Origin of the sequence: Bradyrhizobium sp. Gha (assembly GCF_900113735.1) — a bacterium.
Lineage (GTDB): Bacteria > Pseudomonadota > Alphaproteobacteria > Rhizobiales > Xanthobacteraceae > Bradyrhizobium.
This window is the reverse complement of the sequence record NZ_FOQM01000012.1, coordinates 110,613-168,283: the sequence shown is the minus strand read 5'-3', so window position 1 is coordinate 168,283 and position 57,671 is coordinate 110,613. Positions and strand designations below refer to the sequence as shown.

Sequence of the window (57,671 nt, the reverse complement as noted above, 5' to 3'; positions counted from 1 at the left end):
CAGGAATTCAAATGGATCGGGCATCACCGCAGCGGCCACGAGCGTCGGGGCGAAGGCCGCAGGCAACCGGCTTCGGCGCCCGGCATGGCCAAGTGCAAGCCGTGCGTTCGCCCACAAGACGACCGCGGTCGCCGCGAAAACGACGAGGAAAACAACGGCTTTCACGCCGACCGTGGTCCAGAAGACTTGGCTGTAGCCGATCGACGAGAACCACATCCAGTCGACCAGGAAGTCGCCCACGAGTGCGAGCAGGATCAGGCTGATGACGACGATGATGGCCGCGATGATGAATCCCACCATAGCGCTTGGCCTTGGCGGCTTCCGTCCGGGCCCGGAAATCCCGATCGTCATGGTGACATTATAGCAGAACGGCAGACGTGGTGCGACGACTGCGTGGTGCGACGACTGCGTGGTGCGCCTGTCGTGGCGCGAACGACAGAGCGGGGGCGGCCCCGGCTTTGAGCTCAGTGCTGCCCGGTCATTCGGTCGTTCCTATGATGACATCATGCTCCTGTCCCGACGTGTCAAACTTGATTTCGGAAAGGGCGCAAACAACCGCCGCGTCAAATTCCACAATGATTTGTACTGTGCACGGGGTTGTTTTCGCGGCTCTGGATTTGCGGGTGTCTACTCCGCTGCTTGTTCCCTCAGCCGCTGGGCGTAGACGTTGATGATCAGCGCCACCAGCAGGATCACGCCGCGGATCAGGATCTTCAGGAAGCTGTCGATGTTGACGTGGTCGAGGCCGTTATTGAGGACACCGAGGACGAAAAGCCCGACGATGGTGTTGCCGATGCCGCCGCGGCCGCCGAACAGGCTGGTGCCGCCGACCACGACGGCGGCGATGGAGTCGAGGAGGTACGTGTCGAACTCGTTCTGCTGCGCGCTGCCGAAATGGGCAACACCCAGCATGCCGCCGACGCCGGAGCACACCGCCGAGATCACCATGACCGCACCGAGGATGAGCTTGACGTTGAGGCCGGAATATTCGGCCGCCTCGCGGTTTCCCCCGACCATGTAGACGTAGCGGCCGAAGCGCGTGTAGGTCAGCACCAGGTGGCCGGCGAGCAGCATGATGGCCGCGACGATGACGATCCAGGGGATGCCGCCGATCGAGCCGGAGCCGAGCGTCGAGATCAGGCTCGGCACCTTGTAGGCGATCTGGCCGCGCACCAGGAGCGCCGAGATGCCCGCCGCGATCTGCATCATCGCGAGCGTCATGATGAAGGAGGGGATGCCGATCACGGTCAGCCCCAGCGCGTTGACGAGGCCGAGAGCCGCGCAGAGCAAGACGGCGAGCAGGATCGCGGCGGCGCCGGGCAGCGGGATGTTGGGGATGTTGACGTAGGATTCCTGCAGCGTGAAGTAGGCGACCGCGATGCCGGTGACGTTGGCGATGCTGGCGATCGAGAGGTCGATCTCGGCGCAGAGGATCACGAAGGTGAGGCCGACGGCGATGACGCCTGTCACGGACACCTGCGTCAGGATGTTGCCGAGATTGTCGATCGTCGCAAAGGAGGGGCTCGCGAAGGCGAAGAAGGCGGACAGGAAGATCAGGGTCAGGAACGGTGCGATGTTGCGCATCTGCGAGCGCAGGAAGGGCGCGAGGCCCTTGCCGCGCTGACCTGCCGCCGGTGCCGTCTCACTGCTCGCCATTGTGCTTCTCCGTCACGCCGCTTCCAGCAGGCGGTCCTTGCTGACCGGCTCGTTCTTGAATTCCCGCACCACCGCGCCGCGCTTGAGCACGAGGATGCGGTCGGCCAGCGATAGCACCGTTTCCGGCTCGGTCGACAGCACGATGATCGCGAGCCCCCTGGCGCGGAGGTCCCGGACGATGTTGATGACGTCGTTCTTGGCGCCGACATCCATGCCCCGGGTCGGCTCGCACAGCACCAGCAGCTTGGGCGGGTAGGTCAGCCATTTCGCCAGCGCAACCTTCTGCTGGTTGCCGCCGGAGAGCATGCCGAGATCGAGGCCGACCACGGGGGGCCGGATCTGCAACTGCTCGACCTGACGCTTCGCGATCTCGCGCTCCTGCGCCGGCTTGAGCAGCAGCGAGGAGATCCGATCGAGAATGCTGATCGAGATGTTCTTGAAGACCGGCTCCTGGTGAAACAGCATGGCGCGCCGGCTTTCCGGCACCAGCGCCACGCCGGCGCGCCGCGCCGCCGCCGTGCTCGCGAAGGTCTTCGGCTTGCCCTCGACGATCAGCGTGCCGGCGTCGGGTTTCAGCTTGCCGAACAGGATGCGCGACAGCTCCTGCTGGCCGCAGCCCATGAAGCCGTAGATGCCGAGCACTTCGCCCGCGCGGGCCTCGAAGGAGACGTCCTGGAGGCTGCGCGTCAGCGACAGCTGGTCCACCTTCAGCACGACCGAGCTGTCGCTCGGCCGCGGCAATATCAGGTCGTCGCTATAGCTGTGCTCGAGCGCCTCGCCGCCGCGGCCGATCATGGCCTCGATCAGCGCCCCCTTGGTGGTGTCGGCGCTCGCGGTCTCCGTGACCTTCCGTCCGTTGCGGAAAACCGTGACGGTGTCGGAGACACGCAGGATGTCCTCGATGAAATGCGAGATGAAGACGATGGCCGTGCCTTGCTCGCGCAGGCGTCGCAGCGTCGTAAACAGGCGCTCGACCTCGGGCGGGGAGAGGGCGGAGGTCGGCTCGTCCAGGATGACGATTCGTGCGCCGGAGAACAGCACGCGTGCGATCTCGATCAGCTGCTGGAGCCCGATCGGCAGGTCGCCGAGCCTGCTCATAGGGTCGACGTCGATGCCGAACCGGGAGAGCTGCTCGCCCGCCTCGCGCGCCATCCGTCGCCATTGCACGAGGCCAAGGGCGTTGGTCGGCTGATTGCCGAGGAACACGTTCTCCGCGACCGTCAGGTCAGGCGCGACCGAGAGCTCCTGATGCACCATGGCGATGCCGGCTGCATGCGCATCGCGCGCCGAGCGGAAATGGGTCTCCGCCCCGTCGATCAGGAAGCGGCCGGAGAATTCGGTGTGCACGCCGGCGATGATCTTCATCAGCGTGCTTTTTCCCGCGCCGTTCTCGCCGACGAGACCATGGATCTCGCCAGGGAGAAGCGCAAAGTCGACACCACGAAGCGCTTCGACGCCGCCGAAGCTCTTCGTGATGCCCTGCAGTTCCAGGATGGGCTGACGACCCTCAGGCATGGAGGATTTCAGATCAGGAAGTGATCTTCCATCCACTGCATGCCCGCGGCATTGGCCTTGGTCACGACAGGGCCGTCGGTGACGACGTTCTTGGGAATGCCCTGGCCGCTCTTCTCGCCGCCGACCACGGCCGCGACGCCCGCGACGATCGCGCCGCCATGGATGCGGCAGGACGGATTGCGCACGGTTGCGAACATCCGGCCTTCGCTCACCGCCTGGATCGCCGGCGGCATGGCGTCGACGCCGCCGATCAGGATGTTGGTGCGGTTGTGCGCCTTCATGATGTTGGCGGCGGCAAGCGCCATGTCGTCGTTGTGGAAGAACGCCGCGTCGATCTGCGGGTACTTGGTCAAATAGGTTTCCCAGAGGCGTGCGGTCTTTGAGACGTCCCAGTCGGCCGGCTGCGTGTCGAGCACCTCAATGTTCGGGAATTGCTTGACGACCGACTCAAAGCCCTTGGCGCGGCCCTGTGCGCCGGTGTGGCCGAGAGCGCCTTGCGTCATGATGATCTTGCCCTTGCCGCCCATCGCGTTGCAAAGCGCCTGCGTCACCGAAGCGCCCATGAACTCGTTGTCGGGGGCGAGGAAGGAGTGGACGTTGATCTGGTCGAGCGGCGCAATCAGCGTGTCCATGTCGATGACAGGCGTGCCGGCGTCGATCATCTTCTGCACGGGCTGGGTAAGGGTGCCGATGCCGAAGGCCTGGATCGCGACGAAATCCCATTTCTGCGAGGCCATGTTGTCGATCGCCGCGCGCTGCTTCACCGCGTCGAGCTGTCCGTCGAACCAAGTGACCTCGACATTGAACAGCTTGCCCCAGAATTCCGCGGCCTGCTTGCCTTGCGCACACCAGGTCGCCTGCAGGCCCGCGTTGGAGAATGCCGCCTTCAGCGGCTTGTCTGATCGTCCAACTTCAGCTGCAAGTGCTGGGTTTATGCCCATGCTGCCGAGGATGGCAGTTGCGGCGCCGGCGGTCGCAGCCGCCTGAAGAAGATCGCGCCTCGTCTTCGAGAATTCTTTCGTCCCGGACATCGCTCGCTCCCATATATTTTATCGTCGGCGCGTCATTGATTGCACGACCGATGCGTGAAGTGTCTCACAAGAGTTGATGCCACTCAACGTGCAATCAAGGACCAGATCGTGATCGCCTTGGTGCAGCGCAAAGCGCTACGCTGCGATGCCAGCACGCCTGATCTGGAGGAGCAGCTCCCGTCCGACCATTCATCGCCGAGCATCGCGTAATGGAGCGCTTCCGTTTCGGGGCGCTCGTTGAAAAGCCGTTGATAGGCGAGGACGAGAGGTCCGCGCAGCGCTACGCCGCCATTGCGATGCTGTTTTCGATCGGATTGGAGAAAGCGTTCATGGGGCATGAGCCACGCAGATAAAAAAAGAGCGGGGCCCTAGCCCCGCTCAAAAATTGTGTCGACCCTATTATCCCCGATTCTAAGATTTGATCTTGATTGGCGGGGCGACGCTGCATTTTGCGCGCCAGGGGCTCCTCCCGAGACTTGGACCACCAGACGTCGACCTCACGGTCAAGCCTGAGCAAGAGGGATGCTAGATCAACTTTTCTCACTTGTCATCATTTTCGGCAACGAATGTTCAAAATTCGAGCAATTAGCGAAATGATCGGGCTGTTCGGCTCTTAAGTATATGACAAATATAAGAATTTGTTTGGTGTTCTGTGGTGGCCTGTTGCTCAGATGCTGGAGGCCGGTCCCAGCTGGAGGCGGCCGAACACGATTTTTTCGAGAAGTTTGCGCCAGCCCAACACGGCCGATGAAGGCATCTCGACTCGGAGCTGGTGCGGTGATTAGTTAGTAGACGAACGACTGGTTCGGCGGATGCGCGCGCGGCTGCAAAAATTCCTACCCCTCGTCCTGCTCGCGCTCGCGATGCAGGTGCTGGCGCCGATTGCCGCCTGCTGGGCGGCCGGCCGGGCCGTTGCCGATCAGCTGCCTGCCGGTGCCATTTGCCACAGTATTAGTGAGCAGGGCGCTCCGAACGATCAAGGCGGTTCGCCGGCCTCGCATTCCGGGATCTGCGCGCTCTGTTGCCTGGCGCAAGCCAACGCGTCGTTCGATTCGCCGCCGCATGCTGCGCTTCCCGCTCCATTCCGCCATGCGGAGCGAGTAGTGTGGCGTGAAGCGGATACGTCTGCTCTCGCCACCCACAAGAGTTCAAGCGGCCAGGCGCGCGGACCTCCCCATTTGTCCTGACGACCCCTCATGATCGCCTCGGTTGATCCGCGGGCGATTGATGCTGTCGAATGGCCGGAAAGAAAGCCGGCGTCAGGAATGCTCCATGTTACCCCGTCATGCCCGCTGCGGCGTGAGCGTCGTTGCCGTTCAGGCCGCGCTGCTTGCCCCGTCGAGCGGCGTTTGCGCCCAGAGCAGCCCAAGAGAGCTGCCCGCGGTGACCGTCGATGCGCCAGCGACGGTGAAACCCAAGCCGCGCAAGCCTGCGGTGCATGCGGCGGCCGCCAGGAGAAATCAGTCAAGGCCGGGGGTTGAGCGGCCAGCGTCGGTTGCCGCAAACGAGGAGCAGGTCACGCGCGGCGGCCGCGCCTCGCTTGGTCGGCCGGCGGCCGTGGCGCGCTACCAGCTGCCGCAACGATCCTTCAGCATCACGGCGAAGGAGGCCGACGAGACCATCAACCTCAAGGACCCCGAGGACGCCGTCAAATACATGCCGAGCCTGTTCGTGCGGAAGCGCAATGACGGCGACAATCAGGCCGTGCTCGCGACGCGAAGCTGGGGCTTGAATTCGAGCGCGCGCTCGTTGATCTACTATGACGATCTGTTGATCTCGGCCCTGATCGGCAACAACAATTCCGGCGCCTCGCCAAAATGGAATTTGATCTCGCCCGAGGCGATCGGGCGGATGGATTTCCTCAATGGTCCCTTTGCGGCTGCCTATCCCGGCAATTCGATCGGCGGCGTCCTGCTGATCACATCCAGGATACCGGACAAGCCGTTTGCGGTCGCAAAGGAAATCGTCTCGGTGATGCCATGGAATCAATACGGCACCAAAGACACCTACATGACCAGCCAGACCAGCGCCGCCGCGGGCAATCGCGAGGGTAAGCTCTCCTGGCTGGTCAGCGCCAACTATCTCGACAGCTATCAGCAGCCGCTGACCTACACCACCAACTCCTCGTTCCCGGCCGGTATGATCGGTGGCTTTGCCGCCCTCAACAAGACCGGGGGCGTTGCCAATGTGGTGGGCACCGGCGTGCTGGCGCATTCGCAACAGACTTCCGGCAATCTGCGACTTGCTTACGACATCACGCCGCTGGTGCAGGCAACCTATTCTCTGGGGATCTGGAACAATCATCAGACCTCTGACCCGCAGACTTATCTCGAGTCAATCGCAACCGGCCTGCCGACGTTCGGCGGCATCGGCAGCTTTGCGAGTAGCAAGTACACTTGGGATCAACTCCATGTGAGCAATGCCATCTCGCTCAAGAGCGACACCAAGGGCGTGTTCGACTTCGACCTTGCGGCGTCAAGCTACAACTATCTCCAGGACGATCTGAGTAACCCATTTACGGTCGTGCCATCGCCGGGCTTTGGCTATTCGCTGAACGGTAAAGTGACGCGAATGGACGGCACCAATTGGCAAAATACCGACGCTAAGGGCATCTGGCGTCCAGATGGCCTCGATGGTCCGCATGAGACCAGCTTCGGCATACATGGCGACCGCTACCGGCTTGAAAATCCGGTCTATGCTTCGGCGGTCTGGTTCAATGCTCCCTCGACCGGCAATGGCCAGCTCTATTCGACCGGTGTGGGCGAGACTCGCACCGAAGCTCTCTGGGGACAGGACGCCTGGAAGATCACGCCGATCGTCAAGTTGACGCTAGGCGGGCGGCTGGAGAGTTGGCAGGCAGTCGAGGGCTTCAATCTCAACAGCATGACGACCAGCGCCGGCGTCATCACATCGGCGGTGCCGACGTGGCAGCCAAAGTTGTCCTCGAGCAATTTCTCGCCAAAGGCATCGCTGTCGATCGATCCGAACAAGGACTGGAACATCACCGCGAATTTCGGCGAGGCGTACCGCTATCCGACGGTGACTGAGCTCTATCAGAACATCAGCGTGGGCGGCATTACCTATCTGGCCAATCCGCTGCTGTCACCGGAGCAGGACTTCACTGGCGAACTCAATCTTGAACGGCGCTGGGCCGATGGCCGCGTGCGGCTCACGATGTTCAGTGAGCGGACCAACAATGCACTGATCTCACAATCGACTACGGTGACCGATGCAACCGGAACGCAGTCGGTGCAGACGGCCGTCAGCAACGTTGCTGCGATCCGTATGCAGGGCGTGGAATTGTCGGCCGATAAGGACAATTTGCTGGTGAGCGGCCTGCAGATCTTCGGCAGCGTCACTTTCGTCGATTCCAGGATCATCTCCGATCCGAACTGGAAAGGCCCGACCCGCGTCGTTGGCAAGCGTGTGCCCTTCGTGCCAGACTGGCGCGCCAAGTTCGGCGTCACCTACCGGCCGAATGATAGCTGGGCCTATACCCTCGCCGCGCGCTACAGCGGCAAGCAGTATTCGACGTTGGACAACTCGGATATCATCCCGCACGTCTACGGCGCTTTCGATAATTTTTTCGTCGTGGATTTGAAGATCCATTACAACGCGACGAAGAATTTCGCGTTCGACTTCGGGATCGATAATCTCTTCAACGAGCAGTATTTCCTGTTTCATCCGTTTCCGGCACGAACTTTTGTTCTTGCCGGCAAGTACACGTTCTGACTGGAGTCGGACTCTCGGCGCCGACAAGAAAGGCAATCGACATGAACAAGCTCTCAACTCTCTTCGCGCTCGCGGCGTTCTCGGCCGTTGTGCTCGCAGCCCCCGTCCGAGCCGACGAGGTCAAGGCGGGCGATCTCGTCATCTCCCAAGCCTGGAGTCGGGCGACGCCTGCCGGCGCCAAGGTCGCCGGCGGGTTCCTCACCATCGAGAACAAGGGCACGGCGCCCGACAAGCTCGTCGCCGTGTCGGCAGAGATCGCCGGCAAAGCCGAGGTCCACGAGATGACAATGGACAATGGCGTGATGAAGATGCGTCCGCTGGACAAGGGCCTCGTCATCGATCCGGGCAAGACCGTGAAGCTCGCGCCCGGCGGCAATCATCTGATGCTTCAGGATCTGAAGGGGCCGTTCAAGGAGGGCGAAAAAGTGCCTGTTACGCTCGAGTTCGAGAAGGCTGGCAAGGTCGCGGTGTCGCTCGACGTCAAGGGCGTCGGCGCCCAGGCGCCCAGCGGCGGGGGCACGATGATGAAGAAAATGCCGGATCATTCGGGAATGAAAATGTGACTGATGTGATCTAACCTCCCGGAGATCGAGCATGTCGAAGACATCTTGGCTAATTCTGATCGGTGCGCTCGTCGCATCGCCTGCGGCGGCCCACGTTTATCTGGAAGGCAAGCAGGCCACGGTCGGCGCGTCGTACAAGGCCGTCTTCGCCGTGCCGCACGGCTGTTCCGGCTCGCCGACGGTCAAGATCCGTGTGCAAATCCCGGAAGGTGTGATCGCGGTGAAGCCGATGCCGAAGGCCGCTGGAACGTCGATGTCGTTGAGGGACAATATAGCAACGCCTACGACTATCACGGCAACAAGCTGACTTCGGGCGTTAAGGAAGTGGTGTGGTCCGGCGGCAATCTGCCGGACCGCAATTACGATGAATTCGTCGTCAGTAGCTTCCTCACTGACAGCCTGATGCCGAACACCACGCTGTACTTCCCTGTGGTGCAGGAATGCGAGAAGGGTGTCAGCCGCTGGATCGAAATCCCGGCGGAAGGGGCAGCGCACGAGAACAAGTCGCCGGCGCCTGGCGTAAAATTGCTGCCCAATCCGTAATGCGCTTTCTGGCTGCGGTTACGACGCTGCTGTTCCTTGTCGGCACCTCGACCGGCGCATTGGCGCATGCGGCGCTGATTTCGGTCGAGCCGGCGAGCGGCAGCATGCTGGCGAGCGCGCCCAAGGCGGTGGAATTGCGCTTTAACGAAGCGGTGACGCCGGGCGCGATCCAGTTGATCGACGGCGCGGGCAGGGGGCGCGATGATGCGCGCGTCTCGGCGTCAGGCGTGGGCATTTCGGTTGCGATGCCGCCGGACTTGCCGAAGGGCACGGCGGTCTTGAGCTATCGGGTGATCTCGCAGGACGGTCATCCCGTCGCCGGATCGGTGATCTTCTCGATCGGCATGCCGACGGCGACGCAAGCTCCGGCAAATGTGGATGGTGGCTTGGACGCGCTGATCTGGCTGTCGCGGGTCGGTCTCTATCTCGGGCTGTTTGTCGGCGTGGGCGGCGTGTTCTTTGGGCTCTGGATTGCGTGGTCGATGATGGGTATGGGCGTGCCGCGCGCGGCGCTGCTTGTTGGTCTCCCGAGTGCCATTGTCTCGCTTGGCGTGGTGGGTCTTGATCTTCTTGGTCTGCCGCTGACGGCGCTTGCGACTGCAGCCCCCTGGAAAATCGCATTTGCGACCAGCGCCGGTCCCGCTTTGCTCGTCGCGATCGCGGCGACGCTGCTTGCGCTGATGGCGCTGGGCCGGGCCTGGTACGCGCGTGCGCTCGCGCTCATCGCCTTCGTCGGTGTGGGCATGTCGCTCGCCATGACCGGGCACGCCGCAACGGCGTCGCCCGAGGTGCTGACGCGACCGGCGGTCTTCGTCCATGGCCTCGCTGTAGCCTTCTGGATTGGCGCGCTGGCGCCGCTTGCAGCGCTGCCGTCGAAGCCGATGCCGGCAATGCTGCCGCTCCTCGACCGATTCTCACGCATCGCCATGCCGGTGGTCGCGGGCCTGGCGCTGACTGGCGTCGTGCTTGCGATCATCCAGCTCGAGAAGCCAGCGGCGCTGGTGGACACGAGCTATGGCCTTATTCTTTCGGTGAAGCTGGCGCTGGTCCTATTCCTTCTGGCCCTTGCAGCCATCAATCGCTTTCGGCTGACCCCCGCGTTAGCAAAGGATCAGGCGGCCGCGCCGGCGCTGAAACGATCGATCCTGCTTGAGTGCGGGGCCGCGCTCGGCATTTTCGCCGTCGTCGCCGGCTGGCGCTTCACGCCGCCGCCACGCACCATCGTGCCGGAGACGCCGCTGGCGATCCACATTCACACCGACAAGGCGATGTTCCAGGTCCTGGTGTCCCCGGGGCAAGGCCGGCGTGGACGATTTCGTGCTCCAGCTCATGACCGGCGAGGCGGCGCCGCTGAACGCCAGGGAGGCGACGCTGACGCTGAGCCTGCCCGAGCGCGGCATCGAGCCGATGGAACGCGACGCCGAGCTCAGCGCTGACGGTTATTGGCACGTGCACAAGGTCGAGCTGCCGTTCGCCGGCCGCTGGCATGTGCGGATCGATGCGCTGGTAACCGATTTCGAGAAGATCACGCTCGAAGACGAACTCGAGGTCGCGCCGCGGTAGCACGACACGGTTCAGGTCCAACCTGAAGTCGACGGAAAAATGACAGGAATTCCGCCGCGTTAGCGGCTTTTCCTCATTCCCGGTCTTGTCTTTTCGCTCCCAATCCGGTTTCACTGCAGGCCATCACTGATTCCCAGAGTATTACCATGCGGTTGTCGCGGTTCTTTCTGCCCATCCTGAAGGAAAATCCGAAAGAGGCGGAGATCGTCTCGCATCGGCTGATGCTGCGTGCCGGCATGATCCGGCAGGAGGCGGCCGGCATCTACGCCTGGCTGCCACTCGGCTTCCGCGTGCTGAAGAAGATCGAGCAGATCGTGCGCGAGGAGCAGGACCGCTCCGGTGCATTGGAACTGCTGATGCCGACGCTCCAGCTTGCCGACCTCTGGCGCGAGAGCGGTCGCTACGACGCCTACGGCCCGGAGATGCTGCGCATCGCCGACCGCCACAAGCGCGAGCTCCTGTACGGGCCGACCAACGAGGAAATGATCACCGAGATCTTCCGCGCTTACGTGAAGTCCTACAAGAACCTGCCGCTGAATCTCTATCATATCCAATGGAAGTTCCGTGACGAGCAGCGTCCGCGTTTTGGCGTGATGCGTGGCCGCGAGTTCCTGATGAAGGATGCCTATTCCTTCGACCTCAACGAGGCCGCCGCGCGCGTCGCCTACAACAAGATGTTCGTTGCCTATTTGCGCACCTTCGCGCGGATGGGGCTGAAGGCGATCCCGATGCGCGCCGAAACCGGCCCGATCGGCGGTGATCTCAGCCACGAGTTCATCGTGCTGGCTGAGACCGGCGAATCCGGCGTTTTCATCAATCGCGACGTTCTGGACCTGCCGGTGCCGGGCGAGGACGTCGACTACGACAGCGACCTGACGCCGATCATCAAGCAATGGACCTCGGTCTATGCCGCGACCGAAGATGTTCATGACGCGGCCCGGTTCGAGCAGGAAGTGCCGGCAGAGAAGCGCGTGAATACGCGCGGCATCGAGGTCGGCCAGATCTTCTATTTCGGCACGAAGTATTCCGACGCCATGAAGGCCTTGGTGGCCGGCCCTGATGGCGTCGACGTGCCGATCCATGGCGGTTCCTACGGCGTCGGCGTGTCGCGCCTGCTCGGCGCCATCATCGAGGCCTGCCATGACGATGCCGGAATCAAATGGCCGGAGGCGGTGGCGCCGTTCCGCGTCTCGATCCTCAACCTCAAGCAGGGCGATGCTGCCGTCGATGGTGCCTGCGAGAAGCTCTACGCCGAACTCACCGCCAAGGGCGTCGACGTGCTCTATGACGACACCGACCAGCGCGCCGGCGCGAAATTCGCCGCCGCCGACCTGATCGGCATCCCCTGGCAGATCATGATCGGGCCGAAGGGGCTCGCCGAGGGCAAGGTCGAGATCAAGAAGCGCAGCGACGGCTCCCGCGAGACGATGTCGCCCGCGGACGCGGTCGCCCGGCTGGTCGGCTGAATATTGTTCATCGCCCGAGATCGCGGCCGCCAATCCGGCCACAATTGACCCCGAATCATGGGATTATCGAGCGATGGATGAAACCATGACCGAAGCCGTCCAAACTGCGCCTTTCGCACCGTTCGAGTGGATGCTGTCGGCCCGCTACCTGCGGGCCCGGCGTAAGGAGGGATTCATCTCGGTCATCGCCGGGTTCTCCTTCCTCGGCATCATGCTCGGTGTTGCCACGCTGATCATCGTGATGGCGGTGATGAACGGCTTCCGCAAGGAGCTGCTCGACAAGATCCTGGGGCTGAACGGCCATATCCTGGTCCAGCCGCTGGAATCGCCGCTGACCGACTGGAAGGACGTCGCCGAGCGCATCAGCCAGGTGCAGGGCATCCGGCTCGCTGCGCCCGTGGTCGATGGCCAGGCGCTGGCGTCATCGCCCTGGAACGCCTCGGGTGTGCTGGTGCGCGGCATCCGTTCTGACGACCTCAACAACCTCACCTCGATTGCAAAGAACATCAAGCAGGGCTCGCTCGAGGGCTTTGACGAGGGGCAGGGCGTCGCGATCGGACGGCGGCTCGCCGACCAATTGTCGCTGCATGCCGGCGACAGCATCACGCTGGTGGCGCCGAAGGGGGCGGTGACGCCGATGGGCACGACACCGCGCATAAAGCCGTACAAGATCGTCGCGGTGTTCGAGATCGGCATGTCGGAGTATGATCTCGGCTTTGTGTTCATGCCTCTCGCCGAGGCCCAGGCCTATTTCAATCGCAGCAATGACGTCACCTCGATCGAGGTGTTCACCACCAATCCGGACAAGATCGACTCCTTCCGTAAGGCGGTGACGGAGGCGGCGGGCCGGCCGGTGTTCCTGGTCGACTGGCGTCAGCGCAACTCGACCTTCTTCAACGCGCTCCAGGTCGAGCGCAACGTCATGTTTCTGATCCTGACCATGATCGTACTGGTCGCGGCGCTCAACATCGTCTCCGGCCTGATCATGCTGGTGAAGGACAAGGGCAGCGACATCGCGATCCTCAGGACCATGGGTGCCTCGCAAGGCTCGATCATGCGGATCTTCCTGATCACGGGCGCCTCGATCGGCGTGGTCGGCACGCTGGTCGGCTTCTTCGTCGGGCTGGTGATCTGCCTCAACATCGAATCGATCAGGCAATTCCTGTCCTGGCTGACCAGCACGGAGTTGTTCTCGCCGGAGCTCTACTTCCTGTCGAAGCTGCCCGCCGAGATCGACATCGGCGAGACCACGGCCGTCGTCATCATGGCGCTGACGCTGTCGTTCCTGGCGACGCTGTACCCGTCCTGGCGCGCCGCGCGCCTCGATCCTGTCGAAGCGCTGCGGTACGAGTGAGGGACTGATGGAGCAGCAGCAGGGGGCTGAGGATGTACCGGTCATTTATCTCCACGAGATAAAACGGCAGTACTTGCAGGGCGAGGCGGCGCTGACGATCCTGGACAACGCCAAGCTGGCGCTGTGGGCGGGACAGTCCGTGGCGCTGGTTGCGCCGTCGGGGTCGGGCAAGTCGACGCTGCTGCACATTGCGGGCCTGCTCGAGGCCCCCGATTCCGGCGAGGTCTACGTCAACGGCGCGCCGACCTCGCAACTGCCCGACATCGAGCGCACCCAGCTTCGCCGCAGCGATATCGGCTTCGTCTACCAGTCGCACCGGCTGCTGCCGGAGTTCTCGGCGCTCGAGAACGTCATGCTGCCGCAGATGATCCGCGGCCTGAAGAAATCCGAGAGCGTCAAGCGCGCCAAGGAGATCCTGGGCTATCTCGGCCTCGGCGACCGCATCACCCATCGTCCGGCAGAGCTGTCGGGCGGCGAGCAGCAGCGCGTCGCGATCGCGCGCGCGGTCGCCAACGCGCCGCGCGTGCTGCTGGCGGACGAGCCGACCGGCAATCTCGATCCTCACACCGCCGACCACGTGTTCCAGGCCCTGATGCAGCTGGTCAAGGCGACCAAGGTCTCGATGCTGATCGCGACCCACAACATGGAGCTCGCCGGCCGCATGGATCGGCGGGTATCGCTGTCCAACGGCCAGGTGGTCGAGCTCGAATAGCCAAATGCGAAAACAACCCCATGCACAGTAGCCGGCCGTGGCCGGCTGCATCAGGGGTGACGTCTCCCAGCCATCTGACACCGCAGGCATATCAGCTGCGGCGACGCATCGCCGCAGCTGCTGCGACAATTACGGCCGGATCACCGTCATGTTGAACGCGCCCGCATTGGCGGCCGCATGGTCCACGGCCTCGTTGGCGTGGTCGAGATCGAATGCCGTCGTCTCGAAGTGATCGAGGCGCAAGAGGCCGGCGCGGACCAGCGCGATCAGGCGAACCGCGGCTTCAGGCGGATACATCCAGACGCCGTGAATCGTGATGCACTCGCGCATGATCCAGTTGTAGGGCAGCTCTAGGCCGGGGCCGCCCTGCATGTTGACGCCGCCCATCAGCACGACACGGCCATTGGGCCGCACCGTCATGATCGCGGCGCGGACCACCGTCGTCGCGACCGAGGGCGGCATGATGTCGAACGCGCAATCGATCGGGCCGGGTGCGGCGCGCTTCATCAACTCGCGGTCGTCGTTCTCGTTGCCCGTCAGCTTCACCGGCCTGACGCGCGCGCCATGGCGACGCACGAGCTCGCCGAGCATCTTCTCGTTGCGGCCCGGCGCAATGACGCAAGCCGCCCCCATCGCGAGCGCCACCGCCACGGCAGCGCTGCCGAAATTGCCGGTCGCGCCGCTCACCAGCACGGTCTCGCCCGGCTGCAGCCTGGCGGCAAGAAAACCACCATAGGGCACCAGCAAGGTTCCGAGCGCGCACCATTGCGCGGCCTTGTCCTCGCTGATCTCGCCGAGCCGCGTCACGTTCTCGGTCGGCACCCTCATCCGCTGGGCGAACGAACCGTCGTGAAAATATTTCTGCAGCCGCATGCCGCCTTCGCCGCGCGCGCTGACGCCCTGCAGATGAATGTCGGGAGCGATCGCGTTGTCGCGCGAGCGGACCGTCGGATCGCAGACGACCCAGTCGCCGACCGACAATTTGGTTGCGTCCGGGCCGATCGCGCGCACCCGTCCGACGCCGCCGGCCCCTGGAATGGCGGGCAGATCCAGCGCGTATTTGCGTTCGCCGCTGAACACTTCCTTGGAGTAGGACAGCACGCGGGTGGCGACGACATCGACGATCACCTCGCCGGTACCGAGCACGGGGTCGGGGACGTCCTCGATAGCAAGCGGGGATCCGAAAGATTTGAGTACGGCAGCCTTCATGATGTTGACCTTCGTTCGCACCTCATTGTGAGGTGCCAAGGACTATGCGAGGGCTGTTGCGCGGCAGGAAGGCCTGGTATTATCCTAGTATTGTCCGACCCTCCTTCACGCGAGTCCGTCCATGGCCGACCCACGCCGTGTCGAATTCGGCGATTTCCTGCGCTCCCGTCGTGCAAAGCTGTCGCCGAAGTCAGTGGGCCTTCCCGCGGGGCAGCGGCGGCGTACCGCAGGGCTCCGCCGCGAGGAGGTCGCCCAGCTCGCCGGCATCGGGGTGGATTGGTACATCCGCCTCGAGCAGGGCCGCACCGTCAGCCCGTCGGTCACGACGGTCGATGCGCTGGCGCGGGCGCTGCGGCTCAGCAAGACCGAGCACGCGCATCTCAGGGATCTCGCGCGCGACGGCGCGAGGGGCCCCTTCACCCGCGAGGTGGTGCCGCCGGCCATTCGGCGCCTGGTCGAAAGCCTGCCGCATCCGGCCTACATCACCGGCCGGCGCTGGGACGTGCTGGCCTGGAACGAGGCCGCCGAGGAGATCTTCGCGTTCGGGCGGCTGCCCGAAGAGGATCGCAATACGTTGCTCCTGATGATGACCGACAAGAAGGCTCGGAAATCCTACGGGGAGGGCTGGGCCGATGTCGCCAAGCGCATGGTCGCGATGTTTCGCGCCACCCACGACGTCTGGGCCGGCGATCCTGCGTTCGCGGAATTGCTGACGCGCTTGCGCGAAGGCAGCCCCGAGTTCGTCAAATGGTGGGGCGCGCACGAGGTGCACGGCACCTTGTCCGGCCGCAAGACCATGACCCATCCGACCAAGGGCGTGCTGCATTTCGAGCACGCCAGCTTTCAGGCCAATGACGATCCCGCGCTGAAGCTCGTGATCTACACGCCGGTATAGGCGTGGCGTCGCGAAGGGATTTGCGTTCGCTACGAGGGCAAGCGAGCAAACCCATCCGCGCTCCAGCCTTCGCTGCCGACGCCATGGTGCACGAAGAACAACCCGTCCGGATCGTAGCGTCGCTTGACGTCGAGGAGCCGCTGATAGTTCGGGCCCCACAATGCATTCTGCCAGTCCGACTGAAAATAATCGCACTCGTTGACATACGCACCGCTGTTCGGCGCCGCGGCGCGCAGCGCCTCCATCGCGGCGTTCACGCGGTCTCGATGCGCGCTGGCGAGAACAGGATCGGGCTTAGCAAGACCACCGAAGGTGGTCGGGCCGGATGCTGCGATAATCGCAAGAGCGAAGGCGTCGAATGCGTCCGGATGCGTCGCCGTGTTTCTTGCTTTTGCGATCACCTCAGGCGATGCGCCGAACAAGCCCTTGTTGAAATGCAGCCCGACCGCCCAGTCGCGGCTTGCGGCAAATAACGCGTCGACGAGGAGGGTCCGGTTCTCCTGATCAAGCAGCGAACTCGGCAACCAGGCCGACGTGTACGCGTGCCAGAAGGCGCCAACCTGCTCGCCATCGCCCTTCCACCAATAATCGGTCCATGGCGCTCCAGAACGCTCATCGAAGTTGGCCGCGGAGCGGGCGAACAGGCGATAAAGCCAACCGTTCCAGAAATAGCGGGCAGGCACGCCCACGACTTCAAGCGTTTCCTTGCCAGCGTAATCGTCAGGATTGGCTGCAACAAAATCGAATAGGGGCTTGAAAGCTGCGCGCGCTTCGTCCGTTGTCAGGCCTTGGAAGACCATGCGAATGTCGAGGCGGTTGTCGGGATACGCCCGGACCTGTTCGCCCCAGTGCGGATTGCACAGGCTCGTCGCGCAAAACGCGACGAAGCGGGCCAGCAGCTTGCGGTAGGCATCATCGGAGCGGGCGCGCAGCGTGGCGTTGACCGCCCCGACGGATGCGGGCAGCGGATGCGTTGCGAGCGTCAGCCGTGTGGTGACCCCGAAAGTGCCGCCGCCTCCGCCCTTGAGCGCCCAAAACAGCTCCGGCTCGCGCGTTTCATTGACCACACGAATATCGCCGTCGGCTGTCACGATCTCGGCCTCGAGCAGGCTCGCCGCCGCCGTTCCAAACCCCTTGGAAAAGTTCCCGAACCCGCCGCCCTGCACCAGACCCGCGACACCCACCGTGGTGCAGCCGCCACCTTGAACGTAACGCCCGGCCCCGGCGGCCGCCTGGTAGGCGTGGAGCCACATGCAGCCCGCGCCCGTCGTGATGGCCGGCGCCGGCTTGGAGCTTGAGCCTTGCGGAACGAAACCGTCATGAACGGTGATGGCGTCCATCTTGCGGGTCCATAACAAGAGCGAATCCGGCGCACAGGAGCCGCCAAGATAGCTGTGGCCGCGGCCCTTCACGACCAGGCGCAAATTGTGCGCTTTGGCGAAGCGCACCGCCGCGACAACGTCTGCCGAGCTCTCGGCCGCGACCATGTAGGCGCTGGGCTCGGAGCGCCAGGCCTCGAACCAGCCCGAACTTTCCGTCAGAGCGGGTTGATCACCGATGTAGAACGGATTCGCGAGGAGCTGTTTTGCTTCAGCCGGGGCGAGGTTCGGAGGCGTCACACGGGTGAGGCGTCCCGCGGTGGCTTGATTCAGCGCCGACCAGTCCGCATCGGAAGGCCAGCCAGCCTGTCCCGGGCGCGGGCGGCTGGTAGCGGCTATGCCCGCTGGCTGATTGCCGAGTGCCGGGCCTGCGGCCAGTGCGAGGGCCGTGGCTAGAAAGTCGCGACGGTTCATTCAGGTTCTCCAGGCGATGCTCGACCGATTTCTCCGCGAATTTGCGCCGAAAGCGAGCCAGGAGGGATGAACGGAGGGTGCAATGGGACCAAGATGAGAGGGCCGTGACGAATGACGACGCAGGAGGGACCAAACGGCGTGACAAGCTTCGCGCTCGCGACCAAGCTCGTTTCGATTTTGCGAGTTCCCGTGGGGAAGGATGGCAATAGAGAGAGCTGGCCTGGGCAGTAGTGCCCCTAGCACATCAGCCCATCGTTGCGGTTGAGGGTGGTAATCTTGCAATCTTTAGTGTAAGTCGTTCCCCGTCAGGGAGTGGCACGGCGAGCGAAGACGAGGCCAAAAGGAGCCAGCCGGATGAGACGTCGGCAATTCATGTCGCTGCTTGGCGGGGCAGCGCTGACGCCGATAGCCGCGACGCCAGTCTTTGCCGACTCTCAGGCGAATTGTGCGATCCCGGGCAAGCGTGACGACGGTTGGGCGGTTCCGTCTGCCGACGGAGACAACGACATCAATCATGCCGCGCTGTGCGGGATGGCCGATCGGCTCGAAAGCGCGGGCGCCAATATCCATGCCGTGCTGGTCGCTCGCCATGGCAAGCTGGCCTTCGAGCGGTACTTCAAAGGATCTGATGAGGTCCCCAGTCGCTTCTTGGGCGTTCGGGTCAGGGACATCAGCTTTGATGCCGATACACTGCATAATCTGAAGTCGTGCTCGAAGAGCGTCGCCTCGCTGGTCGTCGGGATCGCAATCGACCAGGGGCTCATTCGCAGCATTGACGAACCGGTCTTCAGCTTCTTCCCCGAATTGTCCGACCTGCGGTCCCCGGACAGGGATCGCATCCTGCTCTCACATTTGCTCACGATGTCGATGGGCCTGAAATGGGTGGAGGCGACTCCGGCGACGGGCGACGACAACGACGAGGTGCGCATGCACATGGCGAAGGATCCCTGTCGCTACGTCCTCGGCCTTCCCGTGACCGCACCGGCCGGCGAGGGGTTCTTCTACAACACCGGCGCGCTTGCGCTCGTCTCGGCGATCGTCCGCAAAGCCACTGGCCGTCCGCTCGATGAATTCGCGCGTCGCGTGCTGTTCGATCCCTTAGGCATCACCGAATTCGAGTGGAGCAGGTTCAAGGGAGACAGCGATGCCGGAGGCGGATTGCGCCTGCGGCCGCGCGACATGGCAAAGATCGGCCAACTCGTTCTTGCGGGCGGTCGCTGGAACGATCGGCAAATCGTGTCCAGGGCATGGATCGAGGCGTCGACCACATCGAAGCTTAAGGCGACCGACGGTCAGTCCTATGGATATTTGTGGTGGCTGCGGAGCACCCGGCTCAATGGGCGTGTCGTCCAGTCGATTGCCGCGCAGGGCCGCGGTGGCCAGTCGATTCGCATCGTCCCGGAGCTCGATCTCGTGGTTGCGGTGACCGCGGGATATTATCAGGACTATAGCCCTGAAGCTTTCAAATTGCAGTTCGGCGTGTTCAAGGACGTCCTGCAGGCGCTCTCGCCTCCGGCCTGACGGCGAAACGTGTCTCGCGCTCGTGATCTACAAGCCGGTATGGGGCTTGCGGGAACTTGCATCGGCTTTTGAAAACTGAGCCATACCGCTTGGGGCGAAATGCACTCTTGGATTTAACGACCGAATGGTCTATATATGTACCTATGCGACGCCAAGCCCCGCTCGAGCCGCTGCCCCGTGGCCGTCCCCGAACGTTCGACACGGAGGCTGCTGTCGAACGCGCGATGAATGTGTTCTGGACGCGCGGCTATCACGCCACGGCGCTGCCTGATCTTCTTCGTGCGACCAAGCTCTCGCGCGGCAGCCTTTACGCCGCCTTCGGCGACAAGCACGCGCTCTTCTTGCGTGCGCTTGATCGCTACATTGCCGATGCGCTCGCTCGCATGGACGTCGAATTTGCCTCCGATCGAGATCCGGTCGACGGCCTACGGGCGTACTTCGCCGGCTATGTCGAGCGCAACAGCGGCGCCAATGGCCGGCGCGGATGCCTGCTGGTCGCCACAGCCATGGAGCTGGCCGGCCGTGATGCCGAGGTCGATCGCCGCATCGCGAGCTTCTTCAAAGCCATGGAGGCGAGGGTGGCGGACGCGCTGTCCCGTGCGAAGGCCGCGGACAAGCTGGCCGCCGGCGTCGAGCCTTCGAGTGCCGCCCGGATTATCGTCTGTTTCGTCGAGGGCATGCGGGTGGTCGGGAAAACGGCACCGGCACGGATCATTTCGCAAGCCACCGTCGACGCTTTGCTCGATCGCTTCATCAGGTAGACAAGCCATGGACGTTTCCGCTGCTCGCACGCCGATATCTGGACCGAACGGTCTTGAAAGTAACGATGGCATGTCCGCCATCCAGATCGCCTGCGCCGTGGCCGTTCCATTGCTCTGGGGTTATCAGTTCGTGGTCATCAAGGTCGGCGTGACGGAGTTTCCGCCGCTCTTCTTCCTCGCGCTGCGCTTCCTGGCCATCGCGCTGCTGCTCGTTCCATTCGTCCGGCGGCCGACGCGGCAACAATTCGGCCCTGTCGCGGCGATTTCGCTTTTCTTCGGCGGACTGAATTTCGGGCTCTTCTATGTCGGTCTTGGACTCGGCTCGGGAAGCCTGTCGGCCGTCGCATACCAGCTTGCCCCGCCGTTCACCGTCCTGTTGGCCTGGCCGCTGCTGGCGGAGAAGCCATCGCTCGCAACCTCCGCCGGCGTCGTGATCGCGTTCGCCGGTGTGGCCGTGCTGGCTGCGGGGGCGGGCCTGTCGGCCAACGCACTTCCGTTGCTGCTCGTGGTCGGAGCCGCATTCGCGTTCGCGGTGTCCAACGTCTTGACCAAGCGCTATGGCCCTTTTGATCCGCTGATGCTGATGGGGTGGTCGTCGCTGCTCACGGTGCCGCAGGTGCTGTTGATGTCCTTGCTGCTTGAACATGGGCAATTGGCGAGCCTTGTCGTTGCGGATGAACGTGGTTGGCTGGCGCTTGCCTACACGATCTTCATCGGAGGGATCGTCGGGTTCGGCCTTTGGTTCTGGCTGATCGCCCGTTGCTCCATGGGCCGCATCGCGCCATTCGGCCTGCTGCTGCCGGTGTTCGCCTTGATATCGAGCGTGTTGTTCCTTGGCGACCATGTGACGCCAAAGCTGTTTGTCGGCGGACTGCTCGCGATATCAGGTGTCGCCATGACACAGGTGCGTCCGGCCGCAGGTCCGTAAGACGGACAGGGGAGGAGGACCTGGTCCGCCGAACCTCTTTGCGAAACGACGAAGTTTCGGGGTAGGTTCGCCGGCCACATCAGCAGTTGTTTGGAGCTCGCCTGTGACCATCGCTCTCAAGGGCATCATTCCCGTGATGCTGACGCCATTCACCGAAGCCAGGACGATCGACTATGCCGGCCTGGAAAGGCTGATCGAGTGGTACATTGCCAACGGTGCCGACGCGCTGTTTGCGGTCGCCCAGTCGAGCGAGATGCAGTTCCTGACGCTGGACGAGCGGGTGGCCCTGGCGCGGTTCGTCGTCAAGACGGCGGCGGGCCGGCTGCCGGTCATCGCCTCAGGCCATATCAGTGAATCCAGGAAGGACCAGCTGACCGAGCTGACGTCGATCGCGAAGACGGGCGTCGATGGATTGGTGCTGGTGACCAACCGTCTGGCCTCGCCCGATCTGACGCGGACGAGTTTCACCGACAACCTGGCTTGGCTGCTCGACCGGTTGCCCAGAGAGATGACGCTTGGCCTCTATGAATGCCCGGCGCCGTTCCGCCGGCTTCTCTCCGATGCCGAGCTGGCCTTTTGCGCAGACAGCGGACGCTTTGCGATCCTCAAGGACGTGTCGTGCGATCTTGCGACCGTGCAGCGCCGGGTCAAGCTGACGAACGGCTCCCCGCTCACGATCGTCAATGCCAACGCCGCGATCGCCTTTGACGCGATCAAGTCGGGGGCTCCCGGGTTCACCGGCGTGTTCACGAACTTCCACCCTGATCTCTACAAATGGCTGCTGACGCAACACCACAAGCATCCGGTGCTCGCGAACGAGCTTTCGGTGTACCTGGCGCTCGCGGCGATGGCGGAGCCCATGGGCTATCCGAAACTTGCGAAACTCTATCACCAACGTCTCGGCACCTTTTCCTGCATCGAGACCCGGGCGGTCGATTTCGATATCAGAGAGCGCTTCTGGGCGCTCGATGCACTGATCGACAAGATCGTGGAGGGACAGCAGGCTTTCCGCGCGAAGATCGCGGCGGCGGGCTAAGCCAGACCGATATGAAGAGCTAACGCTGGCTAGACAGGTCCTGAATGAGTGAACTGGCGTCTTCCGACTATTACACCGGCCATAGCGCGCTGACCGATCCGGGCGCTCATGCGAGTTTGATCAGCGGCCTGCCGCTGGATATCCCGGCCCTGTGTCGCATGTTGCACGGCCTGCTCGTCCACGAGGCGTGGATCGAGAGGCAGGGCTTCGACCTCGCTGCGTTCACCGGTCAAAGCCGTACCACGCTGCCTGTGTCCGACCGTCTGGATCAGCTGCTGGCGATCGACCCGCGACCGTTGACGATCGCACGGCCAGGGGAGTTGAGAGCTCTGGCAACGTGCCGGGACTTTTCATTGATGCTATGCGCGGTTTTGCGCCATCACCGCGTGCCAGCCCGCGTCCGCTGCGGTTTCGGCAGCTACTTCACCGGGCATGCCTATCATGATCATTGGGTGTGCGAGTACTGGGCGAAAGCCGAGCAACGCTGGGTCCTGGTCGATGCCGAACTCGACGAGCCCCATCGCACCGTTCTGAAATTCGATTGTGAGCCAACCGACGTGCCACGCTCGGCATTCATCACCGGTATCGAAGCGTGGCAACGATGCCGAACCGGCGCGATCGATCCGGAGCAGCTGGGTCACGGAACGACGGCAGGCTTGTTTTTTGCGCGCGTCAACCTGGTGCGCGATCTGCTCGCGCTTGCCAAGCGCGAGACCTCGGCTTGGGATAGCTGGCGCTCGGCATGCGAACCGCACCTGACGCTGAACGAAACGGAGCTGCTGCTCTGCGATGGTCTGGCGCAGCGCGGCGAGGAGGGCGCCGTCGATATCGCGTTATCGTTGCGCACTCCGCCCTGGCAATAAGAGGGCCGGGCACGCCATGGGCGCGTCGCTTCTCGACGCGCAGCGAGCGGCGAGAGTGCAATCCTGCAGAAACTGCGCGCGCCGCGTGCTCACGTTCGACGTGAACGCGAATGTGGCGAAGAGGAGCGAAAATGTGGCGACAATGGGAAGTCGCGCAGTTCCAAGATTTTCCCCATCACAGAATCGTGCGCGCGATGATGTTACGCGTGCACGCCGTGCACGTGGATGGGCTTGGAACTGCTGAAGAGTCTTGTTTCAAAGGGTTTCCGCGCAGGCGCTGCTAAACCTTCGTTAATGAAGCCCGGCCCTTTGGAGCGAACTGTTGCGGTGAGGTTACAGCAATTCCGTCGATCGCTGTTATGACGTCGCCACGGCCCGGGGGCCTAACGACGAAACTTGGAACGGGATTCAAATGAACAAGAATTTGTTGCTCGCAGCTGTGAGCCTTGTCGCGATCACCGCGACTGCACCGGCGCTGGCTGCTGACCTCGCTGCGCGGCCTTACACCAAGGCGCCCGCGATGATCGCCACGGTCTATGACTGGAGCGGCTTCTACATCGGTATCAACGGCGGCGGCGCTTCGGCTCACACGACCTGGGATCAGCGCGCTCCGCTGGTTGGCGGCGAAGGTTCCCACAACGCCACGGGCGGCACGGTCGGTGGTCAGGTTGGCTATCGCTGGCAGTCGGCGCAGTGGGTGTTCGGTGTGGAAGGCCAGGGCAACTGGGCCGACTTCTCCGGCGACAATGTCAGCGGGCTCACCGGCTTCACCGATCGCTCCAAGATCGATTCGTTCGGCCTGATCACCGGTCAGATCGGCTATGCCTGGAACAACGTCCTGCTCTACGCCAAGGGTGGTGCGGCTGTTGTCGGCACCAAGAACGAACTCCGCTTCGGCGGCGTCACGGCTGCTTCCGTCAGCGACACCCGTTGGGGCGGCACCGTCGGTGCAGGCCTCGAGGTCGGCTTCGCTCCGAACTGGTCGGTTGGTGTCGAATACAACCACATCTTCCTGTCGGACAAGGACATCACCTTCGCCGGCATTCAGACCGATCACGTCCGTCAGGACGTCGACATGGGCCTCGTCCGCCTGAACTACAAGTTTGGCGGCCCGGCGATCGCCAGGTACTGAGCAACGAACTGAGACTGACCGCTTCGCAGGAAGTGGTCTCGAAAGCCCCGGCCGCGCGCCGGGGCTTTTTTTGCGTAGATTCAGCCAGTTAACCATTTCATTTGGGTGCGGTCGAGATGGCTTGACTCCAAAGAACGAAATGAGAACAATGTTCTCCATACGTTCTGGTGATGGAGCAAACCATGTTCAGGATTTTCGTGGAAGAAGCCGCTGCACTGACGTCGATCGCGCTGTTCGTCGGAATGATCGCGATCTGGGCCCAGGTGATCCCGCAGCTCTGATCCCGCAGCGCTGGAGCAGCGGCTTTGCAAACCGGTGGTCCGGAACCCCGACGTGGCCCTTGGGGAAAAGCGGGATGAGGCGGCCGATCGGCGGCTCCGGCGTGGACTCTGGTGCGGTGAGTCCCCACCATTGGCAGGCGAGTCGGCGCGTGGGTGCATGATGCTCCTGATGCCGGCAACCGTTCCCAGATCTCACCAGAGGCCATCACGCGACCATGCCGAGCGCCGGATTTGTCCACCTTCACGTTCACTCGGCCTATTCGCTGCTCAAGGGCTCGATCAAGATCGCCAAGCTCGGCGAGCTCGCGAAGAAGGACCACCAGCCAGCGCTGGCGCTGACGGACACGGATAATCTGTTCGGGGCGCTCGAATTCTCCGACAAGATGGCGGGGTACGGCATCCAGCCGATCGTCGGCCTGGAACTCGCGATCGATTTCGGCGACCAGGATCCGAACGCGCGCAACGCACTGCCGCCCTCGCGCCTGGTGCTGCTGGCCGCGCAAGAGCGCGGCTATCGCAGCCTGATGCGGCTGAATTCGCGCGCCTTCCTCGAATCGCCTGACAGCCACGCCCCCTTCATCAAGTTCGATTGGTTCGACGGCGAGACCGAAGGCCTGATCGCGTTGACCGGCGGCCCCGAAGGGCCGATCTCGCTCGCGCTGGCCGCGGGGCAGCCCGAAATCGCGGCGGCGCGCTGTGAACGTCTCGCCGGCCTGTTCGGTGATCGCCTCTATGTCGAACTGCAACGGCACAACATCGACAAGGAACGGCGGGTCGAGGGCGGGCTGATCGATATCGCCTATTCGAAAGGTCTGCCGCTGGTCGCGACCAACGAGCCGTATTTCGCGACGACCGACGACTACGAGGCGCATGATGCGCTGCTCTGCATCGCAGGCGGCCGGCTGATCGCGGAGACCGAGCGCGAGCAGCTCACGCCCGATCACCGCTTCAAGACGCGCGCCGAGATGGCGGTGCTGTTTGCCGACATTCCGGAGGCTCTGGCCTCCACCGTGGAGATCGCCGAGCGCTGCTCATTCCGCCCGATGACGCGCAAGCCGATCCTGCCGTTCTTCACCGTTGGTGCCGCTGCGAGCACGGATGCCGCCGCGGTCGAGGCGGCCGAATTGAAGCGGCAGGCGGAGGAGGGGCTCGCCAATCGTCTGCGCGTGCACGGCCTGTCGCAGGGCACGACGGAGGAGGATTACAGCAAGCGCCTGGCGTTCGAGCTCGACGTCATCATGCGCATGAAATACGCGGGCTACTTCCTGATCGTCTCCGACTTCATCAAATGGGCGAAGTCGCAGGGCATCCCGGTCGGGCCGGGCCGCGGCTCCGGCGCAGGCTCGCTGGTGGCGTGGGCGCTGACCATCACCGACCTCGATCCGATCAAGTTCGGGCTGCTGTTCGAGCGCTTCCTCAATCCGGAACGCGTCTCGATGCCGGACTTCGACATCGACTTCTGCCAGGACCGCCGCGGCGAGGTGATCAAGTACGTCCAGGAGCGCTACGGCCGCGACCAGGTCGCGCAGATCATCACCTTCGGTACGCTGCAGGCGCGCGGGGTTCTGCGCGACGTCGGCCGCGTGCTGCAGATGCCTTATGGGCAGGTCGACAAGCTGACGAAGCTCGTGCCGCAGAATCCGGCGGCTCCTGTGACGTTGGCGGCCGCCATCGAGAGCGAACCGAAGCTGCAGGCGTTCCGCGACGAAGATCCCGTGGTGGCGCGCGCCTTCGACATCGCGCAGCGCCTCGAAGGCCTGACGCGCCACGCCTCGACTCACGCGGCCGGTATCGTGATCGGCGATCGCCCCTTGAGCGAACTCGTGCCGATGTACCGCGATCCGAAGTCGGACATGCCGGTGACCCAGTTCAACATGAAATGGGTCGAGCCGGCCGGTCTCGTGAAGTTCGACTTCCTCGGCCTGAAGACGCTGACCGTGCTCGACGTCGCGGTGAAGCTGCTCAAGCCGCGCAACATCCATGTCGATCTCGCGACGCTGCCGATCGACGATGCCGAGAGCTACCAGATGCTGGCGCGCGGCGAGGTGGTCGGCGTGTTCCAGGTTGAAAGCCAGGGCATGCGGCGCGCGCTGGTCGACATGCGTCCCGACCGTTTCGAGGACATCATCGCGCTGGTGGCGCTGTATCGCCCGGGCCCGATGGCGAACATTCCGACCTATTGCGCGCGCAAGCATGGCGACGAGGAGCCGGAATATCTCCATCCGGTGCTCGAGCCGATCCTGAAGGAGACCTTCGGCGTCATCATCTACCAGGAACAGGTGATGCAGATCGCGCAGGTGATGTCGGGCTATTCGCTCGGCGACGCCGACCTGCTGCGCCGTGCCATGGGCAAGAAGATCCGCGCCGAGATGGACAAGCAGCGCGACATCTTCGTTGCGGGCGCGGTGAAGAACGGCGTGCCGAAAGGGCAGGCCGAGACCATCTTCGAGCTGCTCGCCAAGTTCGCCGACTACGGCTTCAACAAGAGCCACGCGGCGGCTTACGCGCTGGTGTCCTACCACACCGCCTATATGAAGGCGCATTATCCGGTGGAGTTCATCGCAGCGTCGATGACGCTCGATCTCAACAACACGGACAAGCTTTCCGAATTCCGCTCCGAGGCGCAGCGCCTCGGCATCAAGGTCGAGCCGCCGAACATCAATCGTTCCGGCGCGACCTTCGAGGTCGGCGACAAAGTCATCTATTACGCGCTGGCGGCGCTGAAGGGCGTCGGCATCCAGGCGATCGAGCAGATCATCGAGGAGCGGACCAAGCGGGGGCTGTTCACCTCGCTCGCCGACTTCGCCGCGCGCGTCAATCCGCGTGCGATCAACAAGCGCATCATCGAAAGTCTTGCGGCCGCCGGCGCGTTCGACATGCTGGAGCCGAACCGCGCCCGCGTCTTCGCCGGCGCGGACTCGATTCTGGCCGCCTGCCAGCGCGCGCATCAGGCCGAGAGCATCGGCCAGAACGATATGTTCGGCATGTCGGCGGACGCGCCGACCATCATGCTGCCCCAGATCGAGCCGTGGCTGCCGGCCGAAAAGCTTCGTCGCGAATACGACGCCGTCGGATTCTTCCTGTCGGGCCATCCGCTCGACGATTACGCCACCGTGCTGAAGCGGCTGCGCGTGCAGAGCTGGGCGGAGTTTTCGCGCGCGGTGAAGACCGGCGCCACCGCCGGCAAGGTCGCGGCCACGGTGGTGTCGCGCATGGAGCGCCGCACCAAGACCGGCAACAAGATGGGCATCATGGGGCTGTCTGATCCCACGGGCCACTTCGAGGCCGTGCTGTTCTCCGAGGGCCTGGCGCAATATCGCGACGTGCTGGAGCCGGGCGCCGCCGTGCTGCTCCAGCTCGGCGCCGAATTGCAGGGTGAAGACGTCCGCGCCCGCGTGCTGCATGCCGAGCCGCTGGATGATGCCGCAGCCAAGACGCAAAAGGGCCTGCGCATCTTCGTGCGCGACACCAAGCCGCTCGACTCGATCGCCAAGCGTTTGGCCGGACCGGAAGCCGCGGGCGCGAATGGCGCGGCGCCAAAGATCGGCAGTCCCGCCATCGCGCCGCGCTCCAACGGCGATGGTGAGGTCTCGCTCGTGATGATGCTCGACCTCGAGACCGAGGTCGAGATGAAGCTGCCCGGCCGCTTCAAGGTCTCGCCGCAGATCGCCGGCGCCATCAAGGCGGTGGCCGGCGTGGTGGACGTGCAGCAGATCTAGGCGTTTCGTCGCGAACGCGGCGCGGTTGACGTGATCGTGCCGTTGCAACCGGACGATGTTTCCGGCTAGCATGCCTCCGGGCCATGATGTTCGGGGGCGTGATGCTATTGCGTGGGCTGGTGCTGCTCTTGGCAGCGGCGGCTCTCCCGGCGTTACGCGTCGACGATCGCCGAGTTGAAGCTGGCCCAATAGACCCGGCGCAGCGGCACGGCGTTCGTGACACCATCGCAGCCGCGATGTAAAACGCGTCTGCGCTGATGTCGCTGCAACGGCGGAGGAGCCAACAATGTGCGACCGATGCTCTCAAGACCGCTTCAACCAGGTGGGCCCGTCACGTCGGTCCGCGATGCTGTTGGCCGCTTCGGCGCTGAGTGTGGCCTTCGCCGGCCACGCCTTCGCCAAGGACAACAAGCCCCCGCCGAAACCGCAGAACGTGCTGTCGCCCGACGCGGCGTTGAAGCGACTGATGCAGGGCAACGCGCGCTATGTCGAGGGCGTCACGAGGCGCCATGATTTCGGGCACGAACGCGAGGCGCTGGCGGGCGGCCAGAATCCGTTCGCGGCGGTGCTGAGCTGCGCCGACTCGCGCATCGCGCCGGAATATGCCTTCGACACCGGCCGCGGCGATCTCTTCGTTTGCCGGGTCGCCGGCAATTTCGCCGGCGCCGAGACTATCGCCAGCATGGAATACGCCGTCGCCGTGCTCAACACGCCGCTGATCCTCGTGCTGGGCCATGATGCTTGCGGCGCAATCGATGCGACGCTGAAGGCGATCAAGGACGACAAGCCGCCGCCGGGACACATTCCCTCGCTGGTCGATGCAATCGCGCCGGCCGCCAAAGCCGCGATGCAGCAGGGCGGGCAGGTGCTCGACAAGGCGATCCGGCAGAATGTGATCGACAACGTCGCCAAGCTGAAATCGGCTGCCCCGATCCTCGACGCCGCGGTCGAGCAGGGCAAGCTGAAGATATCAGGCGGCATCTACCGGCTCAGGACGGGAACAGTGGAGCTGATTGCGCAGGCTTGAAGCTCAGGGCTGACGGTGATGCTTACCAGGAGCTGACGCGAGACGCCGAACCAGGGCTGCGCCATGCCGCCGCCTCAATCCGAGCCTTTCGTTCAAGCGCCGTTCAGCCGGTCGCGCGTCTCATGCGTGGTGATATCTCGACAACAATAACGGGCAAGCAAGCCATGCGCGGGACATACAAGGTCTTCCTCTGCTTCCTTCTGCCGGTCCTCCTCGTTGCCGGCGCGCTCGGCCCAGTGCGCGCGCAGCAGCAGGAAAAGCGGATCGCGCTCGTCGTCGGCAACGGCGCCTATTCGAAGTCGCCGCTGGCGACCACCGCCAACGATGCCGGCCTGATCGCGCAGACGCTGCAGGCGGCCGGCTTCGACGTGGTGGGCGCCCGCGATCTCGACGGCGACACGCTGCGCAAGAGTCTTCACGATTTCATCCAGAAGGCACAGGCCTCGGGGCCCGGCACCGTCGCCATGATCTATCTGTCCGGCTATGGCGTGCAGCTGGCCGGTGAGAACTATTTCATCCCTGTTGATTCCAACATCACGCGCGACACCGACATTCCGACCGAGGCGCTGCGCATCAGCGACTATGCCCGCCAGCTTGCCGCGATTCCGCTCAAGGCCAACATCATCGTGCTCGATGCCGCGCGCGCGCAGCCCTTCGTCGAAGGCGGCCAGCAGCCGATCGCAAGCGGGCTGGCGCTGGTCGAGCCGGACCCGAACATGCTGATCGCCTTCAATGCGGCGCCCGGCACGGTGGCACCCGAGGAGCCGGGACCATATGGCATCTATGCGCAGTCGCTGGCCGAGATGATCCGCACCGGCGGGCTGTCGCTGCCGGAGGTGTTCGACCGCGTCCGCCTGCGCGTCAACGAGACCTCCAAGGGCGCGCAAGTGCCTTGGGACGACCAGAAGATCTCCGCGCAATTCAGCTTCTTCGATCGCGCGCCCGACGCCCCGCCGCCGCAGGCCGCGCCCGACCAGGTCGCCGCGATCCGCAACAAGCCGATCCGCGATCTCGGCGCCCAGGACGCCTATGCGGCCGCGCTCGAGCGCGACACGCTGCCGGCCTATGAGGATTTTCTCGCAGCCTATCCCGGCGACCCCATGGCGAAGCGCGTCATGGCCATCGTGGCGGCGCGCCGCGAGGCGATCACCTGGCGGCGAAGCTATCGCGCCGATACACCGGACGCCTACTGGTCCTATCTGCGCCGCTATCCGCGCGGGCCGCATGCGGGCGATGCACGGCGCCGGCTCGCGATCCTGACCGCGCCGCTCGAGCCGCCGCCGACTTTCGCGATGATGGACTATGACGTGCCGCCGCCGCCTCCGGAGGAGATCATCTATGTCGACCGTCCGGTGCTGTATTTCAGCGATCCCGTGTTCGATTTCGTGCCGCCACCGCCGCCGCCGGTCTATTTCTGTCCGCCGCCGCCACCTGACTTCGTGGTGCTGCCGCCGCCGTTGCCCGTGGTCGGCCTGTTCGTGCTGCCGCAGCCGGTGTTCGTGCCGATCCCGGCGTTCTACAATCCGCCGGCCTATGTTGCGCCGCCGCCGAACAACATCATCGTCAACAACATCCACAACACCACAGTCATCAACACCGTGATCAACCAGCCAGCACCGGCACCGGCACCGGCGACGGCAGCGGGCGATCCAGCCATCACCACGACCGTGGCAGCATCCGGAAAGCCTGTCGGGGCAACGACGGCTGTGCCGCCGACCGTGGTGCAAAAGGCGGCCTTGATTCAGGAAAACAAGGCTCCGCTGCCCAAGACTGTTGCGGTCGATCCGACAACGAAGGCCGGCGCGGCAGCCTTCAAGACCAGGAGCCAACTCACGACGCAGACCGGCAGCGCTGCTGCTGGAAGTCAGGCGGGCGCGCCCGGAACCGGTAACGCCACGACGAAGCCGGGAGCCCCCGGCGCGCCGGTCACCGGCAACGCGGCCGCACCGATAGCCGGAGGCAAGACCAATCCGGTGACGGCGACCGCGCCGAGCACGGCGGATACGAAGGCCGGTGCGCCGGCCGGCCACTCCTTGCCGGTGCCCGGCCAGACTGCGCCCGCGATCAAGGGCGCGCCGCAAGCAGGAACGGCGGCCACGGGCACGTCCTCGTCGACGTCTTCGAGGAACCCGGTCGGCGGCTCTGGCGCAAGCACCAAGCCTGGCAGCAGCTCGCAGCCTGCCAACGCCAAGCTTACACCGCAGACAACGCCGTCGAATGCGCCGCCTAACGGAGGAGCGCATCCGAACATCCAGGAGCATGCCAATACGGCCAATCCTGCCAATACGGCCAATGCGCCGATAAAGCCCGGCGAGGCCAAGCTGGCTCCGGCAGGGAGGCCCGGCGTGACCACGACCAACGTGACCAACGGGAAGCCGACGCAGCCTTCGCCGCCAGTCACCGCGCACGAGCCGATCAAGCCGCAGGGCGAGCGGCCTGCAACGCCGCCGCCCGCGCAGGTCACAAGGACGCCGCCGCCACCGCCGCACCCGCAGGCGCTCGCAAGGCCGACGCCTCCGCCTCCGCCGCACGTGGCGCCGCCACCGCCGCGGGTAGCGCCCCCGCCGCCGCGGATGGCCGCGCCGCCCCCGCCACCGCGCCCGCCAGTTGCAGCCGCACGGCCCGCGCCACCGCCGCCCGTGGCCCGGCCGGCGCCGCCACCACCGCCGCGCATGGCGGTCGCGCCCCCACCTCCGCCGCGACCGGCCGCCCCACCGCCACGGCCGACTGCGCCGCCGCCAGCGGCGAAGAAATGCCCGCCCAACCAGCCCAGGTGCTAGATATCGCGCCCCCGGGTGGGGTGCCTGAAGGCTGACAGCACGGAGGAGGGTGCCAAAGCACCTTCCGGAGGCCCTTATTTCCTTGCTTCTGGCCGAAATGGCGCTATATAGCGCGCCATCTCACACGGAAGCATGGCTCACAAGGCCGTCCGGTGGCAGCCGGGGCGACAACGCTCCGTTTTGCTCACACGCTTCCGGAGGAACCAACCGGAGAATTAGAACGATGGCACTACCCGATTTCACCATGCGTCAGCTCCTCGAAGCTGGCGTGCATTTTGGTCACCAGTCTCACCGCTGGAATCCGAAAATGGCTCCGTACATTTTCGGCGCTCGCAACAACATCCACATCGTCGACCTCGCCCAGACCGTGCCGATGCTGCATGCGGCCCTCCAGGCCGTCAGCGACACGGTGGCCAAGGGCGGCCGCATCCTGTTCGTCGGCACCAAGCGCCAGGCGCAGGACGGCGTCGCGGACGCGGCCAAGCGCTGCGCGCAATATTTCGTCAATTCGCGCTGGCTCGGCGGCACGCTGACCAACTGGAAGACGATCTCGGCCTCGATCAAGCGCCTGCGTCACCTCGACGAGGTGCTGGCCGGCGGCGAAGCCAATTCCTACACCAAGAAGGAGCGTCTGACGCTCCAGCGCGAGCGCGACAAGCTCGATCGCTCGCTCGGCGGCATCAAGGACATGGGCGGTCTTCCCGACCTGATCTTCGTGATCGACACCAACAAGGAAGACATCGCGATCCAGGAAGCCCAGCGGCTCAACATCCCGGTGGCTGCGATCGTCGACACCAATTCCGATCCGAAGGGCATCACCTATGTGGTGCCGGGCAATGACGACGCCGGTCGCGCGATCTCGCTCTATTGCGATCTGATCGCGCGTGCCGCGATCGACGGCATCTCGCGCGCCCAGGGCGATTCGGGCATCGACATCGGTGCTTCGGCCCGTCCGGTGGCCGAAGATCTGCCCTCGACCGCCGGTTTCCAGGGCCTTGCCGGTCCGCGCGGCACCGCCGACGACCTCAAGAAGCTCCCGGGCGTGTCGGGTGCGATCGAAAAGAAGTTCAACGACCTCGGCATCTTCCACTACTGGCAGCTCGCCGAGCTCGATCACGACACCGCACACAAGATCGGCGAAGAAGTCGGTCTGCCGAGCCGTGCGGACGCCTGGGTGGCCAAGGCCAAGGCGCTCACCGCGGAAGCGGAATAGTCAAAACGGGCGATCGGTTGGCCGGAGCAAGTCCGGCCACCATTTCATTCAGTTGACGCGAATTCCTGAGATGGACCGCGGCGGGGGCAATTGGAGCCACGCCGCGGCGAACCGGCAGGCAAGAAGGATTTTCCAGAATGGCAACGATCACAGCTGCGATGGTCAAGGATCTGCGCGAGTCCACCGGCGCAGGCATGATGGACTGCAAGGCCGCACTGACCGAAAACGACGGCAACATGGAAGCGGCCCAGGACTGGCTGCGCAAGAAGGGCCTGTCGAAGGCCGCCAAGAAGTCGGGCCGCGTCGCGGCCGAGGGCCTCATCGGCGCGCTCACCAAGGGCAACAAGGGTGTCGTGGTCGAGGTCAACTCCGAGACCGACTTCGTCGCGCGCAACGGCCAGTTCCAGGGTCTGGTCAAGATGGTCGCCCAGGTCGCTTTCGACGCCGGTGCCGACGTCGAGAAGATCAAGGCCGCCAAGGTCGGCGACGTCACGGTGGAGACCGCGATCAACGACGCGATCGCCACCATCGGCGAGAACATGACGCTGCGCCGCGCCGCTTCCCTTGAAGTGAGCCAGGGCGTGGTGTCGAGCTACGTCCACGGTGCGGTCGTCGACGGCGCCGGCAAGATGGGCGTGATCGTCGCGCTGGAATCGCCCGGCAAGGCCGACGAGCTCGCTAGCCTCGGCCGCCAGATCGCCATGCATGTCGCCGCCGCCAATCCGCTCGCGCTCGATCCGTCCGGTCTCGATCCGGCCGTCGTGAAGCGCGAGAAGGACGTGCTGGCCGACAAATATCGCCAGCAGGGCAAGCCGGAGAACGTGATCGAGAAGATCGTCGAGTCCGGCCTGAAGACCTATTACAAGGAAGTCTGCCTGCTCGAGCAGGCTTTCATCCACGACACCGGCAAGTCGGTGGCGCAGGCGGTGAAGGAAGCCGAAGGCAAGGTCGGCGGCGCCGTGAAGATCGCAGGCTTCGTGCGCTATGCTCTCGGTGAGGGCATCGAGAAGCAGGAATCGGACTTCGCGGCCGAGGTCGCAGCGGCCAGCGGCAAGAAGTAGGCGCTGGAACACCTCCTTCCGGCGGGCCGCCGGAAGCGGCGCCCGGACGAGGAAAGTGCTCATGACTGATCCGGTCTATCGTCGCGTCGTGATCAAGCTGTCCGGCGAGTATCTCGCGGGACAGCAGGGCTTCGGCATCGACCAGCCGACCATCGACCGGGTGGCTGACGATCTGATCGCGGCCCGCCAGCTGGGATGCGAGGTTGCGGTCGTGATCGGCGGCGGCAACATTTTTCGCGGCGTCGAGGTCTCCTCGCGCGGCGTGTCGCGTCCGACTGGCGACACCATGGGCATGCTTGCCACCATGATGAACTGCCTCGCGCTCGAAGCCACCATCGAGCGCAAGGGAACACCGGCAAGGGCGCTGTCGGCCTTCGTCATGCCCGAGATTTCCGAGCTGTTCACCCGCGCCGCAGCGCACAAATACCTGGCCGAGGGCCGGATCCTGCTGCTCGGAGGTGGAACCGGCAATCCGTTCTTCACCACCGATACGACCGCCGTGCTGCGCGCGGCCGAGATCGGTGCCGAGGCGGTGCTGAAGGCAACCAATGTCGACGGGGTCTACTCCGCCGATCCGAAGAAGGACCCGTCCGCGACGCGGTTCGACCGGCTGACACATTCCCAGGCGATCGAGGGCGGCTACAAGGTGATGGATGCGACCGCCTTCGCACTTGCCCGCGAGACGTCACTGCCTATCATCGTGTTTTCGATCGCGGAGCCCGGGTCGATCGGCGCGATTCTGCGCGGCGCCGGCCACGGGACTGTCGTCGCCGGCTGATGGCTCATCTGGCGCGCCCCGAGCAAGGGGTGCGGTGAGGTCGCCGGGTTATTAAAGGAGAAACGTGATGGCCACGGGTAATTTCGACCTCAACGAAGTGAAGCGCCGCATGCAGGGCGCCGTCGCCTCGCTCAAGCACGAGCTTGGCGGTTTGCGGACGGGCCGAGCGTCGGCCTCGATGCTCGATCCGGTGCAGGTCGAGGCTTATGGCAGTCACATGCCGCTCAATCAGCTCGCGACCGTCAGCGTGCCCGAGCCGCGCCTGATCTCGGTGCAGGTCTGGGACAAGACGATGGTGAAGCCGGTGGAGAAGGCAATCGTCGATTCCAATCTCGGCCTGTCGCCGGCGACCGAAGGCCAGGTGCTGCGCCTGCGCATTCCCGAGCTCAACGAGGAGCGCCGCAAGGAGCTGGTCAAGGTCGCGCATAAATACGCCGAGGCCGCCAAGGTTGCTGCGCGTCATGTCCGCCGCGACGGTCTCGACGTGCTGAAGAAGCTCGAGAAGAATCACGAGATGTCGGAGGACGATCAGAAGCGTCACGCCGACGAGGTGCAGAAGGCGACCGACGGCACCATTACCGAGATCGACCAGCTGCTGGCCGCCAAGGAAAAAGAAATCCTCACCGTCTAAGGCCGCTTTTCCCATGCCCAACGCCGCCGCGCCCGCAACTGAAGGACCCGATCGGTCCGACGCGCCTGCGCATGTCGCCATCATCATGGATGGCAACGGGCGTTGGGCGGCCGCGCGCGGTCTGCCGCGGGCGGAGGGGCATCGCCGCGGTGTCGAGGCGCTGCGCCGCGTGGTGCGTGCCTCGCATGAGCTCGGCATCCGCTATCTCACCATCTTCTCCTTCAGCTCGGAAAACTGGTCGCGCCCGGCGAGCGAGATCGGCGATCTCTTCGGTCTGCTCCGCCGCTTCATCCGCAATGATCTCGCAAGCCTGCACCGCGATGGCGTCAAGGTGCGAATCATCGGCGAACGCGACGGGCTCGATGGCGACATCTGCGCGCTGCTGAACGAAGCCGAGGAGCTGACGCGCGACAACACGCGTCTCACGCTCGTCGTCGCGTTCAATTACGGCTCGCGGCAGGAGATCGCGAAAGCGGCGCAGAAGCTCGCGCGCGAAGTCGCCGACGGCAAGCGGGATGCCGATACGATCGACGCCGAGACGGTCGGCGCCTATCTCGATGCGCCCGACATTCCCGATCCTGACCTCATCATCCGCACCAGCGGCGAGCAGCGCCTGTCCAATTTCCTGATGTGGCAGGCCGCCTATAGCGAACTCGTGTTCGTGCCGGTCCATTGGCCTGATTTCGACAAGGCGGCGCTCGAAAGCGCGATCGCCGAATTTGCCAGGCGCGAACGTCGTTTCGGCGGCCTGGTCGCGAAATCAGCCTCGTGAGCGAATCCGACGCCGCACCGGCGGGCACGAAGCCCGCTCCGAGCAATCTCGTGATGCGAGTCCTCGCCGGACTGGTGCTGGCGCCGGTTACGATCGCGCTGGCTTATGCCGGCGGCTGGCTGTGGGCGCTGCTCGTCACGCTGATATCGATCGGGCTGTTCGCGGAATGGCTGATGGTGGTGGGCGCAGGTTCGACCGCGCTGACCGGGGCAGGGACGCTCGTCCTCGCCATGATGGGCTTGTGCGTTGCCGCCGGCGCGCTCAAGACCGCCGTCGTCGTTGGTTGCGTCGGCGGCGCGATCATCACGCTGATCGCGCGTGGCAAGTTCATGTGGGCTGCGACGGGGTTCGCCTATGCAGCGGCGGCGCTGCTGGCCTCGATCCTTTTGCGCAAGGATCTTGTCAACGGTTTCGCCGCGCTGATGTTCGTGCTGCTGGTGGTGTGGGCGACCGATATCGGCGGCTATTTCGCTGGCCGCGGCATCGGCGGGCCGAAGCTGTGGCCGCGCGTCAGCCCGAAGAAGACCTGGGCCGGTGCGTTCGGCGGCTTTGTGGCGAGCCTTGCGGTCGCATCTGGCTTTGCGGCATTCGGCATCGGCAAGGCAATTCCCCTGCTGCTGGTCAGCGCCGTCCTGTCGGTGGTATCGCAGGCCGGCGATCTGTTCGAATCCGCGGTGAAAAGGCGCTTCGGCGTCAAGGATTCCAGTCACTTAATTCCCGGTCATGGCGGGCTTCTGGATCGTCTGGATGGCTTTGTCGCCGCCATTCTCGTGGCCTGGATTATCGGCTTTCTCCGCCACGGTGTGCATAGCGCCGGAAGCGGTCTTGTGGTTTGGTGAGGATATGAGCGCAGTCCCTTTGCGTAATAACAAGCTTGCTGCGACTGATATTCGCAGCGTCACGGTCCTCGGTGCCACCGGCTCGATCGGCGACAGCACGATGGATCTGCTGCGCGCTTCGCCCGAGCGTTATCGCGTCGAGGCCTTGACGGCGAACAGCAATGTCGAGGCGCTGGCCAAGCTCGCGAAAGAGTTTTCCGCACGCTTCGTCGCGATCGCAGATGGCTCCAGGCTTGCCGACCTCAAGGCCGCACTTGCGGGCACGGCCACCGAATGCGGGGCGGGCGAAAGCGCGGTCATCGAGGCCGGCGCGCGCCCTGCCGATTGGGTGATGGCCGCGGTGAGCGGTGCTGCCGGACTGAAGCCGGCTTTGGCCGCGGTCGATCGCGGCGCCCATGTCGCGCTCGCCAACAAGGAATGTCTGGTCTGTGCCGGCGATTTCTTCATGCAGCGCGCGGCGAAAGCGGGAGCCTGCATCCTCCCGGCGGATTCCGAGCACAACGCGCTGTTTCAGGCGCTGGCATCGGGCAATCGTGACGAGTTGGTCCGCGTCATCATCACGGCCTCGGGCGGTCCGTTCCGTACCTGGAAGCCTGCAGACATCGAGCAGGCGACGCTCGAGCAGGCCCTGAAGCATCCCAACTGGAGCATGGGCCAGAAGATCACGATCGATTCCGCCTCGATGATGAACAAGGGCCTCGAGGTGATCGAGGCGTCCTATCTGTTCGCGCTGACGCCCGACGAGATCGACGTTCTGGTGCATCCGCAGTCGATCATCCACGGCATGGTCGAGTTCTCCGACCGCTCGGTGATGGCGCAGCTGGGCTCGCCCGACATGCGCACGCCGATCGCCCATTGCCTGGGCTGGCCCGACCGGATCAAGGGACCGGCGGCCAAGCTCGATCTGGCCAAGATCGGTCAGCTGACCTTCGAGGCACCCGACTTCGAGCGGTTCCCCGGGCTTCGGCTGGCCTTTGATTCGCTGCGGACCGGGAAGGGGGCGACCACCGTCTACAACGCCGCCAACGAGGTCGCGGTGGCGGCCTTCATTGCCGGCAAGATCCGGTTCGGCGCCATTGCCCGGCTGGTCGAGGCGACGCTGGAGGACTGGGTCCGCGGCGGGAACCAGGGACCCATGACCTCAGCGGATGATGCAATTTCCGTTGACCATGTTGCTCGAAATAAAGCTGCCGCCCTATTGCCTCAAATTGCCTTAAAGGCATCCTAGACAATTGGGGGCCAGGGCCTTGCGGCGCTGGATGAGGGAATTCGATGATCGACTTTTTCGTCCATAGTTTCAACACGTTGAGCCATGGGCTCCTCGGCTACGTCGTTCCCTTCCTCGTCGTCCTGACCATCGTCGTGTTCTTCCACGAGCTCGGCCATTTTCTGGTCGCGCGCTGGGCCGGCGTTCGCGTTTTGACGTTTTCGCTCGGCTTCGGGCCCGAACTGGTCGGCTTCAACGACCGCCACGGCACCCGCTGGAAGATCTCGGCGATCCCGCTCGGCGGCTACGTGAAGTTCTTCGGTGACGAGAGCGAGGCGTCCACCCCGTCGGCCGCGACGCTTGAGGCCATGTCGGCGGAGGAGCGCGCCGGCAGCTTCCACCACAAGAAGGTCGGCCCACGCGCAGCTATCGTTGCCGCCGGCCCGATCGCCAATTTCATTCTGGGTGCCCTGATTTTCGCAGGCATGGCCCTGTATTACGGCAAGCCGAGCACCATCGCGCGCGTGGACGGCGTCGTCGCTGACGGTGCGGCAGCCGCGGCCGGCTTCAAGGTCGGCGACGTCGTCGTCCAGATTGACGGCAAGCCGATCGAGAGCTTTGCGGACATGCAGCGGATCGTCGCGACGAGCGCGGGTTCGGCGCTGGTTTTCCAGGTGAAGCGCGACGGCGGGCTCGTCTCGCTGACCGCCACGCCGGCGCTGCTCGAGCGCAAGGATCCGTTCGGCAATCGTCACCAGGTCGGGGTGCTTGGGGTCGAGCACAAGTCCCAGCCCGGTGAGGCTTCGACGACGCCGGTCGGAATCGGCGAGGCGCTCAAGATCGGGGTTGAGCAGGTCTGGTTCATCATCACCAGCACCTTCAAGTTCCTGGGCTCGCTGTTCACGGGCGCTGGCAATCCCAGCGAGGTCAGCGGGGTCATCGGCATCGCAAAAATGTCGGGCCAGGCGGCCAACGCCGGGTTGCAGTTCCTCATCAACCTCTGCGCCGTCCTGTCGGTCTCGATCGGCCTGTTGAACCTGTTCCCGATCCCGCTGCTCGATGGCGGCCACCTCATGTTCTACTCGGCGGAAGTGGTCCGCGGTCGTCCGCTGTCCGAGCGGACGCAGGAGATCGGGTTTCGAATCGGACTCGCGCTGGTGCTGATGCTGATGGTGTTCTCAGCCTATAACGACATCCTGCGATTGCCGGGTTCCTGATAAGGGCTTTTTTGTGGCGTTGCTGTTGAGCAACGTCTTGGTATGAAATTGAAATTGCGGCGCGTTCTGCCGTTTGCGGCGTCGGTGAAATTGGCTACAAGCGGCTTGAACTTGGGGAATCTCCCAGACCGGCGTTGGGGTTGGGTCTGGTACTGATAAGGGCGCGTTGCGCAATGAAGTTTGGACTGCGACTCCGGGGGGGCTTGCTCGCAACCCTGATCATGTTCGGCGCGCCGGTGGTTGCCCCGGTTGGGGCTGTTTTGGTGTCTTCGCCTGCGCTCGCCCAGACCGTGCAGTCGATTTCCGTCCAAGGAAATCGCCGGGTCGAGCTGGAGACGATCCGCTCCTATTTCAAGCCTGGCCCGGGCGGCCGCCTCGATCAAGGCGCGATCGATGACGGCCTCAAGGCGCTGATCGAGACCGGCTTGTTCCAGGACGTGAGGATCAACCGCGGCCCAGGCGGCCAGATCATCGTCTCCGTCGTGGAAAACCCGGTGATCGGGCGCGTCGCTTTCGAGGGCAACAAGAAGATCAAGGACGAGCAGCTCACCGCCGAAGTGCAGTCCAAGGCCCGCGGCACGTTCTCCCGCGCCATGGTGCAGTCGGACACGCTGCGAATCGCTGAAATCTATCGTCACTCCGGCCGCTACGACGTCACCGTCACGCCGGAGATCATCGAACAGCCGAATAACCGAGTCGATCTCGTCTTCACGATTAACGAAGGCGCCAAGACCTCGGTCAAATCGATCGAGTTCATCGGCAACAATTCGTTCTCGTCCTACCGCTTGCGGGACATCATCAAGACCCACGAAACCAATCTGCTGAGCTTCCTCGGCAGCGGCGACGTGTACGACCCCGACCGCGTCGAGGCCGACCGCGACCTGATTCGCCGCTTCTACCTGAAGAACGGCTTCGCCGACGTTCAGGTCGTGGCCGCGCTGACCGAATACGATCCGGAGAAGAAGGGCTTCAACGTCACCTTCAAGATCGAGGAAGGGCAGCAGTACCGCGTCGGCAACGTCGATTTCCGCACCAGCATCCCGAACTTCGACCCAAGCTCGCTGCGCTACTTCTCGCGCGTCAGCGTCGGCTCGGTCTACAACGTCGAATCGGTCGAGAAGTCGGTCGAGGATATGCAGATCGAGGCTTCGCGCCGCGGCTACGCCTTTGCGGTGGTGCGTCCGGGCGGCGATCGCAATTTCGATGCGCACACCGTCTCCGTCGTGTTCAACGTCGACGAGGGTCCGCGCACCTATATCGAGCGCATCAACATTCGCGGCAACACCCGTACCCGTGACTACGTGATCCGCCGCGAGTTCGACATCTCCGAGGGCGATGCCTACAACCGTGCGCTGGTCGACCGCGCCGAGCGCCGCCTGAAGAATCTCGACTACTTCAAGAGCGTGAAGATCACGACGGAGCCGGGCTCTTCCAGCGATCGCGTGGTCCTGATCGTCGATCTCGAAGAAAAATCGACCGGCGACTTCTCGATCTCGGGCGGCTACTCCACGACCGACGGTGCGCTGGCCGAAGTCTCGGTGTCCGAGCGCAACCTGCTCGGTCGCGGCCTGTTCGCCAAGGCGTCGGTCACCTACGGCCAATACGCGCGCGGCTATTCGCTGTCGTTCGTCGAGCCGTATCTGCTCGATTATCGCGTCGCGCTGGGCCTCGACGTCTATCAGCGCCAGCAGCTGGCCAACAGCTTCATCTCCTACGGCACCAAGACGCTCGGCTTCTCGCCGCGCCTCGGCTTCTCGTTGCGTGAAGATCTGTCGCTCCAGTTGCGCTATTCGATCTACCGGCAGGAAATCACGCTGCCGTCCTACCTGGCGGATTGTAACAACATCGTCGGTTCGCCGGGATTCAACCCGAGCCCGGCCTTCATTAACGCGACGACCGGGGTGGACCCGGCATTGTCGAACAATCTCGGTTGCTACGCCAACGGCGAAGCCTCTCTGCCGGTCCGCAAGGAGCTTGCGAACGGCAAGACGCTGACCTCGGCGCTCGGCTACACGCTGACCTACAACACACTCGACAACAACAAGAACCCCAGCGACGGTCTGCTCATCGACTTCAGGCAGGACTTCGCCGGCGTCGGTGGCGACGTCTCCTACCTGAAGACCGCGGCCGATGCGAAGTACTACCAGTCGCTGGTGTCCGACCTCGTCGGCGTCGTCCATCTCCAGGGCGGTGTCCTGAACAAGATCGGCAACAACGATCTGCGCATGCTGGATCACTTCCAGATGGGTCCGAACCTCGTCCGCGGCTTCGCGCCTAACGGCATCGGCCCGCGCGACCTCAACCCGTACGGCACGCAGGACGCACTTGGCGGCACGAAGTACTGGGGCGCTTCGCTCGAAGTGCAGATGCCGTTCTGGTTCCTGCCGAAGGAAGTGGGTCTGAAGGGTGCGGTCTACGCCGACGCCGGCGGTCTATACGACTACCAAGGGCCGACGACGTGGTCGCTGACCGGCGAAAACACGACGACCAGGAACTCGAATTGCGTGGGATCGACCATCAATCCGAACAGCACCGGGACCTGTACCGGTCTGGTCTACGACGACAGCAGGGTCGTCCGGTCATCGGTTGGTGTCGGCCTGATTTGGGCCTCGCCGTTCGGTCCGCTGCGCTTCGACTACGCAGTGCCGCTCACCAAGGGCAAATATGACCGCACGCAGGAATTCCGGTTCGGCGGCGGCACCTCGTTCTAGTTCGTTCAGCAGGGCATGAGCCGGCCATTTGGGAATTCCTTCTTGGAATTCCTTGGGCCGGCAGCCAGAAAGATCGTGCTCAATCCGTGAGATGAGGCATGATGCGGCCTGACCGCTTCATGCCGAAGCCGGACCGCGGCGGGGTGGAATGGCGCAGCCGACCTTCTTCAAAAAGCCGCCGGCTTCAACGCTGGCTGACATTGCCGCGCTGACCAAGGCGCAGCTGGTCGATCCCTCCAGGGGTGGCCATGTGATCACGGGCCTTGCTTCGCTCGACGAGGCAGGCCCGATGCATCTGGCATTCTTCGACAACCTCAAATATGCCGACGAGCTCAAGGCGACCAAGGCAGGCGCCTGCCTGGTCAGCCCCCGCTTCGAGGCCCAGGTGCCGGCGCATGTCGCGGTGCTGCGGGCGGCGCAGCCGTTTCGCGCCTTTGTCGGGATCGCCCGGGAATGGCACGGCGATGCGCTGAGGCCGCAATCCTGGTCCGGCATCGACGGCATCGCGCCATCGGCGATCATCGATCCGTCGGCGCGGCTGGAGGACGATGTCGTCGTCGAGCCATTGACGGTCATCGGTCCCGATGTCGAGATAGGCAGCGGCACCGTGATCGGCGCGGGCGTGGTGCTTGGTCCGGGCGTCAAGATCGGCCGGGACTGCAATGTCGGTGCCCGTACCGCGATCCAGTGTGCGCTCATCGGCAACAACGTGCTGATCCACCCCGGCTGCTCGATCGGTCAGGACGGCTACGGCTTCATCTTCTTCGGCCCGGAGGGTCATCTGAAAGTGCCGCAGACCGGCCGTGTGCTGATCCAGAACAATGTCGAAGTCGGCGCCGGCACCACCATCGACCGCGGCTCCCTGCGTGACACCGTGATCGGGGAGGGCACCAAAATCGACAATCAGGTCCAGATCGGCCACAATGTGACGATCGGCCGGAATTGCCTGCTCGCAGCCCAGATCGGGCTCGCCGGCAGCCTGACGATCGGCGACAACGTGGCGTTGGGAGCCAAGGTCGGCATCAACAATCACCTCAAGATCGGCGACGGGGCCCAGGTCACCGCAATGAGCGGCGTCAAGGACGACATCCCGCCGAACGGACGTTGGGGCGGTTTTTTTGCCAAGCCGACCAAACAATGGTTCAAGGAAATTATCGCGGTGGAGCGCCTGGTACGCGACAGCAAGGCCGATCCGAAGGACGAGGGACGGGAATGACGGCGGAATCACCTGTAAAATTCGAGCTGGTGGACATCAATGCGATCCTCCAGACCCTGCCGCATCGCTTTCCGATGCTGCTGATCGACCGGGTGATCAACATCCGCGCCGATTACAGCGGCATCGGCATCAAGAACGTCACGTTCAACGAGCCGGCTTTCCAAGGGCATTTCCCCGAGCGCCCGGTCTATCCGGGCGTGATGATGATCGAGGCGATGGCGCAGACCGCCGGCGTGATCGGCATCAAATCGGTCGAGGGCACCGAGAAACCGCGGGCGGTGTATTTCCTCACCATCGACAAGTGCAAGTTCCGCAAGCCGGTGCTGCCGGGCGACACCATCGAATATCACATGCGCTCGCTCGGCCGCCGCAAGACGATGTGGTGGTTTCACGGTGACGCCAAGGTCAACGGCCAGGTCGTCGCCGAGGCCGATGTCGGGGCGATGCTGACCGATTGAGGATCGCCAATGGCGAATGGCGAGTAGCGGGTGGAATACGCGGCCGCGAACTCTCCGTTCACTATTCGCAATTCGCTGCTCCCTATTGGCTTCCACTGGACAGATCGGGCGCAGTCGCGCTAACCACCGGAAAGCCGAGTAACTTCAACACATAGCCAGACCTTCTTGATGAGTAAGATCGACCCCACCGCGCGGGTGGAAGACGGCGCTGTGATCGGCGAAGGCACCGAGATCGGGCCCTTCTGCATCATCGGCCGCAACGTCCGGATCGGGGCCAATTGCAAGCTGATCGGACAGGTCACAATCATCGGCCATAGCTCGGTCGGAGACGCCTGCGTGATCTCGCCGTTCGCCGTGCTCGGCGGCGCGCCGCAGGATCTCAGCTACAAGGGCGAACCGACGACGCTCGAGATCGGTTCCGGCAACATCATCCGTGAAGGCGCGACGATGAATGTCGGCACCGTCAAGGGCGGCGGCAAGACGCGCGTCGGCAATCACGGCTACTTCATGAACAACAGCCATGTCGGCCATGACTGCATCGTCGGCGACAACGCCATCTTCGCGACCTCGGCAACGCTCGGCGGCCATTGCGAGATCGGCGACGCCGTTTATATCGGCGGGCTCTCGGCGGTACACCAGTTCACGCGAATCGGCTCCTATGTGATGGTCGGCGGCCTCTCGGGCGTGCGCGATGACATCATCCCGTACGGGCTCGCCAATGGCCAGTACGCGGTGCTGGAGAGCCTCAATCTGATCGGCATGAAGCGGCGCAAGTTCACCAGGCAGCGGCTTGCGACAGTGCGCGCATTCTATCAAAAGCTCTTCCACGGCTCCGGCACGTTCGCCGAGCGCCTGGAGGCAGTGCAGCCGCTTGAGGGCGATGATCCCGCGATCGCCGAGATCCTCGGCTTCATCGGCAAGGGCAAGCGCCCGCTCTGCCTTCCGGCCATCGAGAAGTGACGCCGGCATGGCCGCGGACATGACATCGGCGGCTTCACAGGCTTCTTCACCGGTCGGCGTGGTCGCGGGCGGTGGCGCCATGCCATTCGCAGTCGCCGAGTCGCTCGCCGCGCGTGGCATCACGCCGGTCCTGTTTCCCCTGCGTGGCGCCTGTGACCCGAGGCAGGTCGAAAAATTTCGTCACCGCTGGATCTCGGTCGGCCAGCTCGGCCGCGCCATGCGGTTGTTCCGCGAGGAGGGCTGCCGCGACCTGATCTTCATCGGTACGCTGGTGCGCCCCTCGCTCTCCGAGATCCGCTTCGACATCAAGACGCTGCGATTGCTCGGCAACGTCATCCGCGCCTTTCGCGGCGGCGACGATCACCTGCTGTCCGGTGTCGGGCGGATCCTCGAGCAGGACGGTTTTCGCATGGTCGGCATCAAGGACGTTGCGCCCGACCTCTTGATGCCCGAGGGCTGCATCACGCGCGCCTGGCCGGCCGATAACGTCAAGGCCGACATCGAACGCGGGCGCGCGGTGCTGACCGCCCTTGGGCCGTTCGACATCGGCCAGGCCGCGGTCGTGATCGATGGCCACGTGGTGGCGGTCGAGGACATCGAAGGCACCGATGCGCTGCTGGCGCGCGTGGCGCGCCTCCGCGAGGAGGGCCGCATCCGCGCGGCTGCGGGGCGTGGCGCGCTGGTGAAGGCGCCGAAGAGCGGGCAGGATCTGCGATTCGATCTGCCGACGATCGGTCCTCGCACGATCGAGGGCGTCGCCAAGGCCGGCCTTGCCGGTGTCGCCGTCATCGCCGGCAACACCATCGCCGCCGAGCCGCAGGCGATGATCGGGCTTGCCGACGCCAAATATCTCTTCGTCGTCGGGCTGCCCGCCTGATGCAGACGCGTGATCCCATCAGGAAGATCTTTCTCATCGCGACGGAGGAATCCGGCGACCGGCTCGGCTCGGCGCTGATGAAAGTGCTGCGCCAGCGCCTCGGCGATGCAATCCAGTTCGAAGGCGTCGGCGGCCACACCATGGCGCGCGAAGGGCTCCAGACGCTGTTTCCCATCGACGAGCTCTCGATCGTCGGCCTCGCCGCGGTGGTGCAGCAGCTGCCGAAAATCCTGCGGCTGATCCGCGAGACCGCCGATGCCGTGACGGACGCAGCACCCGATGCCCTCGTCATCATCGACAGTCCCGACTTCACCCATCGTGTTGCCCGCCGCGTGCGCGCAAAGAACCCGTCGATCCCTGTGATCGATTACGTCTCGCCCTCAGTCTGGGCCTGGCGGCCGGGTCGGGCGCGCGTCATGCTCGGCTATGTCGATCACGTGCTCGGTCTGCTGCCGTTCGAGCCGGAGGAATACCGCAAGCTGAAGGGGCCGCCGTGCAGCTATGTCGGCCATCCCCTGATCGAGCAATTGCCGTCGCTGCGGCCTGACGCCGAGGAGCGGCGCCGCCGTGACAGCGAGCCGCCGGTTCTCTTGGTGCTGCCTGGCAGCCGTCGCAGCGAGATCCGGCATCATCTCGACGTGTTCGGCAGGGCACTTGGCCGGCTGCAGGCCGCGGGCGTTGCGTTCGAATTGATGTTGCCGACCATGCCGCATCTCGAAGCCACGATCCGCGAGGGTGTGGCGAACTGGCCGGTCAAGCCGCGGATCGCAGTCGGCGAAACCGAGAAGCGTGCTGCATTCCGGATTGCGCGCGCCGCGCTGGCGAAGTCGGGCACCGTGACGCTGGAGCTTGCGCTGTCAGGCATTCCAATGGTGACGGCCTATCGCGTCGGCGCCATGGAGGCCTTCATCCTGCGCCGCGCAATCCAGGTCTCGTCGGTGATCCTCGCCAACCTCGTGATCGGCAAGGACGTGATCCCCGAATATTTGCAGGAAGACTGCACGCCGGAGAAGCTCGCAGCCGCGCTGTCCGAGGTGCTGACGGACACGCCGTTGCGCAGGCAGCAGCTCGAGGCCTTCGCGCAGCTCGACACCATCATGTCGACAGGCAACAAATCGCCGAGCGTGCTCGCCGCCGACATCGTGCTCGCGACGATGCGGAAGGGGCGCGCGAGCCAGGGCACACACTCATAGGCGCTCATACGGCCCTGCCGATCGTGCCGCGCGCCGCCGCTAAAGCACGATCCGGAACGGTGCAAACGGTTTTCCGATCTTGCTTGAACAACAAGCCCAAGCCCAACGATGGTTCATTTGAATGTCATCGTGCTTCAATCAGCTAATGCCCGTGTCACCTTTCATCTTGCCGCGCGGGGTTGCTGGTTCTCGCCGAGGGCTTCGTCACGACGCGCTCGCATGATCCCTCGGATTGACCCACATCAAGGCGAGTAGTCGCCAGTGAAGGCATGATGAAAGAGTTTTCGGTATCTGCTTTGCCGGCGTCAGTCGCCTCGCTGGAGTGGAGGAAGCTTGTGAGATCCTTCAAGTTCCGCGCTGACCGACAAGCAACAAGCAACCGTGAGTGCCAATCGGCGACCATCGATCGCCAAAGAAATACTCGTGGTTGGGCTTGTCGCAACTGAGCGATCCGAAGATCGATCCTGAATTTCAACGCCAAACGAGAGGACTGTCATGAACAAGATGCTGATTGCAGTTTTCGAAACTGAATCGTCAGCCTTCGAGGGTCTCAGTGCCTTGCGGGAGCTTCATCGCGAGGGTGACGTCACGCTCTATGCATCGGCCGTGATTGTGAAGGACAAGGCGGGAAAGATCGAGGTCAAGCAGGCCGCTGACCAGGGGCCGGTGGGGACCGCGATCGGACTCCTGACGGGCAGCCTGATCGGACTTCTGGCGGGCCCTGCGGGACTGGCAATTGGCGCATCTCTTGGCGGCCTCGGCGGATTGCTGTTCGATCTGGATAGCACCGGGATCAGTGCGACTTTCCTCGATGAGGTCGCGAAAGAGCTTTCGCCTGGAAAGGCGGCCGTGCTGGCGGACGTCGAGGAAACTTGGACGACCCCGGTGGATACGCGCTTGCACAAGCTCGACGGGACCATTTTCCGGCGGTTGCGCTCGGAAGTCATTGAGGATCAGCTCGTGCGGGAAAGTGCGGCTTTCCAGGCAGAGTTGAAGGCCTTGCAGGATGATTTCAACCACTCCGCCGCCGAGAGTCGCGCGGCCATCCAGAAGGATATCGAGCAGGTCAAGACTCAGATCAAGACGGTGCAAGAGCAGGCGAAGAAGCGGCTCGACCAAGCCAAGGCTGAAACGGATGCAAAGGTGCAGTCACTGACCGATCAGGCCAAACAGGCAAGCGATCGGGCCAGGCGTCGCATCAGCAGCCGCATTGCCGAGGTGAAGGCAGACTTCGATCGGCGCGCCACGAAGCTCAACCAGGCTTGGACGCTCACCAAGGAAGCACTAGCTGCGTAGTCGCAAGCGGGAGCGGGTTCTTTCCAGACACGCGAGTGCCCGGGCTTGAACCGGGCACTCCTCAGGCAAGGCCCGCGTCGACACGAAAACACTGGCAGCTGATGCGCTGGCTCGCGTCGGAGGCGAGGTACAGCGCCATGTTGGCGATATCCTCGGGCGTCACCGCATCGGGAATGGCCTGGCGTGCGCGCATCTCGACGATCTGCCGCTCGTCCGGATACCACAGCTTCCGCTGCCGCTCGGTGATCACCATCCCCGGCGCGATCGCGTTGACGCGGATGCGGTCGGCGCCGAAGCGGCGTCCGAGCGAATTGGTGAAGCCGACGATTGCCGCCTTGGCGGCCGCATAGACCGGCAGCGCCGGTGCGCCGCGCATCCACGCGATCGACGACATGTTGATGATCGACCCGCCGCCGCGCGCCTGCATCTGCGGCACCACCGCCTGTGCTGCAAAGAACACGTGCTTGAGGTTGACGCCGATCATCCAGTCGAAGTCCGCCGGTGTCACGTCCGCCAACACCTGGCGCTGGTCATTGGCGGCGTTGTTGACGAGGATCGCGGCATCGCCGAGCGATGCGTGGACTTTCGTCAAGGCGGCGCGCAAGGCTTCGATGTCCATGAGGTCGCAGGGCACGAACAGCGGTGCCGTACCGGAATCCTTCGTCACCTCCTGCGCCAATGCTTCGCCTGCCTGCGCGTCGATGTCGAGGAAAGCGACGCGGGAACCCTGGCCGGCGAAAGCGCGCACGAAGGCAGCGCCAATGCCGCTGGCGCCTCCTGTTATCACCACCACGCGGTCCGCGAGGTCGGCATAGTTCGTCTTGGTCATGCGATCAGTCGCTCCGTCTCGGGGTCGAACAGGCAAATGCGGCGGGTGTCCAGCGCGAAGGAAGCCGTAGCGCCCGGCGTCGGGCGGATGTCCGGCGAGATGCGCGCCTGCGCGGGCTCGCCGCCGAGCCGCAGCAGGACGATGGTCTCGGCACCAGTAGGTTCGATCATCTCGACCGGCGCGGTGACGACGACGGGCGCGCCGGCGGCGCCGGAGAACATCCGGTCGCCTTCGGCGATGCATTCCGGCCTGATCCCGAGCACCACCTCGCGGCCGACATAGGACAGCGCCGCGTCGTAGCCTTGCAGGCGCAGACGGACCTCGTCCGGCCGACCGGCGCCGATCACCACCACTGGCCCGCCGCTATCTGCCTCGAGCCGGGCCGGCATCGTGTTCATCGGCGGGGAGCCCATGAAACGGGCGACGAACAGATTGGCCGGATAGCGGTACACGGTATCGGGATCGGCGAATTGCTGCACCACGCCCCGATGCATCACGGCGATGCGTGTCGCCATCGTCATCGCCTCGATCTGGTCGTGGGTGACATAGATGATGGTGGCGCCGATGCGCTGGTGCAGCCGCTTGATCTCCATGCGCATCTCGACGCGCAACTTGGCATCGAGGTTGGAGAGCGGCTCGTCGAACAGGAAGAGCAGGGGATCTCGCACCAGCGCGCGACCCATCGCGACGCGCTGGCGCTGACCGCCGGACAGTTGCGACGGCTTGCGGCCAAGGAGCGGTTCGATCTGGAGCAGCTTCGCCACGTTCGCCAGCGCCTTTTCCTGCTCCGCCTTGGCGACTCCCCGGCATTCCATGCCGAAAGTGATGTTCTGGCGCACCGTCATCGACGGATAGAGCGCATAGGACTGGAACACCATGGCGATGTCGCGGTCCTTGGGCGGGACATCATTGACCACGCGCCCGCCAATCTCGATCGTGCCGTCGCTCGCGCTATCGAGCCCGGCGACGATGTTGAGCAGCGTGGATTTGCCGCAGCCGGACGGCCCTACCAGCACGGTGAATTCGCCGCTCTCGATGTCGAGGTCGATGCCTTTGAGCACCTCGAGATTGGCGTAGCGCTTGGACAGGGCGCGAATGCTCAGTGCTGCCATGACACATCCATCATTTCACGGCCCCGGCAGTGAGGCCGCGTACAAAATACCTGCCGCCGAACAGATAGATCAGCAAAGTCGGCAGAGCTGCGATGATCACCGCGGCGCTCTGCACACCTTGCTTGGGGATATCTGCGACTGGGGTGGACAGCGCGATCAGCGCGGCCGTCACGGGCTGCTGCTGGCCGGTGGTGAAGGTCACGCCGTAGAGGAATTCGTTCCAGATGTGGGTGAACTGCCAGATCACGGTGACGATCAGGATGGGTGCAGAGAGCGGCAGGATGATACGCCAGAAAATGCGGAAGAAGCCGGCGCCATCGATGCGTGCGGCCCTGATCAACTCGTGCGGAATGGCCACATAGTAATTTCGGCAGAACAGCACCGTGAAGGAGAGCCCCTGGATGGTGTGGATCAGCACGAGACCCGACAGCGTGTTGATGAGCCCGATGTCCCGCAGCACGATGGTCCAGGGCAACAGGCGCATCTGCTGGGGCAGGAAGAGGCCGAGAGTGACGATGCCGTAAATCCAGGTATCGCCGCGAAAACGCCAGAGGGAAACGGCGTAACCCGCGACGGCACCGAGCAGGGTGGAGAAGATCGTCGCCGGGATCGTGATCAGCGCCGAGTTCAACATGTACGGCCGGATGCCGGCGCAGGTCTCTGCGACGCAAAAGCCGCTCCAGGCCATGGCATAATTGCCAAAGGCCCAGTGTTGCGGCCAGCCAATCATCGAGCTCTGCGCAATCTCCTCGTTGGTCCGGAGGGAGTTCAGGACGACGACAACCAGCGGCGCGAGATAGGCGGCCGCGAACAAGGTCACGACGAGATAGATCAGAGCCCGGCTCGGGGCGAAGCTTCGGTCACGCATGGGCAGCCCGCCGTTGCCGGACGTAGCGCCACGCCGCATAGGGCAGCAGCACTGCAAGAAGGATGAGCAACATCAGCACCGCCGCTGCCGCACCGCGGCCGAGCTGGCTGCGTTGGAACATCAAATCGTAGACGACGAGGGCCGGCAGCTGGGTCGCGATTCCCGGTCCGCCATTGGTGAGTGCGCGGACGAGGTCGAAGGCCGAGATCGCGAACTGCAACTGGACCACGATGACCGTGACGGTGATCGGCCAAAGCGTCGGCAGGATGACCCGCCAATAGGTTCTGACAGGCCCTGCACCGTCGATCTGTGCCGCCTTGATGATATCGGAGTCGACGGAGCGGAGGCCGGCCAGGAAGAGGGCCATGGCAAAGCCCGAGGATTGCCAGATCGCCGCGATGACAATGGTCCAGATCGCCATGTCGCGGTTGACCAGCCAGTCAAAGTGGAAGGAGGTCCAGCCGAGATCATGGGCAAGCTTCTCGATGCCGATGCCGGGATTGAGCAACCAGCTCCACACCGTGCCTGTCACGACGAACGACACCGCCAGCGGATAGAGAAAGATGGTCCGCAGCACGTTCTCGCCGCGAATGCGCTGATCGAGCAGGATCGCGAGCAGGAGGCCGGTCGTCAAACTGAGCAGCACGAAAGCGGTGCCGAACAGCAGCAGATTGTCGAAGGCGATCTGCCAGTTTCGCGACGCCAGGACCGAATTGTAGTTGCGCAAACCGACCCAGCCCGTCACGGGAACAAGGGTGGAGGGCGTGAACGAAATCCAGATGGTCCAGATCGAAAACGAGATGAGGTGCGCTGCCGATAACAGCAGCGGCACCCAGATCATCAGAAATTCGGGCAGCCGGCGCACCATCTCGGAGGTCGCCGGCCGGCCCGGCCGTGCTGCTGTTGAGACGATGTCGGTCAACGTGCACCCTCGACGGCGTCGGCGAGGCGGCTGACGGCCTCGTCCGGCTTGATCGTCTTGTTCTTCACATATTCGGTGATGACGTCGATCATCGCGGCGGTCAGGCCGTTTTCCTGGGCCATGTTGTGCGCGAGGCTCAGGACGGCCTGATTGTTGCCCATGGCATTCTTCAGTGCGGCCGCGGTTGTCCGTTGACCATCCGACCAACCTTCGCCGGACAGGTCGACATCGGTGCGCACGGGGATCGATCCCGTGATCTGCGAATACATGGTCTGGATGGCCGGATCCATCACGAGCTGTGCCATCAACATCTGCCCGGCCTGGAGATCGGCCTCCTTGCGTTGCCAGAAGATGAAGGCATCGGCATTCAAGAGGAAGACAGGCTTGCCGTTGTCGCTGGGGCCGGGGGTGATGACATAGTCGTCGAACTTGAAGCCGGCGTTTTTCAACACGCCCTGCGCCCAGCCGCCCATGATCAGCATGCCCATGTCGCCGTCGACGAAGCGCTTCAAATTGTTGGCATAGGGTTGGACGCCGACATTGGGGTCACACCAGTCGGAGATCTTGCGCGTCTGCGCGAACGCCGCCTTCATCTCGGGGCCCTCCAGCGCCTTCTTGTCGAGATTCATGCAGGCGGCGCGGTATGCGGTCGGGCTGATGCCGGCCAGTGACGCCTCGAATTTCTGCCCATCGTCGGCGCGGGTACCGCCGTTGGCGATGGGGTAGCTCATTCCGGCCGATTTCATTTTCTCGGCGAGGTCGTTGAAGTCAGCCCAGGTGACGGGGACCTTGTCGGCCTTGGCCTTGTCCATCCCGCGCTTGGAGAGAAACAGCATGTTGGTGCTGTAGATCTGCAGCGGCAGCGCGATCCATTTGCCCGCCGGCTTGTGCAATTTGGCAAGGTCTGGCGCGACGACCTTCTCGTAGCCGGCAGCCGCGACCACGGCGTCAAGATCGACGGTCGGAGCAATCTTCGACCAGGCGGCGATCTCGGGGCCTTTGAGCTGCGAGCAGGCCGGTGGATCGCCGGCGATGATCTGCGCACGCAGCTTGTTCATCATGTCCGTGGTGAAACCGGGGACCGGCGAGTGCTGCCAGATGCCGCCTTTTTCCTCGAATTTCTTGCCGAGCGCGGTGATCGCAGCACCGTCGCTGCCTGCGGACCATTGCGAGATTGCGGTGAGGCGGGGCTTGACCGCGCCTTGTGCGCGGGCAAAGGCCGGCAGCGCGAGGGCGGCAGCGGATCCAGCGAGCAGACGACGCCTTGTTGTTGTGATCGGCATGGCAGTTTCTCCGGGGTGTGAAGTTTTTGCGCCTTTTTGCGCTGGTCTTGGCGTGCGCGAGCCGCACGCGGCTCAGGTCATGTCAGGCAGCCTCCGTCGATGCGGTCGGCATGCCGCCAGATCTCGCGAGGCAGAAGGCGGCGAAGGCGAGCGCTGCCTGCGGATCGTTGCCGTTCGAGGGCGGGACGAAGGCGAGCGAAACTTGCGCCAGTTTCCGGCCGCCGAGCAGGCAGGCATCGATCCCGTCGACCACGGCCTTGCGATCGTCCTCGTCGAGCAGAGAGGGCCAGCCGCTGATCGCGACTCCGCGGCAGGGTTTGACGTTGAGCGTGTTGCCGATCGCAAGACCCAGCCGGAACAGCCTGCGGCGCAGCTCCTGGCGCACGCGCGGCGAAGGTGGAATTTCGATCATCCAGTCGTTGCCGAGCGCGAGCAGTTCGGCTTCAGTCAGGCCGAGCAGCTCGGCCAGCGCCGGCAGCGAGGTGTAGGCTTCGACGCAGCCGTGATGTCCGCAGCGGCAAAGCGGTCCATCGGTTCCGAATACCATGTGGCCGAGCTCGATCGGATCGAGCGCATCGTCCTCGATCGGATCATCCACCCAGGCGCCCGCGACGCCCTGGCCGACGAAGACGAACAGATGCGCATCGCCGAACGGATAGTTTTCCGTGCGATAACGATGAAAGGTGGCGTGCGCCACCACCGAATTGGTGAAGGTAACAGGCACGCCTGCGAACAATTCGTCGAACATGCCGCCGATCTGTTTGACGTCGCAGGGAACGATGGGGTTGCCGAACTCACTCAGCCGGCCAAGCCCGGGAACGGTGACGCCGATCTGTGCGAGTTCGATGCGGCGCCGTCGCGTCCAGTCCCGCAGCAAGGTCAACGCCTCGCGATAGACCCAGCCGACGGATTCGGCGGTCGGCTTTTTCGGCAGCGGCACACGCTCGCTGTACTGCAGCTCGCCCGACAGGTCGCCAACCCCGACGCTGAGCCAGCGTTCGGTGAGCTCGAGGGCCGCGAGCGCCACCGTGCGATCAAGCGACACCAGTCCCGTCGGACCGCCGACATAAGGAGCAGGGCGGCGCACTTCCTCGATCAGGCCTTCGGCCTTCAGGTCAAACAGGATGCGCGACAGGCTCGCTTCGGACAGGCGCGCGGCCTTCGCCAGCGGCGGCCGGAACGAACCGCCAGACTGAAGCAAATGCGTTAAAATGGCAGCGCGCGTCTGCCGCCGACTTCTCGGCTGCTCCGGCATTTCCATCCCTGTCGTCATTCTTACTTAGTGTAAGAATTTGCGCGCGGAGCGCTTCGACTGTCAAGCGCTCGCAGACACGATGCGCCGACTTGTTGTTGTGCGCGGCAACAAAGCTCGGCGCTGCTGCCATGAGGGTGTCAGCAGCCTGCGAACATGATCTCAGCGGTCATCGAGCGCGCGAGGTCTGCCCAGTGGTGCGATCTCGGCTGCATTGCGTCGGCGCTTCCGGCAATTGGTTCAAGGTCGCGCTGTTTCTCAACTGCGCCGGGATCGACTGGGAGCCGGTCGGTGTCGACTTCGCCGGCGGCGTGACGCGCGATCACGACTGGCGCGCCGCGGTCAACGCGATGGGCGAATCCCAGTGCTCGAAGTCGGTAGTCGACGTCTTAGTAGCTTTGCCGCACACCGGGTTCTGCACTCCATGATGCGGGAGCCGCCGCATCCGGATTTGCTGGCTTTTATGCGCGCACGGACGCATGGCGCGTTGTCGATCGTCGGCCGCCCACCGAGATGATACCCGTGGGACGATCGCTGCCCGTTCTGCCGCCTACGGCACCCGTGCAAACAAAAACGGCACCATCGTGAGATGGCGCCGTTTCGAAAGCCTTATCGGTTAGGACTTACTTGCGATCCTTCATCGCGACGTAGTCGCGCTTGGTGACGCCGGTGTAGAGCTGGCGCGGACGGCCGATCTTCTGCTGCGGGTCCTCGATCATCTCGCTCCACTGGCTGATCCAGCCGACGGTGCGGGCGACCGCGAACAGCACGGTGAACATCGAGACCGGGAAGCCCATCGCCTTCAGCGTGATGCCCGAATAGAAGTCGACGTTCGGGTAGAGCTTGCGGTCGATGAAGTACTGGTCGCTGAGCGCGATTTTCTCGAGCTCGAGCGCCACCTTCAGCATCGGATCGTCGCCATGGCCGGTCTCCTTGAGCACGGCGTGACACATCTTCTGCATGATCTTGGCGCGCGGATCGTAGTTCTTGTAGACGCGGTGACCGAAGCCCATCAGGCGGACTTCGGAGTTCTTGTCCTTCACCTTGGCGATGAACTCGGGAATCTTGTCCACGGTGCCGATCTCGGCGAGCATCGCCAGCGCGGCTTCGTTGGCACCGCCATGCGCCGGGCCCCAGAGACAGGCGATGCCGGCGGCGATGCAGGCGAACGGGTTGGCGCCGGAGGAGCCGGCGATGCGCACCGTCGAGGTCGAGGCGTTCTGCTCGTGGTCGGCATGCAGGATGAAGATCTTGTCCAGCGCATCGGCGAGCACCGGGTTGATCTTGTACTCCTCGCACGGCACGGCGAAGCACATGTTGAGGAAGTTCTCGGCAAAGGTGAGCGAGTTCTTCGGATACACGAACGGCTGGCCGACCGTGTATTTGTAGGCCATCGCGGCCAGCGTCGGGATCTTCGCGATCATGCGCATGGAAGCGATCATGCGCTGGTTGGGATCATTGATGTCGGTCGAGTCGTGATAGAACGCGGCGAGCGCGCCGACGGAGGCCACCATGACAGCCATCGGATGAGCATCGCGGCGGAAGCCCTGGAAGAAGCGGGCCATCTGCTCGTGCACCATCGTGTGATGGATGACGCGATAGTCGAAATCCTTCTTCTGCTCGGCGGTCGGCAGTTCGCCGAACAGCAGGAGATAGCAGGTCTCGAGGAAGTCGCCGTTTTCGGCGAGCTGTTCGATCGGGTAGCCGCGGTATTCCAGAACGCCCGCGTCGCCGTCGATATAGGTGATCTTGGACTGGCAGCTCGCGGTCGAGGTGAAGCCCGGATCATAGGTGAACAGGCCGGACTGGCCGTACAGCTTGCCGATATCGACGACATCAGGTCCGACGCTGCCGCTGTAGATCGGAAGATCGTAGTTCTTGTTTCCGACCGTCAGCGTGGCGGTCTTGTTGCTTGGTTTTGCGTCCATCAGAGGTCCCCGATGTGTGGTGAAACGGGCCGGTCCCGGAGGCCCCAGAAGAAGATGGGGCAGGCCGGATGTTCCAGAATGTACGGGAAGATGGGTATATTATTGCTGTGTGCGCTGCAAGATCATGAACAGCGATGGCCTACTTACGTCGTAGTCGGGGCTTTGGACTGGTCCTCCAGCCGGCCCAGGCTTTCCTGGCGTCCCAGCACGTCCAAAACCTCAAATATGCCAGGCGACGTGGTGCGGCCGGTCAGTGCCGCCCGCAAGGGCTGGGCGACTGCGCCGAGCTTGAGACTATTTTCCTCGGCAAAAGCGCGCAGCGCAGCTTCCGTGCTGGCGCCGCTCCACGTCTCGACATTCTCCAGCGCGGAATGAAGCTGGCCGATCAGCTTGCGGTTCTCAGGCGTCAGCAGGGCCGCCGCTTTGGGATCGAGCTGCAGCGGCCGGTCGGCGAAGATGAAATAGGCGCCATCGATCAGCTCGATCAGCGTCTTGGCGCGCTCCTTCAGGGCCGGCATGGCCTTCAGCAGCTGGGCGCGCGTCGTGTCGCTCAGCTTGGCCTTGATGTCGGCACGGGCGGGCACGACGTGATCGAGCACGTCCTCGAACATCTTCACGAGTGATTGATCGTCGGCGTGGCGGATGTAATGGCCGTTGAGGTTTTCCAGCTTGGCGAAGTCGAAGCGGGCGGCGGCGCGGCCGACGCTGGCGAGATCGAAGGCTGCGATCATCTCCTCGGTCGAGAAGATCTCCTGGTCGCCATGGCTCCAGCCGAGCCGAACGAGATAGTTGCGCAGCGCGGCCGGAAGGTAGCCCATGGCGCGGTAGGCATCGACGCCGAGCGCGCCGTGGCGCTTGGACAGCTTCGAGCCATCGGGACCGTGGATGAGCGGGATATGCGACATGTTCGGCAGCGCCCAGCCCATGGCGTCATAGATCTGCTTCTGGCGGGCGGCGTTGATCAGATG

The 57,671-nt window shown here is 64.0% G+C and carries 46 protein-coding genes and 2 pseudogenes (2 of these 48 cut by a window edge); 34 read left to right on the top strand and 14 right to left on the bottom strand.

The features are described 5' to 3' along the window. The 4 genes from BM222_RS17310 to BM222_RS17295 form a co-directional block, all read right to left on the bottom strand. Positions 1-300, bottom strand: partial view of a UPF0182 family membrane protein gene (locus tag BM222_RS17310; protein ID WP_244547175.1) — the 5' end (the start) only. Its footprint begins 2,448 nt before the window's first position; 300 of the gene's 2,748 nt are visible here — the first part of the coding sequence; it begins with the start codon at positions 298-300; its stop codon lies beyond the left edge, outside the window. Between the two features lie 327 nt (positions 301-627). Beyond that, the gene (locus tag BM222_RS17305; RefSeq protein WP_092229580.1) at positions 628-1,656 is read right to left on the bottom strand and encodes an ABC transporter permease; all 1,029 of its coding nucleotides are present in this window, start codon (positions 1,654-1,656) and stop codon (positions 628-630) included. A gap of 12 nt (positions 1,657-1,668) precedes the next feature. Next, a complete protein-coding gene (locus tag BM222_RS17300) occupies positions 1,669-3,171 on the bottom strand; it encodes a sugar ABC transporter ATP-binding protein (RefSeq protein WP_092229579.1) in 1,503 nt (500 codons plus the stop codon). A gap of 8 nt (positions 3,172-3,179) precedes the next feature. Beyond that, positions 3,180-4,202: a sugar ABC transporter substrate-binding protein gene (locus BM222_RS17295; protein WP_092229578.1), complete on the bottom strand. Its 1,023-nt coding sequence runs from the start codon at positions 4,200-4,202 to the stop codon at positions 3,180-3,182. 812 nt (positions 4,203-5,014) lie between these two features. On the opposite strand from BM222_RS17295, the gene BM222_RS17290 reads away from it, so the two are divergent. From BM222_RS17290 to BM222_RS17255, 8 genes and pseudogenes are all read left to right on the top strand, one after another. Continuing rightward, a complete protein-coding gene (locus BM222_RS17290) occupies positions 5,015-5,389 on the top strand; it encodes a DUF2946 family protein (RefSeq protein ID WP_092229576.1) in 375 nt (124 codons plus the stop codon). Positions 5,390-5,474: 85 nt separating this feature from the next. Further along, complete coding sequence (locus tag BM222_RS17285; protein WP_244547174.1) at positions 5,475-7,934, top strand: TonB-dependent receptor; 2,460 nt, start codon at positions 5,475-5,477, stop codon at positions 7,932-7,934. A gap of 41 nt (positions 7,935-7,975) precedes the next feature. Further along, a complete protein-coding gene (locus BM222_RS17280) occupies positions 7,976-8,497 on the top strand; it encodes a copper chaperone PCu(A)C (RefSeq protein ID WP_092229572.1) in 522 nt (173 codons plus the stop codon). A gap of 31 nt (positions 8,498-8,528) precedes the next feature. Further along, positions 8,529-9,040, top strand: a pseudogene (locus BM222_RS17275) (YcnI family copper-binding membrane protein). Then, a pseudogene (locus BM222_RS17270) lies at positions 9,040-10,603 on the top strand (copper resistance CopC/CopD family protein). The pseudogenes BM222_RS17275 and BM222_RS17270 overlap by 1 nt, the downstream one beginning before the upstream one ends. A 146-nt stretch (positions 10,604-10,749) precedes the next feature. Beyond that, a complete protein-coding gene (proS, locus tag BM222_RS17265; protein WP_092229570.1) occupies positions 10,750-12,069 on the top strand; it encodes a proline--tRNA ligase in 1,320 nt (439 codons plus the stop codon). Positions 12,070-12,142: 73 nt separating this feature from the next. Further along, entirely contained in the window at positions 12,143-13,423 is a 1,281-nt protein-coding gene (locus BM222_RS17260) for a lipoprotein-releasing ABC transporter permease subunit (RefSeq protein ID WP_092229568.1), read from the top strand. Between the two features lie 7 nt (positions 13,424-13,430). Then, complete coding sequence (locus BM222_RS17255) at positions 13,431-14,135, top strand: ABC transporter ATP-binding protein (protein ID WP_092229566.1); 705 nt, start codon at positions 13,431-13,433, stop codon at positions 14,133-14,135. Positions 14,136-14,264: 129 nt separating this feature from the next. Here the strand turns inward: BM222_RS17255 and BM222_RS17250 are convergent, their stop codons facing one another. After that, positions 14,265-15,344 (bottom strand): alcohol dehydrogenase catalytic domain-containing protein, encoded by a 1,080-nt coding sequence (locus tag BM222_RS17250; RefSeq protein ID WP_092229624.1) that lies wholly within the window; start codon positions 15,342-15,344, stop codon positions 14,265-14,267. Positions 15,345-15,465: 121 nt separating this feature from the next. Between BM222_RS17250 and BM222_RS17245 the strand changes: the two genes are divergently transcribed. Then, a complete protein-coding gene (locus BM222_RS17245; protein ID WP_092229564.1) occupies positions 15,466-16,239 on the top strand; it encodes a helix-turn-helix transcriptional regulator in 774 nt (257 codons plus the stop codon). 29 nt (positions 16,240-16,268) lie between these two features. Here the strand turns inward: BM222_RS17245 and BM222_RS17240 are convergent, their stop codons facing one another. After that, the gene (locus BM222_RS17240; RefSeq protein WP_244547173.1) at positions 16,269-17,726 is read right to left on the bottom strand and encodes an FAD-binding oxidoreductase; all 1,458 of its coding nucleotides are present in this window, start codon (positions 17,724-17,726) and stop codon (positions 16,269-16,271) included. A gap of 660 nt (positions 17,727-18,386) precedes the next feature. Here BM222_RS17240 and BM222_RS17235 point away from each other — a divergent pair. From BM222_RS17235 to BM222_RS17120, 24 genes are all read left to right on the top strand, one after another. Beyond that, positions 18,387-19,553 carry a serine hydrolase domain-containing protein gene (locus BM222_RS17235; RefSeq protein WP_092229560.1) on the top strand — a complete coding sequence of 389 codons (1,167 nt, stop codon included), beginning with the start codon at positions 18,387-18,389 and terminating at the stop codon, positions 19,551-19,553. Between the two features lie 107 nt (positions 19,554-19,660). Continuing rightward, positions 19,661-20,314, top strand: coding sequence for a TetR/AcrR family transcriptional regulator (locus BM222_RS17230; protein ID WP_502690899.1), 654 nt, complete (start codon positions 19,661-19,663; stop codon positions 20,312-20,314). Between the two features lie 70 nt (positions 20,315-20,384). Next, entirely contained in the window at positions 20,385-21,242 is an 858-nt protein-coding gene (locus BM222_RS17225) for a DMT family transporter (protein ID WP_092229555.1), read from the top strand. 103 nt (positions 21,243-21,345) lie between these two features. Further along, entirely contained in the window at positions 21,346-22,278 is a 933-nt protein-coding gene (locus BM222_RS17220; protein ID WP_092229553.1) for a dihydrodipicolinate synthase family protein, read from the top strand. Between the two features lie 44 nt (positions 22,279-22,322). Further along, entirely contained in the window at positions 22,323-23,141 is an 819-nt protein-coding gene (locus BM222_RS17215) for a transglutaminase domain-containing protein (RefSeq protein ID WP_092229551.1), read from the top strand. Between the two features lie 412 nt (positions 23,142-23,553). Beyond that, positions 23,554-24,273 (top strand): outer membrane protein, encoded by a 720-nt coding sequence (locus BM222_RS17210; protein ID WP_092229549.1) that lies wholly within the window; start codon positions 23,554-23,556, stop codon positions 24,271-24,273. Positions 24,274-24,769: 496 nt separating this feature from the next. Then, on the top strand, positions 24,770-28,273 hold the full coding sequence (gene dnaE, locus BM222_RS17205; RefSeq protein ID WP_092229547.1) for a DNA polymerase III subunit alpha: 3,504 nt from the start codon (positions 24,770-24,772) through the stop codon (positions 28,271-28,273). Positions 28,274-28,559: 286 nt separating this feature from the next. Beyond that, complete coding sequence (locus tag BM222_RS17200) at positions 28,560-29,300, top strand: carbonic anhydrase (protein ID WP_092229545.1); 741 nt, start codon at positions 28,560-28,562, stop codon at positions 29,298-29,300. Between the two features lie 164 nt (positions 29,301-29,464). Next, entirely contained in the window at positions 29,465-32,080 is a 2,616-nt protein-coding gene (locus BM222_RS17195; protein WP_092229622.1) for a caspase family protein, read from the top strand. Between the two features lie 223 nt (positions 32,081-32,303). Continuing rightward, positions 32,304-33,293, top strand: coding sequence for a 30S ribosomal protein S2 (locus BM222_RS17190; RefSeq protein WP_092229543.1), 990 nt, complete (start codon positions 32,304-32,306; stop codon positions 33,291-33,293). 137 nt (positions 33,294-33,430) lie between these two features. Further along, entirely contained in the window at positions 33,431-34,354 is a 924-nt protein-coding gene (gene tsf, locus BM222_RS17185; protein ID WP_092229541.1) for a translation elongation factor Ts, read from the top strand. Positions 34,355-34,415: 61 nt separating this feature from the next. Further along, positions 34,416-35,132 (top strand): UMP kinase, encoded by a 717-nt coding sequence (gene pyrH / locus BM222_RS17180; RefSeq protein ID WP_092229620.1) that lies wholly within the window; start codon positions 34,416-34,418, stop codon positions 35,130-35,132. Positions 35,133-35,199: 67 nt separating this feature from the next. Next, a complete protein-coding gene (frr, locus tag BM222_RS17175; RefSeq protein ID WP_092229539.1) occupies positions 35,200-35,763 on the top strand; it encodes a ribosome recycling factor in 564 nt (187 codons plus the stop codon). A 13-nt stretch (positions 35,764-35,776) separates the two neighbouring features. After that, positions 35,777-36,535 carry an isoprenyl transferase gene (locus BM222_RS17170; protein WP_092229537.1) on the top strand — a complete coding sequence of 253 codons (759 nt, stop codon included), beginning with the start codon at positions 35,777-35,779 and terminating at the stop codon, positions 36,533-36,535. Further along, on the top strand, positions 36,532-37,374 hold the full coding sequence (locus BM222_RS17165; RefSeq protein WP_092229536.1) for a phosphatidate cytidylyltransferase: 843 nt from the start codon (positions 36,532-36,534) through the stop codon (positions 37,372-37,374). The genes BM222_RS17170 and BM222_RS17165 overlap by 4 nt, the downstream gene beginning before the upstream one ends. Before the next feature lie 4 nt (positions 37,375-37,378). Then, entirely contained in the window at positions 37,379-38,602 is a 1,224-nt protein-coding gene (gene dxr, locus BM222_RS17160) for a 1-deoxy-D-xylulose-5-phosphate reductoisomerase (protein WP_092229534.1), read from the top strand. A 44-nt stretch (positions 38,603-38,646) separates the two neighbouring features. Further along, positions 38,647-39,798: an RIP metalloprotease RseP gene (gene rseP / locus BM222_RS17155; RefSeq protein ID WP_092229532.1), complete on the top strand. Its 1,152-nt coding sequence runs from the start codon at positions 38,647-38,649 to the stop codon at positions 39,796-39,798. Positions 39,799-39,971: 173 nt separating this feature from the next. After that, entirely contained in the window at positions 39,972-42,509 is a 2,538-nt protein-coding gene (bamA, locus tag BM222_RS17150) for an outer membrane protein assembly factor BamA (protein ID WP_092229531.1), read from the top strand. Positions 42,510-42,657: 148 nt separating this feature from the next. Next, positions 42,658-43,725, top strand: coding sequence for a UDP-3-O-(3-hydroxymyristoyl)glucosamine N-acyltransferase (gene lpxD, locus BM222_RS17145; protein WP_092229529.1), 1,068 nt, complete (start codon positions 42,658-42,660; stop codon positions 43,723-43,725). Then, positions 43,722-44,183, top strand: a complete 462-nt coding sequence (fabZ, locus tag BM222_RS17140) for a 3-hydroxyacyl-ACP dehydratase FabZ (protein ID WP_036010015.1) — start codon at positions 43,722-43,724, stop codon at positions 44,181-44,183. The genes lpxD and fabZ overlap by 4 nt, the downstream gene beginning before the upstream one ends. 168 nt (positions 44,184-44,351) lie before the next feature. Next, a complete protein-coding gene (gene lpxA, locus BM222_RS17135; RefSeq protein ID WP_092229526.1) occupies positions 44,352-45,143 on the top strand; it encodes an acyl-ACP--UDP-N-acetylglucosamine O-acyltransferase in 792 nt (263 codons plus the stop codon). A gap of 19 nt (positions 45,144-45,162) precedes the next feature. After that, positions 45,163-46,020, top strand: coding sequence for an LpxI family protein (locus tag BM222_RS17130; RefSeq protein ID WP_177243279.1), 858 nt, complete (start codon positions 45,163-45,165; stop codon positions 46,018-46,020). Continuing rightward, the gene (gene lpxB, locus BM222_RS17125; RefSeq protein ID WP_092229521.1) at positions 46,017-47,213 is read left to right on the top strand and encodes a lipid-A-disaccharide synthase; all 1,197 of its coding nucleotides are present in this window, start codon (positions 46,017-46,019) and stop codon (positions 47,211-47,213) included. The genes BM222_RS17130 and lpxB overlap by 4 nt, the downstream gene beginning before the upstream one ends. 495 nt (positions 47,214-47,708) lie before the next feature. Further along, on the top strand, positions 47,709-48,509 hold the full coding sequence (locus BM222_RS17120) for a DUF1269 domain-containing protein (protein ID WP_092229519.1): 801 nt from the start codon (positions 47,709-47,711) through the stop codon (positions 48,507-48,509). Between the two features lie 61 nt (positions 48,510-48,570). Here the strand turns inward: BM222_RS17120 and BM222_RS17115 are convergent, their stop codons facing one another. The 6 genes from BM222_RS17115 to BM222_RS17090 all read right to left on the bottom strand — a co-directional run bounded on the left by BM222_RS17115 (position 48,571) and on the right by BM222_RS17090 (position 54,784). Further along, the gene (locus BM222_RS17115) at positions 48,571-49,338 is read right to left on the bottom strand and encodes an SDR family NAD(P)-dependent oxidoreductase (protein ID WP_092229517.1); all 768 of its coding nucleotides are present in this window, start codon (positions 49,336-49,338) and stop codon (positions 48,571-48,573) included. After that, a complete protein-coding gene (locus BM222_RS17110; RefSeq protein ID WP_092229516.1) occupies positions 49,335-50,450 on the bottom strand; it encodes an ABC transporter ATP-binding protein in 1,116 nt (371 codons plus the stop codon). The genes BM222_RS17115 and BM222_RS17110 overlap by 4 nt, the downstream gene beginning before the upstream one ends. 10 nt (positions 50,451-50,460) lie before the next feature. After that, a complete protein-coding gene (locus BM222_RS17105; RefSeq protein WP_177243277.1) occupies positions 50,461-51,318 on the bottom strand; it encodes a carbohydrate ABC transporter permease in 858 nt (285 codons plus the stop codon). Beyond that, a complete protein-coding gene (locus tag BM222_RS17100) occupies positions 51,311-52,240 on the bottom strand; it encodes a carbohydrate ABC transporter permease (protein WP_177243276.1) in 930 nt (309 codons plus the stop codon). The genes BM222_RS17105 and BM222_RS17100 overlap by 8 nt, the downstream gene beginning before the upstream one ends. Beyond that, entirely contained in the window at positions 52,237-53,523 is a 1,287-nt protein-coding gene (locus BM222_RS17095) for an ABC transporter substrate-binding protein (protein WP_092229513.1), read from the bottom strand. Before BM222_RS17095 ends, BM222_RS17100 begins: the two co-directional genes overlap by 4 nt. A gap of 82 nt (positions 53,524-53,605) precedes the next feature. Next, entirely contained in the window at positions 53,606-54,784 is a 1,179-nt protein-coding gene (locus BM222_RS17090; protein WP_177243275.1) for an ROK family transcriptional regulator, read from the bottom strand. Positions 54,785-54,969: 185 nt separating this feature from the next. Here BM222_RS17090 and BM222_RS17085 point away from each other — a divergent pair, with 185 nt between their 5' ends. Further along, the gene (locus tag BM222_RS17085; RefSeq protein WP_092229510.1) at positions 54,970-55,203 is read left to right on the top strand and encodes a thioredoxin domain-containing protein; all 234 of its coding nucleotides are present in this window, start codon (positions 54,970-54,972) and stop codon (positions 55,201-55,203) included. A 195-nt stretch (positions 55,204-55,398) separates the two neighbouring features. On the opposite strand, the gene gltA is transcribed toward BM222_RS17085, so the two are convergent. Continuing rightward, positions 55,399-56,703, bottom strand: coding sequence for a citrate synthase (gene gltA, locus BM222_RS17080; RefSeq protein ID WP_092229508.1), 1,305 nt, complete (start codon positions 56,701-56,703; stop codon positions 55,399-55,401). Between the two features lie 143 nt (positions 56,704-56,846). Continuing rightward, a protein-coding gene (gene gltX, locus BM222_RS17075) for a glutamate--tRNA ligase (protein ID WP_092229506.1) crosses the window boundary here: on the bottom strand, positions 56,847-57,671 show its 3' portion. It continues 615 nt past the right edge of the window; the window shows 825 of its 1,440 coding nt (coding positions 616-1,440); its start codon lies beyond the right edge, outside the window; it ends in the stop codon at positions 56,847-56,849.

Bases quoted from the DNA above. Each gene is read 5' to 3' on its own strand.
- BM222_RS17305 (WP_092229580.1), bottom strand. From the start codon at position 1,656: ATGGCGAGCAGTGAGACGGCACCGGCGGCAGGTCAGCGCGGCAAGGGC.
- BM222_RS17300 (WP_092229579.1), bottom strand. From the start codon at position 3,171: ATGCCTGAGGGTCGTCAGCCCATCCTGGAACTGCAGGGCATCACGAAG.
- BM222_RS17295 (WP_092229578.1), bottom strand. From the start codon at position 4,202: ATGTCCGGGACGAAAGAATTCTCGAAGACGAGGCGCGATCTTCTTCAG.
- BM222_RS17290 (WP_092229576.1), top strand. From the start codon at position 5,015: ATGCGCGCGCGGCTGCAAAAATTCCTACCCCTCGTCCTGCTCGCGCTC.
- BM222_RS17285 (WP_244547174.1), top strand. From the start codon at position 5,475: ATGTTACCCCGTCATGCCCGCTGCGGCGTGAGCGTCGTTGCCGTTCAG.
- BM222_RS17280 (WP_092229572.1), top strand. From the start codon at position 7,976: ATGAACAAGCTCTCAACTCTCTTCGCGCTCGCGGCGTTCTCGGCCGTT.
- proS (WP_092229570.1), top strand. From the start codon at position 10,750: ATGCGGTTGTCGCGGTTCTTTCTGCCCATCCTGAAGGAAAATCCGAAA.
- BM222_RS17260 (WP_092229568.1), top strand. From the start codon at position 12,143: ATGGATGAAACCATGACCGAAGCCGTCCAAACTGCGCCTTTCGCACCG.
- BM222_RS17255 (WP_092229566.1), top strand. From the start codon at position 13,431: ATGGAGCAGCAGCAGGGGGCTGAGGATGTACCGGTCATTTATCTCCAC.
- BM222_RS17250 (WP_092229624.1), bottom strand. From the start codon at position 15,344: ATGAAGGCTGCCGTACTCAAATCTTTCGGATCCCCGCTTGCTATCGAG.
- BM222_RS17245 (WP_092229564.1), top strand. From the start codon at position 15,466: ATGGCCGACCCACGCCGTGTCGAATTCGGCGATTTCCTGCGCTCCCGT.
- BM222_RS17240 (WP_244547173.1), bottom strand. From the start codon at position 17,726: ATGGTCGCGGCCGAGAGCTCGGCAGACGTTGTCGCGGCGGTGCGCTTC.
- BM222_RS17235 (WP_092229560.1), top strand. From the start codon at position 18,387: ATGAGACGTCGGCAATTCATGTCGCTGCTTGGCGGGGCAGCGCTGACG.
- BM222_RS17225 (WP_092229555.1), top strand. From the start codon at position 20,385: ATGTCCGCCATCCAGATCGCCTGCGCCGTGGCCGTTCCATTGCTCTGG.
- BM222_RS17215 (WP_092229551.1), top strand. From the start codon at position 22,323: ATGAGTGAACTGGCGTCTTCCGACTATTACACCGGCCATAGCGCGCTG.
- BM222_RS17210 (WP_092229549.1), top strand. From the start codon at position 23,554: ATGAACAAGAATTTGTTGCTCGCAGCTGTGAGCCTTGTCGCGATCACC.
- dnaE (WP_092229547.1), top strand. From the start codon at position 24,770: ATGCCGAGCGCCGGATTTGTCCACCTTCACGTTCACTCGGCCTATTCG.
- BM222_RS17200 (WP_092229545.1), top strand. From the start codon at position 28,560: ATGTGCGACCGATGCTCTCAAGACCGCTTCAACCAGGTGGGCCCGTCA.
- BM222_RS17195 (WP_092229622.1), top strand. From the start codon at position 29,465: ATGCGCGGGACATACAAGGTCTTCCTCTGCTTCCTTCTGCCGGTCCTC.
- BM222_RS17190 (WP_092229543.1), top strand. From the start codon at position 32,304: ATGGCACTACCCGATTTCACCATGCGTCAGCTCCTCGAAGCTGGCGTG.
- tsf (WP_092229541.1), top strand. From the start codon at position 33,431: ATGGCAACGATCACAGCTGCGATGGTCAAGGATCTGCGCGAGTCCACC.
- pyrH (WP_092229620.1), top strand. From the start codon at position 34,416: ATGACTGATCCGGTCTATCGTCGCGTCGTGATCAAGCTGTCCGGCGAG.
- frr (WP_092229539.1), top strand. From the start codon at position 35,200: ATGGCCACGGGTAATTTCGACCTCAACGAAGTGAAGCGCCGCATGCAG.
- BM222_RS17170 (WP_092229537.1), top strand. From the start codon at position 35,777: ATGCCCAACGCCGCCGCGCCCGCAACTGAAGGACCCGATCGGTCCGAC.
- dxr (WP_092229534.1), top strand. From the start codon at position 37,379: ATGAGCGCAGTCCCTTTGCGTAATAACAAGCTTGCTGCGACTGATATT.
- rseP (WP_092229532.1), top strand. From the start codon at position 38,647: ATGATCGACTTTTTCGTCCATAGTTTCAACACGTTGAGCCATGGGCTC.
- bamA (WP_092229531.1), top strand. From the start codon at position 39,972: ATGAAGTTTGGACTGCGACTCCGGGGGGGCTTGCTCGCAACCCTGATC.
- lpxD (WP_092229529.1), top strand. From the start codon at position 42,658: ATGGCGCAGCCGACCTTCTTCAAAAAGCCGCCGGCTTCAACGCTGGCT.
- fabZ (WP_036010015.1), top strand. From the start codon at position 43,722: ATGACGGCGGAATCACCTGTAAAATTCGAGCTGGTGGACATCAATGCG.
- lpxA (WP_092229526.1), top strand. From the start codon at position 44,352: ATGAGTAAGATCGACCCCACCGCGCGGGTGGAAGACGGCGCTGTGATC.
- BM222_RS17130 (WP_177243279.1), top strand. From the start codon at position 45,163: ATGACATCGGCGGCTTCACAGGCTTCTTCACCGGTCGGCGTGGTCGCG.
- BM222_RS17120 (WP_092229519.1), top strand. From the start codon at position 47,709: ATGAACAAGATGCTGATTGCAGTTTTCGAAACTGAATCGTCAGCCTTC.
- BM222_RS17115 (WP_092229517.1), bottom strand. From the start codon at position 49,338: ATGACCAAGACGAACTATGCCGACCTCGCGGACCGCGTGGTGGTGATA.
- BM222_RS17110 (WP_092229516.1), bottom strand. From the start codon at position 50,450: ATGGCAGCACTGAGCATTCGCGCCCTGTCCAAGCGCTACGCCAATCTC.
- BM222_RS17105 (WP_177243277.1), bottom strand. From the start codon at position 51,318: ATGCGTGACCGAAGCTTCGCCCCGAGCCGGGCTCTGATCTATCTCGTC.
- BM222_RS17095 (WP_092229513.1), bottom strand. From the start codon at position 53,523: ATGCCGATCACAACAACAAGGCGTCGTCTGCTCGCTGGATCCGCTGCC.
- BM222_RS17090 (WP_177243275.1), bottom strand. From the start codon at position 54,784: ATGGAAATGCCGGAGCAGCCGAGAAGTCGGCGGCAGACGCGCGCTGCC.
- gltA (WP_092229508.1), bottom strand. From the start codon at position 56,703: ATGGACGCAAAACCAAGCAACAAGACCGCCACGCTGACGGTCGGAAAC.